The sequence below is a fragment of the Pseudomonas sp. KUIN-1 genome (assembly GCF_009176725.1).
Lineage (GTDB): Bacteria > Pseudomonadota > Gammaproteobacteria > Pseudomonadales > Pseudomonadaceae > Aquipseudomonas > Aquipseudomonas fragariae.
The window spans coordinates 171,285-228,116 of sequence record NZ_AP020337.1; the positions used below are offsets into that span (position 1 = coordinate 171,285).

Below are 56,832 nucleotides of genomic sequence, written 5' to 3' on the forward strand. Positions count from 1 at the left end.
AACAGGGCGACCATCAACCAGATGAAGCACACCGTAGCGCCCAGCAGGCCAAGCCATGAGGTCGGGAGGGACGCTTTTTTGCGAAGCACCGGTTGCGGCGCTGCGGGCGTCGATTTCGCAATGAATTGAGTCATTGGGTTCTCAGCCTCGGATTGGAAAGAATTGCACACAGGTCGGCCATCAGCACCAACCCAAGGTAAGCGGAGCAGAACAGCATCGTGCAGCCCTGCACCAGGGCCATGTCACGGTTGGTCACGGCATCGACCATCAGGCTGGCGATGCCGGGATAGTTGAAGATGGTCTCGACGATGACGACGCCGCCGAGCAGGTACGACAGGCTCAGTGCCACGGCGTTGACGATCGGCCCGATGGCGTTCGGCAAGGCATGGCGCAATACGATACGCACCGGGCTGACGCCCTTGAGGCGCGCCATTTCCACATACGGGCTGTCCAGCTGGTCGATGACCGCAGCGCGGGTCATGCGCGCCATCTGCGCCACGATCACGCAGCACAGGGTCATCACTGGCAACGCGTAAGTACGCATGAACTGCCACGGCGAGCTGACATCGGCACCATAGGACAGCGCCGACAGCCAGCCCAGATTGACGGCGAAAATCAGCACCGCCAGCGTCGCCACCAGAAACTCGGGCACGGCGACCAGTGACAGGGTGATGAAATTCAGCGCGCCATCCAGGCGACTGCCGCGGTACATCGCTGCGCCAATCCCCAGTGCCAGCGCTACTGGCACCGATACCAGCGCGGTGGTGGCCGACAGCATCAGGGTTTTCGGGAAACGTCCGGCAATCAGCTCCGAGACCGGCATCGCGTTGGAGACCGATTCGCCGAGGTTGCCGCCGAGCAGGTTGGTCAACCAATGCAGATAACGCACCACACCTGGCTGATCGAGGCCCAGTTGGGTACGCAGTGCCGCGACCTGTTCAGGCGTCGCGAATTGCCCAAGGGCCTGTTGTGCGGCGTCTCCAGGCAACACCGCCGTTATGGCGAAGACCACGATGGAAACGATCAACAACGTCACGATCGCTGCGCCGAAGCGCTGCACGATCAACCAGAGTGTGTTGCTATTCATCTGCGTCCTCCTGCTCGGTTCAGCGTTTCATTTACGCGTCCAGCCACACCTGCTCGCTGAACATGTAACCCATGAAGCCGCCCAGCGGGTTGCTGGAATAGCCCTGGATACGCTTGTCCACACCGTCGATGTTGCTGATGAACACAGGGATGCCGATGCCGCAGTTCTGGCTGACCAGAGCCTGCATGTCGCCATACATTTTGCCGCGCTTGGCATCGTCGGTTTCGCCACGGGCCAGCAACAGCAGTTGGTCGAACTGGTCGTTTTTCCAGCCGGATTCATTCCACGGCGCTGTGGACTGGAAGAACTGCGAGAAGATCACGTCGGCGTTCGGGCGCGGGTTGATGTTGCCGAAGCTCAGCGGGTGCTTCATCCAGTGGTTGGACCAGTAGCCGTCGCTTGGCAGACGGTTGACGTTGAGGGTCAGACCGGCCTGTTTGGCGGACTGTTGCAGCAGCACGGCGATGTCCACCGAGCCGGTGGCAGCAGGCGATGCCGCCACGGCCATGGTGATCTTTTCCATGCCGGCTTTTTTGAGCAGGAATTTGGCTTTTTCCGGGTCGTAGGCGCGCTGTGGCAGGTCCGCGTTGAAGTAGCGCGAGCCTGGCGAGATTGGATGGTCGTTACCGACGCGGGCGTAGCCACGGAACACCGCCGATTTGACCTGTTCACGGTCCAGCAGGTACTTCATGGCCTCGGTGAATTCCGGGCTCTTGCCGGGCATCTGGTCCTGACGAATGATCAGGTCGGTGTAGTTGCCGGACGGTGCATCGACCACGCGGTGTTTGGCGCTGGCGGCAATACGCGTGGTGGAGCGCGGGTTGACCTCGTTGATCATGTGTACGTCGCCGGAGAGCAGCGCGTTGACCCGCGAGGGTTCGTCGGCGATGGCGATGAATTCGATTTCGTCCAGGTACGGCAGGCCCGGTTTCCAGTAGTTGGGGTTGCGCGCACTGACCGAGCGCACGCCAGGGTTGAATTCCTTGACGGTGAACGGCCCGGTACCGATGCCTTTGCTGAAATCGGTGGTGCCTTCGGGCACGATCAGCAGGTGCGAAACCGCGAGGATCGACGGCAGCTCGGCGTTTGGCGAGCTGAGGGTGATCTGCACTTCCAGCGGGCCGGTGGCTTTGATCTCGGAAAACTGCGCCATCAATGGCAGGACTTTCGAGCCGGTGGCCGGGTCCTTGTGGCGCGACAGGGAGAACACCACGTCGCCAGCGGTCAGCGCCTTGCCGTTGTGGAAGGTCACGCCCTGGCGCAGGGTCACTGTCCAAACCGTGGCGTTGTCGCTTTCGATCTTCTCGGCCAGCTCCATGTGCGGCACCAGATGGCTGTCGAAACGGGTCAGGCCGTTGTAGAACATGAAGTGACGCACGTAATCGGTAGACAGCGCGCCCTTGGCCGGATCCAGCGTATCGGCGGTAGAACTGGACATGCCGGCGACCCGGATACGGCCGCCCGGCTTGCCTTTGACAGGGGCATCCGCGTCATCGGCAAACACCTTACCGGCCGCGCCGAACAGGCTGGTGGAGCCGGCCGCGACCACACCTGCAACGCCCAGCATGCGTAGCGCATCGCGACGTGACAGACCGCGATTGAGTCCTTCGAAAACCCGCAGGCTGTCTTCACCTGTGATCAACGTGGAGTCGTTTTTTTTGTCAGTCATATCAGTTCTACCTGTCGAAAAGGGGAAATTCCGAATTGCTCACGGTTGGCCGGAGCGTCCTTCAAGCACACACGACGACGGTCAGACAAACACTCAGTGGCGGCTGTCCTGATAGCGGTAATACGCGCCTACCAGCGGCAGAAACCATGGCTTGCCGAAATGGCCGGGAATGGCTGGCCAGCTCAGGTCCTTCCAGGGATTGGCCTGTGCCTTGCCTTCCATGACTTCGGCCATCATCCGCCCCATGTGCACCGACATCTGTACACCGTGGCCGCTGTAACCCATCGAGTAGAAGACCCCGTTGTGTTCGCCTGCACGTGGCAGACGGTCGGAGGTCATGTCCACCAGCCCGCCCCAGCAGTAGTCGACCTTGACGTGTGCCAGTTGCGGAAACATCTGCACCATGGCCGCCTGCAACACCTTGCCGCTCTTGGCGTCGGAGCTGCTGTTGGACATGGCGAAGCGCGCGCGCCCGCCGAACAGCAGGCGGTTGTCCGGCGTGAGGCGGAAATAGTTGCCGATCAAACGGCTGGTCACGTAAGCGCGCTGGTGGGGGAACAGTTGGTCGATCAGCGCTTGCGGCAACACTTCCGTGACGATGACGAAGCTGCCGACCGGCACGATGCGCCGGCGATACCAGCCCAGCCCGCCATGCTGGCAGGCACCGGTCGCCAACATCAGCTGTCCGGCCTGGATCGAGCCTTTCGAGGTGTTGACCACAAAGCCGCCACGGTTGGCTTTCCAGTCCTTTACCGTCGCGTTCTGATACACCCTTGTGCCATGGCGCACTGCTGCGTCGGCGAGACCCAGACCGAAGCGTCCGACATGCATCTGTATGCCGTTGCGCTGCAGCAGGCCACCGTGAAACTCGTTCGAATCGATTTCAGCGCGCAGGTCCTGAGCGGACAGCAGCTCGACGTCAGCATCGACTTCACGGCGGATCAGCTCGCAGGTGCGCGCCAGTCCTTCGTAATGCCCTGGCTTGGCCGCCAGCTTGAGCTTGCCGTTACGCTTGATGTCGCAGGCGATGTGTTCCTCGTCGATCACGCTCACGACGCTTTGCACCGCACTTTCGTAAGCCTTGTAATACTCGCGTGCCTGATCGGCACCCAGGGTTGCGCTCAACGACGCATAGTCCTGAGCCACGCCGGTATTGCACTGTCCGCCATTGCGGCCCGACGCTTCGCCGATCACCCGGCCCGCTTCCAGAACCACCACGCTGGCACCTTTCAAGGCCAATGCACGCGCCGCCGCAAGGCCGGTGAAACCGCCACCGACCACTACCACGTCAGCCTGCCCCTCCACTGCGCCGTCCTGTGCGCCGGTAAAGCCTGGAGCCGTATCGAGCCAGTAAGACTCACTGCGCATCTCGTTCCCCTTGTCACTCATCGAAGAGCACCTTGAAAAATGCCGGTGTCACGCGGGTTGCCTGGTTTACAGGCCGACCAGCCCGGCCAGTCCGCCGATATCGGGAATCTGGTGGTATTCGAAGCTGCTGTTGGCCGGCTGCTCATGACCACGCGCCACGAATGCCTTGTTCCTGATCTTCATGTCATGCGCCGAGAACAGGTCGTAACGGAAGCTTGAAGACACATGCAAGATGTCTTCCGGGCCGCAACCCAGGTTGTCGAGCATGAATTCGAAAGCAGCCAGACGCGGTTTGTAGGCTTGGGCCTGTTCAGCGGTGAACACCTTGTGGAATGGCGCGCCGAGCTTTTCGACGTTGGACATGATCTGACTGTCGCTGGCGTTGGAGAAAATCACCAGCGGGATCTTGTCGGCGATTTTCGACAGGCCGGCGGGCACATCGGCGTGTGGGCCCCAGGTCGGCACAGCGTCGTAATACAGTTGGCCTTCTTCGCGGTATTCAACGTTCCAGCGCTTGCAGGTGCGCGCCAGTGCAACCTTGAGGATTTCGTCGTATGGCATCCAGTCACCCATGACCTGATCCAGACGATACGCCGAAAAATCCTTGACGAACTGATCCATCTGTTCAGCCGCAACGCGGTCGGCAAACAGCTCGCGCGTCATGGTGCCCATGTGGAAATTGGTCAACGTGCCGTAGCAGTCGAACGTAATGAATTTTGGTCGAAGAAAGCTCATTGTGTGCGGTCCTGAAAGTTCGTTGAGGTCATGGCATGACGAGCAGTCCGGCCTGATGTTCAGGGGCGGTGATGCACGCTGCAGCACAACCTCATTACAACACCGTGAAATCAGCAGATGGCGTTAAAAGTGATGGCTGCTTGATAGAAACCACCGTTTTGAGGTGCGCGCTCAGCAGACTTTGCGGGGCGCTCCAGCCTTGGGCAGAGCCCGGTTTTCGGCGCTTTTATGACCCTTTTCAGGGCGCTCGGGCTCAAACACGCGGGTTTGCGCCGCAGAAACTGCGCCGCGCCAGTGCTTGGCTGGCGACAAATGCCGGCAGCTATATAAAGAGCTTGAACACGGGGTAAAAACCCTAAGCATTTGCTGCCGGAGGCCCGGCCGATTTAAGCAGTAACTGTGGTCTGGCGAGCGGCGCTTTGTGGAATCTGCCGAATGCGCGCAGCCCTCTTGTCACCGCCCGCAGCAGGTGGGATACAACACGCCTGACGCATCCTTTTATTGCCTGTGCATCCTTCTGGACGGAGACACGTCATGCTCGCTCAGCAACGCCCCGACTTTGAATTTCGCCCCATGACCGTCGCCGACGTCGGCAACGCTCATGAGTTATCCGTCGCCTTGAAGTGGCCGCATCGACTTGAAGACTGGGCCATGCTGCAACGTGTCGCCCAAGGCTTCGTCGCGGTACACAACGGGCGGTTGATCGGCAGTGCCTTCGCCTGTCATCAGGGCGAGTTTTCCACCATCGGTCTGGTGATCGTCAGTGACGATTACCAGGGCAAGGGCATTGGTCGCAAGCTGATGGAACTGGCGGTCGGCTGCGTCGCGCCGCGCACGGCGGTCCTCAACGCCACGCTGGCGGGTGCGCCGCTTTACGCGAAGATGGGGTTTGTCAGTTTTGGCGAGATCCAGCAGCGTCAGGGGCAGGCGCAACCGACCGGCACGACCGAATTGAAGGCACAGGAACGTTGCCGCGGGCTGAGCGAGGCTGACCACCCTCGCGTGCTGGAACTGGCCAACGCCGGTTCGGGCATGGACCGCTCGGTGACGCTCGGCGATGTGCTGAACAACCTTGAGCACGCCGTCGGCATCGAGCGCGACGGCCAGTTGCAGGCCTTTGCCCTGCTGCGTCCGTTCGGCCGCGGCCTGTGCATCGGCCCTGTGGTGGCCCAGAGCGTTGACCAGGCCAGGCACATGATCGAGCAACTGCTGGCCCGCGTGCCTTATGCCTTCGTACGTATCGACATCCCGACCGACAGCGGCCTGGCCGACTGGCTGGAGAAAGCCGGCCTCAAGCGCGTCGACAGCGTGACCTGCATGAGCATGGGTGCAGTCCCGCAAGCCAGCCAGGGCGTGCGCCAGTTTGCGCTGATTACCCAGGCGATCGGCTGATCGCCCGTAAGCACCTCATCGTGCCAATGCTCTCGCAGAGCGTCACGACATGCATTACCACGCAGAGCGCTCATCGTTATACATAAGTCTTGGAGAGCCCCGAATACGTGCTTTTCAGGCTTCTGCCCGCAGGGCGTAGGAGCGAACTTGTTCGCGAAGACAGGCGATCATACCGGCCCTTTCGCGAACAAGTTCGCTCCTACGGCCTCCGGCCAGAAGCAAAAGCGGATTTGTGTATAACGCTGAGTCCGGCGCGTGGCAACGATCATCAACGCTTCAACTTCAGGAGCCCGACCCGATGCCCCGACCCACTGTTTTGCTATTGGCCCGCGCTGACCTCAGCCCGGTAGACACCGAATTCACCACTGGCCCCATCGATGCGCATGACCCGTTCGATAATGACCGCCGCACGGCGTTCATCGATGGTCAGGGCATTGCGGCCGGCCTCGTGCACTTCGGCACGTCGCTGTCAGTGGCAGCCTACCCCTACACCGAAATGCTGGTGATGCATCGCGGGTCCGTCACCCTGACCTCCGGTACCGAGAGCCTCACGATCAAGACCGGTGAAAGTGCAGTGATCGGTCGCGGCACTCAAGTACGTATCGACGCGCAACCGGACAGCCTCTGGGCTTTCTGCGCGTCCACCCAGGCCAGCGGGCCAGACAAACCCGGCATCACCGCGCTCGACCGCCTGGCCATGCTCACGCCATCTTCACCACCAGACCCGGCGATCATGATCAGCGCGTTGCCGCAATGCCGCAGCAACAACCTCTTCGAAGACAGCGCCAGCACCCTGCGCATCGGCGTGTGGGACTCCACCCCCTACGAACGCATCTCGCGGCCGCACAAGATCCATGAACTGATGAACCTGATCGAAGGCAGCGTCGAGCTGAGCCTGGAAAACGGCCCGCGCCTGACCGTGAATACCGGCGATACCGTATTCGTCGCACAGGGCGCGCCCTGCAAGTGGACCAGTACGGCGTATGTGCGCAAGTTTTATGCGGTGACGTGAAGTAGAACGACGTGCTGCTTCGCCCGACGACTCTATTCAGCATGGAGCCTGGAATGGAGCGATGGGAAAACGCTATGTGGATGAATACAACGAAACCGGCAGAAGCACCCAAACACTGGTGATGCTTCTCGCCCGCTACATTATTCTTTCAAGCCCAGCACGTAGAACTTGCTGTCCACCGCGATCAACGGAAAGCTCGCTGGCAGATCTTCTTTGGTGATCTCCCGAAAGCCGTGCTTTTCATAGAAACGATGCGCAGCGTGAAATTTGTCGGTCGTGCCCAGGAAAACTTCGCTAACGCCCTTGCGGGTTGATTCCTCGATCAGGCGCTCGAGCAGTCTGGCTGCAACGGAGAGTTCCCTGCCGCGAAACGGGGCGGCGATAAACATCTTGCGCAGTGCTGCCTGCCCTGCGCCGATGTCCCTGAGGCCGATGCTGCCGATGACCTGATCGTCTTGTACAGCGACCCAGAAATCCCCTGTGCCGGTCTGGTAAAAGTCCGGAATCGCTTTCAGGTCAGGCTGGTCTTCGGCGGTGATGGGAATACCGAACTCTTCACGCTGGATCGGCAGAATCATCGCCGATACACCTGACTCGTCGCTCGGCACGAAACGCCGTATCTGAATCCCGTTTACGCCCACAACACACCTCCTCCTGGCCATCGTCCTCAGTGGAAATCAGTATTCCAGACAAGCAAACGCCCCGACAAGTCGAGGCGTTTGCTTGAGCATTTTCGAGGGTCACACGGGCGTGTGACCCTGAAGATGTTTAATTACAACTTCGGACCCGCAGCCTTGATGGCGTCGCTCACGTCGAACTTCTTGAAGTTCTCCACGAACAGGCCAGCCAGTGCTTTTGCCGCTTCGTCGTAGGCAGCCTTGTCAGCCCAGGTGTTGCGTGGGTTGAGCAGGCCGGTATCGACGCCGGGTACCGACTTCGGTACGTCGAGGTTGATGGTGTCGAGGTGTTCGGTTTCGGCACCGATCAGTGCGCCGCTCTGGATCGCTGCGATCACGCCACGGGTGGTCGGGATGTTGAAGCGCTTGCCGACGCCGTAGCCACCGCCGGTCCAGCCGGTGTTGACCAGGTAGACCTTGGATTTGAAGCCGCGGATTCGCTTGATCAGCAGTTCAGCGTATTCGCCAGCCGGACGCGGGAAGAACGGTGCGCCGAAGCAGGTGGAGAAGGTGGACTTGATGCCCGAACCCGAACCCATTTCAGTCGAGCCGACCAGTGCGGTGTAACCCGACAGGAAGTGGTAGGCGGCCTGTTCTTCGCTGAGGATCGACACAGGCGGCAGTACGCCGGTCAGGAAGATAACGGCGTTCGGCTCGCCACCGAGGTTTTTCGGTGCGCGTTTTTCGATCAGTTCGCGCGGGTAGGCCGCACGGCTGTTCTGGGTCAGGCTGCTGTCGGCGTAGTCGGCTTTTTTGGTGACCGGGTCGAGTACGACGTTTTCCAGTACGGCGCCGTGCTGGATGGCTTTCCAGATGACCGGCTCGTTCTTCTCGGACAGGTCGATGCACTTGGCATAGCAACCGCCTTCGATGTTGAACACCACGCCTTCGCCCCAGCCGTGTTCGTCGTCACCGATCAGGTAACGGCTTTCGTCGGCGGACAGGGTGGTCTTGCCGGTGCCGGACAGACCGAAGAACAGGGTTACATCGCCCTCTTCGCCCATGTTGGCCGCGCAGTGCATCGGCAGAACGTCGGACGCCGGGAGCAGGAAGTTCTGCACCGAGAACATGGCTTTCTTCATTTCGCCGGCATAACGCATGCCGGCGATCAGCACCTTGCGGGCTGCAAAGTTGATGATCACGGTGCCGTCGGAGTTGGTGCCGTCACGCTCAGGGTCGCAGACGAACCATGGCGCGTTCTGGATTTCCCACTCGTCCTTGCCAGCCGGGTTGTACTGTTCAGGGTTGATGAACAGGCAACGGCCGAACAGATTGTGCCACGCAGTCTCGGTGGTCATCTTGACTGGCAGGTAGTGCGCAGGATCGGAGCCTACATGAACGTGAGAAACGAAGCGCTCGCGCTCGGCGAGGTACGCGCCGACACGGTTCCACAGGGCGTCGAATTTCTCGGCCGGGAACTTGCGGTTGATCGGGCCCCAGGCGATGGCGTCCTGAGTGCTCGGCTCTTCAACGATGAAACGATCGACCGGCGAACGGCCAGTACGATGGCCTGTCTCCACAACCAGTGCGCCAGTATCGGAAAGTACGCCTTCTTTGCGGGCAAGGGCTTCCTTGACCAGTTCGTCGGTGCTCAGATCGGTGTACACAGCGTTGTTGGTTTGCGTCATGAGGTTCCCCGTCGGCCTGTGGCCGAGTGCTCCAAACGGTTTTGTAGTAAAAAAACAACCACTACTACAGCGTAAAAGTGGGCCGGATTATGCCAGAAATGCCCGGAAATGGTAGGACCCTCCTGTCAGAACAGCATTACAGGGGCCCACACCGTTTTCTGAGGCCCTTTACGCGATCGTTAATGGCGCGTGTCAGATGGCGAATCGACACCGCCGCCAGCAAACAGCTGCGCGACGTCAGTGGCATCGAACAGATAGCGTTGGTTGCAGAACTGGCAGTCGATCTCGATCGTGCCGTTGTGCTCGATAACCAGTTGCTGCGCGTCCTCCAGCCCAAGGCTGGCCAGCGCATTGGCCGAGCGCTCACGCGAGCAACTGCAGCGAAAGCAGATGGGCTGCTCGTCGAACAGGCGAACCGGGTCTTCGTGATACAGGCGATGCAGGATGGTCTGGTTGTCCAGCCCGAGCATTTCCTCGGCCGTGAGGGTGTTGGCCAGGGTGATGACGTGCTCCCAGCTGGCGTCGCGCTCTTCCGGATCGGTGATCTGCGCGATGGGCAGCTGTTGCAGCAACAGACCGCGGGCGCGATGACCGTCGGCCTTGAGCCAGAAACGCGTGCCCAGCTGTTCGGACATCACGAAATAGTTGGAGAGGCTTTCCGACAGGTCGACGCCGTCGAGGGCAACGATGCCCTGATAGCGCTTGCCCTTGTTCGGGTCGATGGTCAATGCCAGCGAGCCATCGGGCATCAGGTCCTGCAGACCTGCGCCTGCTGTGACCAGTGCCTCGTCATAACGGGCAATGCCACGCAGTTCACGCTCGCTGGAGCACTCGACCATCAGCAACGGCACTGCGCCACTGGAGCGTGCCTGCAGGATCAGCAGGCCGTCGAATTTGAGGGTGCCGACGAGCAGCGCGGCAGCCGCCATCAGTTCGCCAAGCAACTGCGCGACCGGCTCCGGGTAGGGGTGCTTGGCGAGCACTTCGGCGTAGCTGCGCTCCAGGGCGACCAGTTCTCCGCGAACGTCGCTTTCGTCGAAGATGAAGCGTTGGGTGAAATCGATGTCCGGGAAATCATGCATAGGTAGGCAAGGTATCTGAAGTAATGACAATGGATGGCACGCGGCTGAAAAAGCGCCGTCCGGCACTCGAAAGCGCCGTGGGCCATGCGGATTGACCGGCATTTTAGGAGCTATGCGGTGCGCTTCCAAGCTGGATGGCACGTCGGACTGATAGCCGGAGCTGCCCGGTGCTGTGTTTCAGTCGTTGTTGTGGCTGGCGCGGAAGCCGAAAAGCTCCCGGCGTTGCTTCTTGGTCGGCTTTCCGTCAGTGGTCACACCCAGGTTGCCGGCCTTGCGCTGAGCCGCGGCATTCTCGCGCCTGGCGATGCTCTCGGGTGTCTCGTGATACAGCGTCTGTGCCTCCGGCGCTCCACGCCGAACGATGGACAGCGCCTCGACCACTACGGTGCGGTCGTCGAAACCCATGCGAATCTGGAACTCGTCACCGATACGCGGCTCCTTGCTGGGCTTGCAACGCTCGCCGCGACAGTGCACCTTGCCGCTTTCGATAGCCGCTTTGGCCAGCGCACGTGTTTTGAAAAAGCGCGCAGCCCACAGCCACTTATCCAGGCGGACCTTATCGTCTTCTTCCATCTTTTGTGCCATTTGAATTCCTCATCCGTATGGCAGTCTGAACGTTATCCGGCTAATGAGGAAACGTGACGGCCTGCCGTTGCTGATCTGTCGCTATCAAGAACATGAAGTAACCGATCCTTGCTTGTCAAAATCCGCTATTCGTCATTTTATGGCCCTGACCTCACATGGAGTGCGATGTGACAGACTTTCCAACTTCGTTGACCGCCCCCAAAAAGGGGTGTGAGGGCTGCACCGGCAGTCCGGAACTGGGCTTTTCGTTTGATTATGCCTATCAACCCATCGTCAACCTGCACGACCAGTCGATCTTTGCTCATGAAGCGCTGGTCCGGGGCCCGAATGGCGAGGGCGCAATGTCAGTCCTGAGTCAGGTCACCGACCAGAACCGCTATCGCTTCGATCAGACCTGCCGGACCACGGCCATCGCCGGCGCTGCGAAACTGGGCATGACCGAGCGTTTATCGATCAACTTTCTGCCAAATGCCGTGTATCGTCCCGAGCTGTGTATCCGCAGCACGCTGGAAGCGGCCAAGCGGCATGACTTTCCCATCGAGCGGTTGATTTTCGAGACCATCGAAAGCGAACATGTGTGCAGCAAAGGCCATTTGAGCAATATCCTGCGCGAGTACCGGGAGTTCGGCTTCATGACCGCCATCGATGACTTCGGCGCCGGGTATTCAGGCCTGACGCTGCTGGCCGATTTTCAACCCGACCTGATCAAACTCGACATGAACCTGGTTCGCGATGTTCATCGCAATCGCGCGCGTCAGGCGATTGTTCGCGCGGTTGTCACAATGTGTTCGGACTTGGGGATTAAAGTCATCGCAGAAGGTATCGAACATATTGAAGAGCGGGATTTTCTGGCAGATTGCGGCATATCCCTGATGCAAGGCTATCTGTTCGCCAAACCCGCATTCAAAGCCCTGGCTCAGGTAGCCCCCGAGGCCTGGCAGAAGTCTTGAGAAGTACGGAATCGCATTGAAGACATTCGATCATCTGACAGTCATCGGCCTGCGCGAGTGGGTGGCGCTCCCCGACCTGGGGGTGGCAGGCCTGCGGGCAAAAATCGATACCGGTGCGAGCACGTCGAGTCTGCATGCCACGGAAATCGAACCTTTTGAACGCAATGGCCAGAAATGGGTGCGCTTCAACGCGCATCTGGGCACGGTGGTTCAGTTGCGGCATCGTCGCTGCGAAGCGCAACTGGTTGCCATGAAAACCATTAAAAGCTCCAACGGTCAGGCGCAGGTGCGTTATGTCATTCGCACCACGCTGGCCCTGGGTGATCGTATCTGGCCGGTGGAATTCACACTGGCCTGCCGCAAGTCGATGCGCTATCGACTGCTGCTGGGTTCCAAGGCTCTGATTGACGGCCAGCTGGTGGTCAATCCGGGCATAACTTACGTACAAGACAAGCCGGTGTTCCCGGCCTCTACTTCCTCAGGTGTTGCATGAAGATCGCTGTGCTTTCGCGTAATCCGCGTCTGTATTCCACCCGTCGTCTGGTCGAAGCTGGCATCGAGCGTGGCCATGAGATGGTGGTGATCGACACCCTGCGCGCCTATATGAACATCGCCAGCCACAAGCCGCAGATCCACTACCGCGGCAAACCTCTGGAGGGCTTCGATGCGGTGATCCCGCGTATCGGTGCTTCGGTGACTTTCTATGGCTGTGCGGTGTTGCGTCAGTTTGAAATGATGGGCGTGTTTCCGCTCAATGAATCGGTCGCCATTGCCCGCTCGCGGGACAAGCTGCGTTCGCTGCAACTCCTGTCACGCCGGGGGATCGGCTTGCCGGTCACCGGTTTCGCTCACTCGCCCGACGACATTCCCGACCTGATCCAGATGGTCAACGGCGCGCCGCTGGTCATCAAGGTGCTCGAAGGCACTCAGGGGATCGGCGTGGTGTTGTGCGAAACGGCCACGGCGGCCGAATCGGTGATCGAAGCCTTCATGGGCCTCAAGCAGGACATCATGGTTCAGGAATACATCAAGGAAGCAGGCGGTGCCGACATTCGCTGCTTTGTGGTCGGTGACAAGGTTATCGCCTCGATGAAACGTCAGGCCAAACCGGGCGAGTTCCGCTCCAACCTGCACCGCGGTGGCAGCGCCAGCCTGATCAAAATCACGCCTGAAGAACGCATGACTGCATTGCGTGCAGCCAAGGTCATGGGGCTGAGCGTGGCGGGTGTGGATATCCTGCGTTCCAATCACGGTCCTTTGGTGATGGAGGTCAACTCTTCGCCTGGCCTGGAAGGCATTGAAGTGACCACCAGCAAGGACGTGGCCGGGATGATCATCGGGTACCTGGAGAAAAACAGCGGCCCGCACATGACCCGCACCAAAGGAAAAGGCTGACGGGATTCACACCCGTTTCAATGGCTCTGGCTGGCATCGCGTCTGCGGACGCCGGCCAGGGCATTCAGCTACCGTACATCAGGTAAACAGGCCTGCCAGTCGAGTCCTCGTCGCAGTATCCCGGCATTAGTCCCGCATCCCTCCGTTCCGCCTAAGGCGACGTAATAGCCAGCTTCGCGCCGAATAGCCATCCTCCCGCGCTACATAAATCAACACATTTCTCCCGTATTTGTATGCCGATCATGCATGAGGTAGTCGTTTACGGCATTAGACGTATACGCGCGCCATGGGAATAGTTGCGACTTTTTTCGCCTGCTACAGAGCTGGGATGCTCGTCTGCGGTGACCTTCTCGGGACATTTCCAAAGGGAGCTCCTGCCTCGAAACTGCTGTGAAAAAGCATGCTCGGTGCACGGGTTTTGGACTTGCCCAAGCCACTTTGAACAAGGGTAATAATATGAAGAAGGCAAAGCTGAGTCTGGCCTGGCAGATTCTGATCGGACTGGTACTGGGTATCGCTGTGGGGGCGCTACTCAATCATTTCAGCGCAGAAAAGGCCTGGTGGATCACCAACATCCTGCAGCCCGCAGGCGATATCTTCATTCGTCTGATCAAGATGATCGTTATCCCTATCGTTGTCGCCTCGCTGATCGTCGGCATTGCGGGCGTGGGCGATGCCAAGAAGCTGGGACGTATCGGTCTCAAGACCATTCTCTATTTTGAAGTCGTGACCACTATCGCGATTCTGGTGGGGCTGGTGCTGGCCAACGTGTTCCATCCGGGCACCGGCATCGACATGAGCACACTGGGCACCGTCGATATCTCCAAGTATCAGCAGACTACGGCTGAAGTTCAGCACGATCACGCGTTTATCGCGACCATTCTCAACCTGATCCCGTCCAACATCTTCGCCGCCATGGCGCGTGGCGAGATGCTGCCGATCATCTTCTTTTCGGTGTTGTTTGGCCTGGGGCTTTCCAGTCTGCAAGCCGAGGTCCGTGAGCCGCTGGTGAAGCTGTTTCAGGGCGTCTCGGAGACCATGTTCAAGGTCACTCACATGATCATGAACTACGCGCCGATTGGTGTGTTTGCCCTGATTGCGGTGACTGTCGCCAACTTCGGCTTCGCCTCCCTGCTGCCGCTCGCCAAGCTGGTGATTCTGGTTTACGTGGCCATCGCCTTCTTCGCCTTCGTGGTGCTGGGGCTGATCGCTCGTGCATTCGGCTTTTCGGTCATCAGGCTGATGCGTATCTTCAAGGACGAGCTGATTCTGTCCTACTCCACGGCCAGCTCTGAAACCGTGCTGCCACGGGTGATCCAGAAGATGGAAGCCTATGGCGCACCGAAGGCGATTTGCAGTTTCGTGGTGCCCACGGGCTACTCGTTCAACCTTGACGGTTCGACGCTCTATCAGAGCATCGCAGCCATCTTCATCGCTCAGTTGTACGGCATCGACCTGTCGATTGGCGCGCAATTGATGCTGGTGCTGACCCTGATGGTCACCTCCAAAGGCATCGCGGGCGTACCGGGGGTTTCCTTCGTGGTGCTGCTGGCGACCCTGGGCAGCGCCGGTATTCCACTGGAAGGCCTGGCGTTCATCGCCGGTGTCGACCGCATCATGGACATGGCGCGTACCGCTTTGAACGTGATCGGCAATGCGCTGGCAGTGCTGGTTATCTCGCGCTGGGAAGGCATGTATGACGATGCCAAGGGCGAGCGCTACTGGAACTCCCTGCCGCACTGGCGCAGCAAAGAGCCCGTGCCGATGGGGCAACCGACGGCGGACTGATCTTCGCTATGTGCTGACAAGCCCCGGACCTCCGGGGTTTGTTGTTTTCAGGTCGCCGGTTAGACTGCCTGCCTTACCTGAGGAGTGACCATGACCGACGACATCGATAATGACGAAGAAGACTTTGCTGCCTCGACGCTGATCGAAGCTATCGAAAACCAGATCGAAGCCGGTAACCCGCCCGCAGCCAGAGCGGTGTTCAACATGCTGACCCTGGTGAACTATGAGCGTGAAGATATTCTTGAAATGATGGCGCATGTGTTGGCCATCGAGATCGATGCCTTGCTGGAGCAGGACCGTCCGTTCGACACGCAATGGTATGAAGCAGCGCTGCGCGCCCTGCCCGACCTGCCCGACCTGCCGCCGGAAAAGTGATCCTGCGGTCAGAGCAGGCCAGCAAGATATATGCTGTAAACACTTCAGACGCTGACTACACTGCAAATGCCCCGCTGCCGCTTGATCCTCCGGGGCCACACGCCAAACCGGCTTTAACGGTCATCCAGAACCGACGAGCGCAGATCGGACACGTCGATTCCAGAGCACACCCGCCAGCCGGCGAGGTCGTATTACTACAAAAAGTCTGGAGTACCTATGTCGTATACCCCTGAGTTGGTTGCCGAACTGGAAATCCTTGCACTGTTCAATCTGGGAAACACCCAGGAAGGCCTCAAAGTCCACCATGTAGCGGCGCCCACGGCCGTTGCAGCCGCACAAAGACTCTTCGATAAAGGACTGACGACCCAGGTCGATGGCGGTTACCTGACCAGCCTCGGGCTCGAGGCCGCCCAGCATGCCCAATCCTTGCTGACCATCCTCAACGTCTCCAGGCAAGCCGCCTGAATGTCGCAGGGCCTGCGCACAAAAAAGCGTGGCAGGCCCTTCACTTATCCGAGCGCCAGTCGATACAGGACGTTGGCGCCAGAATAACCATCCGACCGAATCCGCTTCTCTCGGCTGCAAACCTTCTCCGCCATCTTTCTCGGTAATTCCACGCCTGCACAGGCCAGATGCCTTGAGTTGCGATGACGCGTAATCCTGAAATTCGCCCCGACCTGGATGAGGGCATCGACCGCAAGGTTCTCAGCCAGTTGCGTAACCGTTTCCTGTCGCTCAATGACGGGCGGTACGCGCGTGCGCTGGAAGGTATGTCGACCCGCCAGCAGAGCGTGTTGACCCTGCTGCCGCTGTTCTTTCACGTCAACCATCCGCTGTTGCCCGGTTATGTTTCCGGCAGCACGCCTGCCGGTGTCTCGCATTACGAACCGGACACACTGGCCCTGGTCGAGGCGCAGCGGCTGACGCGCTCCTTTTCCTACAAGGCCCGGCACGGCAACCCGCCCCAGCCGATTCATGGCCTGTTTCTGATGGGCAGCCTCGGCACGCTGGCCCAGGCTGAACAAAGCGATATGGATGTCTGGGTCTGCCACGACAGCGAGCTGGAGCCGGAGGCCATCGCCGAACTGCGCAAGAAATGCCAGGCACTTGAAGCCTGGGCGGCGACGATGGGCGCAGAGGCGCATTTTTTTCTGATCGACCCGCAGCGTTTCAAGAGCGGTGAGCGCGATTCGCAGCTCAGCTCGGACGATTGCGGGACTACCCAGCATTACCTGTTGCTCGACGAGTTCTATCGGACCGCTATCTGGCTCGCCGGGCGCACCCCGATGTGGTGGCTGGTGCCGGTCTATGAAGAGCAGAACTATGAGGATTACACCCACACCCTGCTGAGCAAGCGCTTCATTCGCGCCAGTGAGGTGCTCGACCTCGGCCCGATGTCGCACATTCCCCCGGCCGAGTTTATCGGTGCCGGATTATGGCAGTTGTTCAAAGGCATCGAGTCGCCCTACAAGTCTGTGCTCAAGCTGCTGTTGATCGAGGTCTATTCCAGCGAGCATCCCCGCGTGCAGTGCCTGAGCCTGCGTTTCAAGCAAGCGGTGTTCGCCAATCAGCTGGACCCGGATGAGCTTGACCCCTATGTGGTCGTGTACCGGCGCATCGAGGAGCATCTGCAGGCACGCAACGAGCCGGAGCGCCTGGAACTGGTGCGCCGCAGCCTGTACCTGAAGGTCAACAAGAAGCTCACCGGGTCGACCCGCCAGCGCAACGTCGGTTGGCAGCGCCAACTGCTGGAACGCCTGACGACGGAGTGGGGTTGGGATGAGCGTCAACTGGCGCTGCTCGACAGCCGCAGCCAGTGGAAAGTCCGCCAGGTGGCGGGCGAGCGCCGCGCGCTGGTCAACGAGCTGAATTACAGCTATCGCTTTCAGAGCCGCTTCGCCAAAACGCAAAGCACTGCCGACGCCCTCAACACTCGCGACCTGACCATTCTGGGTCGGCGTCTGTATGCGGCTTTTGAACGCAAGGCGGGCAAGGTCGAGTTCATCAACCCGGGCATCGCCCCTGACCTTGCCGAAGATACGCTGACGCTGGTGCACTCCCCCGACAAGCGCGAGCCCGGCAAGCACCAGTGGGCCTTGTACAACGGCAATCTGGGCATTCACGAGTGGCCGAATTTCTCACCGCTCAAACGCAGCCGTGAATTGCTTGAGTTGCTGACCTGGTGCCATCGCAATACCGTGATCGACAGCACCACCCGTGTGGCATTGCACCCGGGCGCCAGTGACCTGAGCGAGTTCGAGCTGTTCAACCTGATGGGCGCCTTGCAGCAGAGCATTCAGCTGCCACTGCCCGAGGTCAGCGATGAGGCGTTGCTGATGCCCAGCACGCCCAGTGAGATACTGTTGTTGATCAATGTCGGCGTCGATCCGCTCAGCCATCATCGCGACCTCAATATTCTGATGACCACCGAGCGCACCGACTCGCTCAGCTACGCGGGTGTCCGGGAAAATCTGGTGCTGACGCTGGACCAGATCACCCTCAATACCTGGAACGAAACACTGGTCAGCCGCTACGACGGCCCGCACGCCCTGCTCGACTGCATGAGCGAACTGCTCGGCAGCCTGCCGCAGCGCGGTAAACAGCCGCAGATTCACGTGCGCTGCTTCTGCCATAACCGCGCGCCCGCCATTGCCCAGCGTGTTGAAGAGCTGATCGGCACGGCGCGGTTGTTGCTGGAGAGGCGGCTCAATCACCGTTACCTGATTCAGGTGCAGCAGCAGTATCACGTGCTGGAGATGAAGCCGGGTCAGATCGGTCATGTGGTGGTCAACAGTCTGCCGGGGTTGTTCAAGTACCTGGGTGAAGAGCTGTCGTCGTACAGCCCCTTGCACCTGGACCCGCAGGCACTCGATGACCACGATCTGGCCCTGATCCTGCCGCTTGGCCAGCCGGAATGCATTCAGGTGTTCTACCGGGTCAACGAGCCGGACGCTGACCTGTACGTGCTCGATGAACACAATTCGCTCTGGCATCAGCGTCTGCCGTATCACGATGAACAAAGCCTGCTGGTGCCGCTGCAGCGCTTTCTTCACGCGCTGGTTTATCGCCGGGGCGCCTCATTACCGCTGGATGATCCGTCCGCGCCGGTTACGCTGGAAACCCTTTACTATCAGATGCTGCCCTCCGGCGCAGGGCCTGCCCGACGTGTCGAGCATCGACCGGCGCCGACTGCAGCGGACAAGGCGTTTTACGACGTACAGGCAATCATCGAGGAAACCTCGCCAGGGCAACCGAACGCCACCCTGTACTGCGACAACAGCGAGTTTTCCGAACTGGAATACGGCGATCGACTGTACGCCGCCGTCGCGCAGCAAATCCTCGGCAAACGCCTGGAGCTTCAGCGCTACCGCTGTTACATCACCGACCTGGACCTGTCCGGGCTGCTGGACGGCAAGCACGGGCAAAGCATCCTCTTCCTGCGCCACAAGGCCGAACTGGAAAAGCTGCTGAACGAGGCGATGGATCAGGCCTGACCTGCTGCATTGGCACGATAGGTGTTCTCTGGTGCGCCTATCGCTCCTCACGCTCCGCTTGGGAATGCAGTTCCGGACGCTCTGCGTCCGCTCTTGAATGCGGAAGCGCTCTGCGGATGCGGCGTCTTCGATTACTCGTATTCGCCCGCCGCTTCCGGCTGATACTCCACCGCCAGCAAGGTCAGTTTCAGGGTCTTGCCGCCCGGTGCAGGCCAGTCGATGTGTTGGCCGATTTGCAGGCCCAGCAGCGCCGAGCCCATTGGTGCCAGGACCGAGACGGTGCCGTCTGCGCCCGCATCCTGTGGATAAACCAGCTTGAGGTGATAGTCCTTGCCGCTGACTTCTTCGCGGCAATGCACGCGCGAATTCATGGTCACAACGCCCGCAGGCACTTCATCGTGGCCAACCACCTGGTCGGCGCGGTCCAGTTCGGCCTGCAGTGCCTGGATGCCAGGTGTGTCTTCATTCTGGTCGGCGATAAACTTTTCAAGACGCTGTACGTCGAGCCGAGTGAGGATGATCGAAGGTGCTGTGGTCATGGTCTGGGCAGACTCCTTTATTCTCCATGAATAAAACAAAACCCCACCAATTGGCGGGGTTTGACGAGCCTCTTGTCTGCAGAGGCAAGGCCTGACACTAACACAGCGCAGTAAATACACAACCCGACGCGGTTTCAGCCTGCCGCCTGGTCAACCTCGGCGCGGGCTCGACGCTGATCGGCCTCGTGGCGAATCTGGCGGCGCCGGTCGTCATCGGCAGAGCGCCATTCGCGGATGTCTTCGACATGACGGAAGCACCCCAGGCAAACCTTCTGCTCATCGAGCCGACACAGGCTGATACACGGCGAGGCTACTGCCGGGCTGACATTGCTGAAAAGCGGCTTGGACGGTCGAACGGGGGACTGGCTCACGATCAGATCTCGGAGAAGTCCAGTTCGACACCGGCCTGCTCGACGGTAAAGCGCTCCAGCATCTCGCTCAGCAGCTCATCACTGGAATCGCAGGCCCAGCACTGATTCTCTTCGTCGTAGTCGAAGTGAAAACCACCCGATCTGGCCGCCAGCCAGAGCTGACGCAGGGGCTCCTGACGGCTGAAGATAAGCTGCGTGCCGCCTTCAAACTTGACCGTCAGTACACCGGCCGAGTTTTCCAGGTCCACATCCAGACCACTGTCATCGAATACGTCTTCGATATTTTGCTGCGTCGCATCGACGAGGTCGTGAAAACGGGCTTCGGTCAAACTCATTGCGGGAACCTCGATAAGTGTCTGCAGATAGCGCAGAGGGGCAAGATACGGACGCTGCCAGGCAAATGCAAAGCTTACTCATCATTGACGATGCACGAGCACTTTAATCCCGATCAACCATAGCTCTGCTGCGGCTTTCGCGCCAAAGGCCCGCCAGACGGGACGCTGCTCGCATAGGCAAGGTGCCGGGTGGTCGGTATACTCGGGCGCAATTAATGCTTTTACAAAGGATTTCGCCATGAAGCGCCTGATCTCTTCGCTTGCTGCGCTTGTCGCGGTCGCTTGTCTTGTTACAGCTTGTGGCCAGAAAGGCCCGCTGTATCTGCCGGATGACACCAAAACCCCGGACGAACAAGCCAAATCGCAATCGCACAAGCACCTTTAAGGGACTCCAATGGACGCCTTCAACTACCGCGACGGTGAGCTGTTCGCGGAAGGGGTAGCATTGTCTGCCATTGCCGAGCGCTTCGGCACGCCGACCTATGTCTACTCGCGCGCTCACATCGAAGCGCAATACCGTGCCTACGCCGACGCGCTGAGCGGCATGCCGCATATGGTCTGCTTCGCCGTAAAAGCCAACTCCAACCTGGGCGTGCTCAATGTCCTGGCGCGCCTTGGCGCCGGTTTCGACATCGTCTCGCGTGGCGAGCTGGAGCGTGTGCTGGCGGCGGGTGGCAAAGCCGAAAAGATCGTGTTTTCCGGTGTCGGCAAGACCCGCGAAGACATGCGTCGCGCCCTTGAAGTCGGCGTGCACTGCTTCAACGTCGAATCCACCGACGAGCTGGAGCGCCTGCAGGAAGTGGCTGCCGAACTCAACGTTCGGGCGCCGATATCGCTGCGGGTCAATCCGGACGTGGATGCAGGCACTCACCCCTACATCTCCACCGGCCTCAAGGAAAACAAGTTCGGTATCGCCATTGCAGCAGCGGAAGACGTGTACATTCGCGCCTCGCAACTGCCGAACCTGGAAGTGATCGGGGTCGACTGCCATATCGGCTCGCAACTGACCACGCTCGAACCGTTCATCGATGCGCTGGATCGCCTGCTGGCCCTGGTCGATCGTCTGGGCGATTGCGGCATTCATCTGCACCACATCGACCTGGGTGGCGGCCTTGGCGTGCGTTATCGCGACGAAGAGCCTCCGCTGGCGGCCGACTACATCAAGGCCGTGCGCGAGCGTCTGGCCGGTCGCGACCTGGGGCTGCTGTTCGAGCCGGGACGCTTCATCGTCGCCAACGCAGGCGCGTTGCTGACCCGTGTCGAATACCTCAAGCATACCGAGCACAAGGATTTTGCCATCGTCGATGCGGCGATGAACGATCTGATCCGGCCTGCCCTGTATCAGGCCTGGATGGATGTCACAGCGGTGCGTCCGCGTGACAGCGAACCTCGTGCGTACGATATCGTCGGGCCGATCTGCGAGACCGGCGACTTCCTCGCCAAGGGGCGCGAGCTGGCGCTGGCCGAGGGCGATCTGCTGGCCGTTCATTCAGCCGGTGCCTATGGCTTCGTCATGAGCTCGAACTACAACACCCGTGGCCGTGCCGCCGAGGTACTGGTCGACGGTTCCCAGGCTTTTGAAGTGCGTCGTCGCGAAACCGTGGCCGAGCTGTTCGCTGGCGAAAGCCTGCTGCCGGAGTAATCCCCATGCTGCTGCGTTTTACCAAGATGCACGGGCTGGGTAACGACTTCATGGTCCTGGACCTTGTGAGTCAGCACGCGCATATCTTGCCCAAGCACGCCAAACAATGGGGCGACCGCCACACCGGTATCGGTTTCGATCAGCTTTTGCTGGTCGAGGCGCCGAACAACCCGGATGTGGACTTTCGCTATCGAATCTTCAATTCCGACGGCTCCGAAGTCGAACAGTGCGGCAACGGCGCGCGCTGCTTTGCCCGTTTCGTACTCGACAAGCGCCTGACGGCCAAGAAGCAGATACGCGTCGAGACCAAGAGCGGCATCATCGAACTGGATATCCGCAGCGACGGGCAGATCAGCGTCGATATGGGGCCGCCCAGGTTTGTCCCTGAAGAGATTCCCTTCGAAGCAGCGGAGCAGGCTACCTGTTACACCGTTGACGTCGACGGTCAGCATGTCGACATGGCGGCTGTGTCCATGGGCAATCCGCACGCTGTGCTGCGGGTCGATGACATCAATAACGCACCGGTGCATGAACTGGGGCCGAAGATCGAGCATCACCCGCGCTTTCCGGCCCGGGTCAACGTCGGCTTTCTCCACGTCGTGGACCGTCAGCGGGCACAGCTGCGTGTCTGGGAACGCGGTGCCGGGGAAACCCAGGCGTGCGGCACCGGTGCCTGTGCGGCGGCTGTCGCGGCCATCAGTCAGGGCTGGATGGACTCGCCGTTGCTGATCGACCTGCCCGGAGGGCGCCTGTCCATCGAATGGGCTGGGCCGGGACATTCTGTCATGATGACCGGCCCTGCAGTCAGGGTCTATGAAGGCCAAGTCCGTCTTTGAGTGAGTAAGTACCATGACCGATCAACCTCCCGCTTCAACAGGCACACCCTGCGAATCGCCTGTCGATAGCGCAGCGCCAGACCTTGAAGCAGAGGCGGTCATCGCCTTCCTGCTCGAGCACCCGGACTTCTTCGCCGAGCACGACGAGCTGCTGGTGTCGATGCGCATCCCGCACCAGCGTGGCGACACCGTTTCGCTGGTCGAGCGTCAGCTCAAGCTGCTGCGCGAGCGCAATATCGAAATGCGCCATCGCCTGTCGCAATTGATGGACGTCGCACGGGACAACGACCGCCTGTTCGAAAAGACCCGCCGCCTGAACCTCGCGCTGATGGATGCGACCAGTCTGGAAGAGCTGGTCATCGCCGTCGAAGACAGCCTGCGTCAGGACTTTCAGGTGCCCTTTGTCAGCCTGATCCTGTTCAGCGACAGCCCGATGCCCGTGGGGCGCTGGGTCAGCGGTGCCGACGCACAGAAAGCCATCGGCGGCCTGATTGGCGAGAAGATCATCTGCGGCGCGCTGCGTGAGCATGAACTGGCGTTTCTGTTCGGTGCAGAGCAGGGCAAGGAGGTCGGTTCGACTGCCATCGCCAGCCTCAATCATCTGGGCCTGCATGGCGTGCTGGCCATCGGCAGCCGTGATCCGCAGCATTACAAAAGCTCGGTCGGCACCCTGTTCCTCAGTTATATCGCCGACGTGCTGAGCCGCCTGCTGCCGCGCTTCGCCCACTCATTACGCTCGGTTCGCTAGCCATGGATCAGCATCTGGACGCCTACTGCATGCACCTGCGCAGTGAGCGCCAGGTGTCGCCTCACACGCTGGAAGCCTACCGACGCGACCTGGGTAAGGTCCTGGCGTATTGCCAGAAGGCACAGGTGTCGAGCTGGAGTGACCTGGATATCCAGCACCTGCGCAGCTTCACTGCCCGCCAGCACCAGCAGGGCCAGTCTTCACGCAGCCTGGCGAGGATGCTGTCGGCGGTGCGCGGCTTCTACAAGTACCTCAATCGCGAAGGCATCTGCCAGCACGACCCGGCAAACGGTCTGTCACCGCCCAAGGGCGAGCGGCGTCTGCCCAAGACCCTGGACACCGACCGCGCCGCGCAATTGCTGGACGGCGGCGTTGAAGATGATTTCCTGGCGCACCGCGACCAAGCCATCCTGGAGCTGCTGTACTCGTCAGGGTTGCGCCTCTCCGAACTGACCGGTCTGAATCTGGACCAGCTGGACCTGCGTGACGGACTGGTGCAGGTGCTGGGTAAGGGCAGCAAGACCCGCGTATTGCCTGTGGGCAGCAAGGCGCGCCAGGCACTGGAAGTCTGGCTGCCGCTGCGCGCCCTGACCAATCCGCAGGACGACGCGGTATTTGTCAGCCAGCAAGGCAAGCGCCTCGGCCCGCGCGCCATTCAGGTGCGACTCAAGGCAGCCGGTGAGCGAGAGCTGGGGCAGAATCTGCACCCGCACATGTTGCGGCACTCCTTCGCCAGTCATCTGCTCGAATCGTCACAGGACCTGCGCGCCGTGCAGGAGCTGCTTGGTCATGCGGATATTAAGACCACGCAGATATATACACACCTGGACTTCCAGCATTTGGCTACTGTTTATGACAGCGCCCATCCCCGAGCCAAACGTAAAGGAGCTGCAGATGATTAAGCTGGTGACGTTTGATCTTGACGACACGCTCTGGGACACCGCCCCTGCCATTGCCGGTGCCGAAGTCACGCTGCGTGACTGGCTGGGCGAACACGCGCCCAGGCTGGGAGCGGTTCCTGTCGAGCACCTGTGGGAAATCCGCTCGCGTCTGGTAGCCGAAGACCCGTCCTTCAAGCACCGCATCAGCGCCTTGCGCCGCCGCGTGCTGTTCCATGCGCTCGAAGATGCCGGCTACGACCCGGACGAGGCGCAGGACCTGGCGGACCGGGGCTTTGAAGTGTTCCTGCAGGGCCGTCATCAGGTGCAGATTTTCCCTGAGGTGCAACCGATGCTGGAAATTCTCGCCAAGACCTTCACGCTCGGCGTGATTACCAATGGCAATGCCGATGTGCGTCGTCTGGGGCTGGCGGACTACTTTGCCTTCGCGCTGTGCGCCGAGGACCTGGGCATCGGCAAGCCTGATCCGGCACCGTTCGTGGAGGCGTTGCGCCGCGCAAAGGTCGATGCCGGCGCGGCGGTGCATGTCGGTGACCATCCCAGGGACGATATCGCAGGTGCCCAGCAGGCCGGCATGCGCGCCATCTGGTACAACCCGCAAGGCAAGGCCTGGGATGCGGATCGACTGCCCGATGCCGAGATCCACAACCTGTCGCAACTGCCCGAGGTGCTGGCGCGCTGGGCCTGAAGGCGCACTGACAGGCGCGCATAGAAAAGCCCGCAGCGACGGCGGGCTTTTCTCATACAGTCATGCAGCCTCAGATAGGGCGGCTACCGTATTTGTTGTCAGGCTTCTTGGGCGGATCGGCGACCACGTTGGCCTCCACTTCCTGCACCTTGCCGCCACGCGCCAGGAATTCTTCCATGGCACGTGCCAGCGCATCGCGCTCCTTGTTCTTGGCTTCCACGCTGGGCAGTTCATCGACCGAGACTGCAGCCTTGGCCTTGCCTTTTGCGGCAGGTGCCGGAACGTCATCGTCTACTTCGACCGGGTCGTCGCCGGGAGCAGCTGCAAGCTCCTCACCGTCCTCTTCGCCTTCCAGGTCGTCTTCCAGATCGTCCTTAATATCGTCGTCGTCGCTCATGTTGTACCTCATGACTTGCGAAAGCTGATTAGTTATAGCCCAACCGCCCAGAATTGCTAAGGCAACCGGAAAAATTCAACAACCGCTGACCTCAGCGGTTATGTCCACTCACCCTGAAGGGTGGCCAGGACGTTACGAGACCCACCAGCGTCTCGATGTTCGCCCAGGTAAATACCTTGCCAGGTGCCCAGCGCCAGTCGCCCTGCCGTAACCGGCAACAGCAACTGGCAGCCCAGCAGACTGGCCTTGAAATGCGCTGGCAAGTCATCAGGGCCTTCGTCGTCATGTTCGTAGCCGTCCACGCCCTGGGGCACCAGACGGTTGAAAAAACGCTCAAAGTCGCGACGTACCGCCGGATCGGCATTTTCGTTGACGGTCAACGAAGCCGAGGTATGTTGCAGCCATACATGCAGTAGCCCGACACGACAACCGCGCAACGGGGGCAACCCCGCGACTATCTCGTCAGTCACCAGATGGAACCCACGGGGCCTGGCCCGCAAGGCAATCCTGGATTGATGCCACATACCGTTCTCCGCACCTTCGGCGCGCATTCTAACTCGACTGAGAAAAAAGCAAAGCGCGCAATAAACCGGCTTCCCTGCAAGTTGACGAAGACGGTGGCAACCTCGTTACCTGCGCTGTGTCACGGTGCCGAGATCATTGACACGGGCAAGATCAATGACAGCAAAAAGCGGCGGTATATCCACAAACGTCAGACAAAAAAAATGCCCGGAGACCGGGCATTCTTTTTTGCGCAGGCCAAAGCTTACAAGTTGTAGCCACGCTCGTTGTGTTGCGCAAGGTCCAGACCGACAGACTCTTCCTCGTCGGTGACGCGCAGACCCATGACCGCATCCAGCACCTTGAGGATGATGAAGGTCACGATTGCGGTGTAGACAACGGTGAACGCGACGCCCTTGAACTGAATCCAGACCTGAGCACCGATGTCGGTCACGGTGCCGAAGCCGCCCAGTGCAGGTGCTGCGAAAACACCGGTCAGGATGGCGCCGACGATACCGCCGATGCCGTGAACGCCGAACGCATCCAAGGAGTCGTCGTAGCCCAGCTTGCGCTTGAGGCTGGTCGCGCAGAAGAAGCAGATCACGCCTGCTGCCAGACCGATGATCAGCGCGCCCATCGGGCCGACGGTACCGGCCGCAGGGGTAACGGCAACCAGGCCGGCAACCACACCAGAGGCAATACCCAGAGCACTTGGCTTACCGTGAGTCAGCCACTCGGCGAACATCCAGCCCAGTGCGGCGGCCGCGGTAGCGATTTGAGTGACCAGCATGGCCATACCGGCAGTACCGTTGGCTGCGGCGGCGGAACCGGCGTTGAAGCCGAACCAGCCGACCCAGAGCATCGCTGCGCCGATCAGGGTGTAACCCAGGTTGTGCGGCGCCATCGGCGTGGTCGGGAAGCCTTTGCGCTTGCCCAGTACCAGGCACGCTACCAGACCGGCTACACCGGCGTTGATATGTACGACGGTACCGCCAGCGAAGTCCAGAACGCCCCAGTCCCACAACAGGCCACCGACGCCGCCCCAGACCATGTGGGCGATTGGCGCGTAGACCAGAGTGAACCAGATACCCATGAACACCAGCATCGCGGAGAACTTCATGCGTTCTGCGAAGGCGCCGACAATCAGGGCAGGGGTGATGATCGCGAAGGTCATCTGGAAGGTGACGAACACCGCCTCAGGGAACAACGCAGCAGGACCGGTAATGCTTGCCGGCGTGATGCCTGCCAGGAACGCTTTACCCATACCGCCAAAGAAGGAATTGAAGTTGACGACGCCCGCTTCCATACCGGTTGTGTCAAACGCGATGCTGTAGCCGTAGACGACCCACAGGATGCTGATCAGACCGGTGATGGCGAAGCACTGCATCATCACCGACAGAATGTTCTTGGAACGAACCATGCCGCCGTAGAACAGCGCGAGACCGGGGATGGTCATGAACAGGACCAGAGCGGTCGAGGTCAGCATCCATGCAGTGTCGCCAGAGTTCAGCACCGGCTCGGCCACTGGATCAGCCGCCAGGGCAAGACCAGGTAATGCGAGGGACAACAGGGCACCGAGCCCTGCGAATTGACGCAGAGTCATATTGTTTTCTCCTGGGGCGTTGGGTTTGGCGGCTTAAATAGCGTCTGTATCGGTCTCGCCGGTACGGATGCGGATGGCCTGTTCCAGATTGACCACGAAAATCTTGCCGTCACCGATCTTGCCAGTGTTGGCGGCCTTGGTTATGGCTTCGATGACACGATCCAGATCCTTGTCATCGATGGCGACATCGATCTTCACTTTGGGAAGGAAGTCGACGACGTATTCAGCACCGCGATAAAGCTCAGTGTGACCCTTCTGACGCCCGAAGCCTTTGACTTCAGTGACGGTGATGCCCTGCACGCCGATTTCAGACAACGACTCGCGAACGTCATCCAGTTTGAACGGCTTGATGATGGCAGTGACTAGCTTCATGAAAACTTTCTCCCGAATTTGGTGGACTTGCCCCAGGAAAACAAACCCGACTCAAGTCTAAGCGCAGTGTCTGGCTTTGTAACGTGTCGGCCGCCTGATCAGGCCAGACCCACTCCAGAAAACCGCTTCTGACGAAACACTTCCCCGCTCCGCCTGCCGCACTGCATTCGTCACAGCGACTGCATCAGTGCATGGGTCATAAGCCACTAAGCAGAAAGCTTGCCATCTCGCGAATATTCATTGAATACAGGCTCTTGGGCTGGTTTTGCACAACCTTGCAGGGTCTATCATGGAGCTAATGCACAGCAATGGTGCTCATGTGCCCGTCACTGCGCTCCATAAGCGTGCATTGCGCCCTCGGGATTGACTATAGACACTGCGTGTTACACTGCCGGCCTCTGATTCAGGAAAATAACCATGCTCGCGCCCAAAGCCTTTCTTGACGCTCTCAGCGGCCACGCCTCTCGCCTGTTCAATGGCGAAACGCCTGTATCGCGCAACGAATTCGAAACCCAGTTCAAGGCCCTGCTGCAAAGCGGCTTCAGCAAACTGGATCTGGTCAGCCGTGAAGAGTTCGACAGCCAGATGGCCGTCCTCGCCCGCACCCGCGCCCGCCTGGAAGCGCTGGAGGCCAAGATGGCCGAGCTGGAAGAGAAGGCTGGCGGGGCCGCTGGGACTGAAAAAGCCGAATAAGGGTTTCCTTGTTTTACTCAGTGCGCTGCAGCGCTGAACGTTGTCATGCACAACGGGGCAGGCACCTGACCTGCTCGCGAAGCGAGATGCTCAAACGTGTACTGGCCTTCGCGTCGCAGCCATGAATCGCTCCGGATTTCAGTGATACAGTTTCGCGCCGAAATACGCTAACGTCTCGGCGCGCCAGTCATGGGCTGGCCACTCCTCCCGGCTATTCGAACGTTCTATGGATGGAAGCATGACTGACAAACGTCCCCTTATTCACTGCTCCCTGGCCGCAACCCTGTGGTTGTGTGTCGGCACGTCGGTTTTCGCTCAGGACACGGCACTGCATTCCGGCAAGTACGAGCAGTTGATGCTGGCCGTGACGCCTGATCATCAGGTCGAGGGTTATTACTCGGAGACGCGCGGCGAGGCGTTCAGCTGTGCGTTCTATCTGCAAGGCAAGGTCGAGGCCGGGAAGGGCGCAGCGGTGTCGTCCTGGCTGGATGACGTCTACCCGGGAACACTAAAGGCCTCGGCTGATGGCGTGGTGCTGACGATCGGGCAAGGCCGGCAGCACCCCGGCTGCATGAACGTGTTGGCGCCGGACATCGCCACCGGCCTGGACCTGACCCGGACCGCCAGCAGGCAGTGGGTCGGTCTGGTGACCGTCACGGCGGACAAGGCCTGGCTGCAAAAAACACCGAATGCCAAAGCCACCCGAGGCGCCTATATCGTCAAGGATGACGTTGTCGGGGTTCTGGCATTCAAGGATGGTGCGGCTCAGGTCGAGCTCATCAATGCCGATGATCGCTCGTTTACCGGGTGGATCAGTCAGGACCAATATGCGCGGTTGGCCGCGCCCGGCCGCTGATGTTGGACGGGCAGGTCAGCCAATCTGCCGCACTCGGCTGAGATCTGTCGAGGGTGGGCAGCCAAACTGGCGGCTGTACTCCCTGCTGAATTGCGAAGGGCTTTCATAGCCGACGCGATAGCAGGCGCTGGAGGCATCCAGGCCTTCATTGATGATCAGCCGTCGAGCCTCTTGCAGGCGCAGCTTTTTCTGGTACTGCAACGGGCTCATGGCGGTCAGCGCCTTGAATCGGTGGTGCAGCGTCGAATTGCCCAGGTTGGCCAGGCGCGCCAGCTCGTCGATGCGCAGCGGCTCGGTGTAATGACTGTTCAGCCAGTCGACCGCCCGCGTAACGCGATGCGTCTGCGAATCCCCGACCGCGATTTCGTAGAGTCGCCGCCCATTGTTGCCGCGCAGCAGCCGGTAGTAGAGCTCCCGAAGTGCAAGGGGCGCGAGCATAGCGATGTCGCGAGGCGTGTCGAGCAGGCGCACCAGCCGCAACACCGTCTCCAGCAATGGCTGATCCATTTGCTCAAGAAACAGGCCCCGCTGCGGCTCGTCCGGAACGCCGTTCAATGGCGTTTCCGCAATGAACTGGGCAATGTGCGCAGGCTCGAAATCCAGACGAATACACAGATAGGGCGCCTCGCCACTCGCTTCCAGCACGCGCCCGGCGACCGGCACCGTCACCGCGACGATCAGGTAGTTGAGCGGATCGTACACATACTGCTCATCGCCCAGCGCAACCTCCTTGCGACCTTGAACGATCACGCAAAGGGCTGGCCGATGCAGCGCATGAATCAGCTCGGACGGCGCATCGCAGCGGATAACGTGCAGCGGCGCAATAGCAGTTTCATAAACACCGGGTGCCGCAAAGCGCTGCATCAGCAACCGGATGATTTCACTCCGGCAAACATCGGTGCCCGGAGCACTCGCAGCATTCTGTGTATCCATGAATAACCCCGTCCCAGGTCAGTGTTGCTGTACGCCCATCCTTTGCATCGAACGCCATCATAGCGGCCATTGCGCGGCGATTCAGCGTAAGGCAGACCCACAGACAGGAATAGGCAAGTGCCGCGCAGGTATCGGCATGCACGCAGTGATGAGCGACTCGTAGCATGGCCATTGCAATCAGTTTGAGCCACGCGCTGAAGCTGAGCCACCGATGACTTCACGAGGAAAGCCAGTCATGTCGAACATTCAAGGCAAGGTTGTACTGATCACCGGCGCCAGCAGCGGCATTGGCGAAGCTGCCGCCCGACTCATCGCCGCCAAGGGCGCACACGTGGTACTGGGCGCTCGGCGCAGCGAGCGTCTGCAGACGCTGGCGGCAGACATCGAAGCGCAGGGCGGCTCGGCACGCTTCCGCGCGCTGGACGTGACCGATGCGCTCGACATGCAGGCCTTTGCCGACTTCGCCAAACACGCGTTTGGCAAGATCGACGTGATCATCAACAACGCCGGCATCATGCCCCTTTCGCCGCTCGCCGCGCTGAAAATCGCAGAGTGGAACCAGATGCTCGACGTCAACGTGCGCGGCGTACTGCACGGCATCGCCGCCGTGCTGCCGAGCATGCAAGCGCAAGGGCACGGTCAGATCATCAACATCTCGTCCATCGGCGGCCTCGCCGTTTCCCCGACCGCCGCAGTGTACTGCGCCACCAAATTCGCTGTTCGCGCCATCTCCGATGGCCTTCGGCAGGAAACCGACAAAATCCGCGTCACCGTCGTCTGCCCCGGCGTGGTCGAATCAGAACTGGCGGACTCGATTTCCGACGAGACCGCGCGCGAGGCGATGAAAGCGTTTCGAAAGGTTGCCCTGGAGCCGGATGCGATCGCACGTGCGCTTGTTTATGCAATCGAGCAGCCGGACGGGGTGGATGTGAGCGAGATTGTGGTGCGGCCTACGGGGAGTGCTTATTGAGACCGGTAATGAGGACTACCACTTCCAGGCCCTTTCGGTGAACTCGGCCGTTGGAGGCAGCGCGCCGCGGAGAAACGCGAGGTATTTGTTGAACAGGACCTCGTGCTGGAACCGGGCCTCGAAGCCAAGTGTGACGTCGGTGCGGTGCGTGATGATCATGAGGCGCTTTCGGTCGACGGTGACGAAGTTGTACTCGGCCCATGGCAGGCTTTGTTCATGGTGGATGGGGTTTTCCCAGTTCAGCAGCTTGATCGCTGCGATAAAGGCCATGGCCACGGGGCCGATCAGGAACAGCAGCGAGCCGGTGAAGAGTGCTACAAAAACGAATATCAGGATGACGGCTATGGCGATGCCCTTGAAAAGGGATGAGGCGAAGTCGGGGTAGTGGAGGTAGTACTCTACGAGGGCGTGGTGGGTGGTGATGGTGTAGTTGTAGATAGTTTTTTGGCGGATGAGGAGGCCTATGTAGTAAGCGAGGTTTCCTACGAATGCTAATATTACAGTAGTTAGCAAGTAGGGGGTTTCCAAGAAGCTATCCAAGCCTCCCCAGATAAAGAGTGAGCAGACGACTAAATGCATAGTGGTGAATATAAGCTGCGTGGTCATTATTTCCTTAGGTGGTCTCGCCAGTGTTTTGATTTTCCAGCTTAGAATGTTTTTACTCACTAGCAGGTTCAACGCTTTTTCTTGCTTAGTCATGAAGGCGTATCCGCTGCGATTTCTAGGGTCAGCGCGCCAGCTCTGCTTGATTTTGTAACTTCAAGTTCTATCGCGGTCAGGCCGTCGATCGCAGTATCGCCTCTTGTACTCAGTTCCATCTGAAACAGATAGCCTTTATCGTCTTCGCGGGCGTTCACCAAGCTGTACGGGTACCAGATTTGCAACTCAAGATATATTGCGTCCTCGTCGAGCGGCACCCATGTTTCCCATATGAGGTCTTCTTTCTCAGGAGGCATTCGAGGGTAGGTACAGTCTTCACTGGCCTTGATAGTTGGTTTATTAGTGAGCATTCCAAACTGCTCCACCTTCCTGAATTGCCCTCGGTTTAAAAAAGCCTCATGTATTGAAGTCGCTATTTTGTCTACAGGCAGGACGCCCCACGGGCGCTTGCTACTGACAATGTTAAAGTGCACAGACTCACCGCGTACTAGGTTCGGCAAGCGCACCTGAATTCCTGCGCCATTTTGTACGGCCACGCTCATGTGATCGCCTTTACCAAGATAACGATCCTCGTAATTGACAGTGGTTTTTACATGGATCTGTGGAGATAACTGAATTTCCATCAAGGCACTGATTTCTTCATTCCTGCCATTTGCAGTTTCGAGGTAGCGTTGATCCATGGTTTTCGACCAGCAGCACCTGCTCAACCACAAACCGATGCTGTCTCGCTTGAAATAATTCAAAGCCATGGTAGCGAAAAGATAAATAAGGCCAGCCACTAGCAGGGCCACACTGAACCATGGATTCATCACAATAGCGGTAGAGGTGCCAGCGGGAAATAAGCCCGCCACTAACTGAGCACCTGAGCCGATGCCCATTAAGCCTACAGAAATACCTTTTAAGGTTATCCAGTATTTTTCTTCTGAAGTACCAACCCCGGCTGAATCATCAATAATATCCAATAGCTCCAGCGTTGCCGCCGCTACCCCAAACGCCCCCATCGCCACCATCGAAACCCTGAACCCACGTATGGCATCACCCCATGCAAGATTTCCCTTCGCCCTCCAATAACCCGCAGAGCGATCCAGAATCCCGACATTCTTGCCATCGATCAGCACCGGCGTCGCATCCCTGATAACCGCCCACGGTGCTTCAACAAACACCGCCATCAACAGGTTAAAGCTATACCCCAATCCATACGTCACCTTGCCAATATCCTTGGTGCTGAAGTTTCCGTCTCGAGTAAGGTCGCGATAGGTAAAGGCGGTGTTGATGAAGTTGAGCATGATCACGCCCCAGGTGATCGAGCCGGCAATCCCTCCCAGTCCATCGAGCCAGCGCCTGGCGCTGGTCAGCCAGTCTTTGGCGATGGCTTTGCCGGACTGGACGTGCAGGCGAATCTCGTCCTGCAACTGCTTGGCGTATTGGTTGTTCTGAAAGTCGAGCAGGGCGGGCATGCTCAGTTCGTGCAGGCGAAGCTTTTGCTCGAGCGCGCGCAGGTGGCTGGCGATGCTTTTACGGGGTTTGTAAGCGGTTGGGTAGAGCCAGCTGCGGCGGGTGTCGCTGATCTGTTTGTTGAGTACCTGCCACTCACTGATCCAGTTTTTCAGCTTCGCGAGCATTGTGTGATCGATTGCAACACGCGCCTTTGAGTCGAGCAAAATCTGGCCGATCAACAGTGTTTGAATCAGAGCGACGATGTTCTGCTGCTTGCCCACCGCCATGCGGCTGTCTATGGGCACCCAGGCCAGCAGGATACTTTCGAACGTTGCCTTGCCTGCGCTGCTGGCCAGTTGGCCGAGGGCTTTGAAGGTGTCCTGAACAGGTTGTTTCAGCGCCTTCATCCACGGCTTGTCGGCAAAGCCCTGGTGATTGAGCGTGCCGTTGAGTTCGCCGATGCGGGTGGCCAGGTTGGTGATGTCGCCGAGGCCGTTCAGCAGTGCGTTAGCTTCCTGGTGTAGGGCGTGCTTGAGCGCCGGTGAGAAGCCGTAGCGCAACGTGCCAAACAGGCTGCTGTCGTTGGCCTCCTGTTCGGCGAGCCAGGCGCTGGCGGCGTTGTCCTGAGCGTAAATGATCTGCAGATTGAGCATTAGCGTTTGCAGGTACAGCAGGCTTTCAGGGTGAGAGGTGTCGATAAACAGCTTGAGGGGTTCTGTACTCAGATGAGTCGACCATTGCCGGAAATCGCTTTGCGTGTCACGCACCTGCTGCAGCAGTGTGTCGCCGGTTGGCAGGTGCCGCTGAAGGTACTGACGCGCACCGCTCAGATCGACCTCGCGCCGCCATTTGTGGCGATCTTTCCAGGCTTGCAGGGCCTGGTCGGTCGGAGCGCTGCCGTAACGCGCCTGAAGCGATCTGCGCATCTCCGGACTCTTGAAAATATCCGGCAGCAACAGCACGCCACCGGGAGCGGTGTTGTTGCCGATCTGCTCTTGTTCAAACATGCATTGTTCAAAATAGGCTTCGACGTCGCTCAGGTACTGGTGGGTAAGCGCCGCATTGCCGCGCACTGATGCCGGCAATTGTTCCGGTTCGCCTTCAGCGCCACACAGTGCGGTGACAGTCTGGGCGATCTGGATCTTGTGTTCGTGCTCGGCTTGCCAGTTGCGGTAAGCGGCCTGATCGGCGGCCAGTTGCATGCCCAGATCGTTGAAAATGGCCAGCGGATCTTCGAGGGCGATGAGCAGAGAGCTGTCCTGATCTTCAACGCTGCCCTGCCAGAAAACGTCAGCGCCGATTGGCGAAAACAGTGCCTTAACTTCATCGCTATCCGAAGGCGGGCGAGCAGCAGGAATCGCCGAGTCTGCAAACCGGTCATCATCGACCACATACTCCTTGTCGATGTCCGCCACCGCCTCGGCGATACGGTTCAATGGCAAGGTATCCGGCTCGGCCATGGTCGTGCAGTAGCGTTTCAGATCCAGCGCTTTCATCCATGAATCGCGGCTTGCCGGGTTCGAACGCAGGTGTTCGCAGATTCGCCAGGACCACTGCTGCGCTGAAAAGGCGATGCGCAGCAGGTTGTTTCGCGGATAGAGCAGAAAAGGCTTGGCATCGCTGCCGCCACTGCGCTGGTCACTGCCAAGCTGCGCATCGGTCCAGACAATACGGCTCAGGTTGCCGGTGGCGGCTGACACCGCGTATTCATCTAACGTTTTGGCGTCCTCGTCGTAGACATACACGTAGCCGTCATACAGCTGGCGAAGGGTATAGCTGCGTGTTTTCAGCTTCGGCATCACCGCCCAGCGGCTGCCTTTGAGTAGCGGTTTCAGCTTCTGGGGAGCGGTATCGTAGTGGGAGCGGTCCAGCGCATAGCGCACTGGCACGATGGCGACTTCAGGTTTTCGGAAGGGGCACAGACTGGTGGCCGTGGCGGGTATCTTGGCGAACGTTGCAGCACGTCGTTGTGTATGGGTGCCGGATTTATCGGTCATGCATGGAATCTCTGCGCAGAAACGGGCGATATCGCGCGTTGTGTGCAGAAGTGCATTCCAAGATATGTGCCGACTGTCTATTTATTCTTAAAAAACAAATAGATAGAGATTTAACCCAAAGACATCGAGCAAAAAAAGCATGAAATAGTGCGCAAACGTCTGCGCACATGCGCTGACTCGTGCGTGTGTGTTGCAGCGCTCTAAAAATAAGCCGTCGCGTGTTTCATCCGGACATTGAGTGCGCAAAAGTCTGCGCATCACAGGTTTTGGCTGTGAGTAGGGATAGGGCCAGATTGTCACCGCCACATTCGCTGCCGGCAATGAAGAATTTAGTGCTCACTAAAAAAATAGTGATTGCTAAATGCTTAGCGCCCGGCTAATGTCTGACCCATCAATTAACGGGTCCAATGGAAGGCTGTCATGCTGAAACGTCATAGAGAAAATCTCGAAACCCGGCTGGAAAGAATAAAAACTCATGGTTGGGCGGAAATTACTTGGAACGAGATCTACCTTTGGTACAACGCTGAGCGTATTGCTGTAAAAACCTACAAGGACGTTTTAGCGACTTATCGAGATGTGATCGATCAAGACGACGCAGAGCTTTTGCTCACGGCTATCAACGGTGGTTTTCTACTCACAAAACCTGCTGCAACTTCAACGCTCGAGGCTATCATCGAGCACGGGTATGACAACGCCCCACCTATTACATGTTAGGGCTTGGTATGCCGGCCTTGACGCTAGTGGTATTGCCGGAGTACGTTAGTGATCGCCGCTGCCGCGCCGTGTAACCTGCTGCTCAGCGGGCCACACGGCATCTGCAAGATACTACTCGCCAGTCGTCTGCCGGCTTAGTTGGCACCGCTGGCTGAGCGTGAAGCGCTGGAGATGGCGGCGATTCAATGGGGCGCGAGCCAGATGCTGATCAGATTGCCTTGGTAGCCGTTTCGGTAGTGCATTGCTCCAAAGAGCTGATCATTTTTGCCGATTGCCTCATCACTAGGCATCGGCTTGATCCGCACAAAGTGTATATCCATTCGCTTACATGGCCTCACCTTTACTGGGCGTTGAACCTCTCGCATCCTTCAATCGGCTTAGCGGTTTTCTCATAGTAAGGATCAAGCGACAGTATGCCGCCATAAACGCTTTTGATTAGTCCACCGGAACAATGGGCTTGAGCGGCAGCCTCAAGCCCGACTTTTAACGTATTACCCAGCGTCGTAGTTACCAGGACATACGCCGGTACGAAAAGCAATGTTGTTAGCGCTCGGCGCCAGCCTACTTTAAGCCCTGTAGAATACTTGCGAATCAGGAAGTACAGCTCTGGAGCTTCTGCCCTGTCGCTGATGCGTAGCGATCGAATCATGGTGATATCGTCAGCCAGGAAGATATGATCGTAAGCCTTATTGAAGGTGGCTGTCCTGCCAGACGCCATGGCTTGCAACTCAAGCAGCTCTTCACGAAAGACTTCCAGCCCGCCACGCTGGTCAAGTACCTCCTGATATGACTTATATCGGTACACGAGCGGAGCGGTCACTTTAAACAGCAGCAGGAATATGAACAGTGTCAAGCCGCTGGCCCAGTATAAATAAACCGTGAACGGGATTTTCTGCTGTACACCAGCGGTTTGGGCGATGGAAACAATCATAGGAACAATGCTGAACGCAGTGATCAAAAATTGAGCAGGTTTGCTATTGGCGACCAGAGCTAGGGTTTCCCAGGATTCAAATGCGGTCACCACTTTGGTTGAGCGCAACCAGGCATAGAAGATAAAGAACGACACTATCCCACCAATGCCAAACCACCAGTAAGGTATAGGCTTGTCGAAGGCCTGGGGGATAATAATGGAAACGGCAATTGTGATGGCACTGGCGATGGCGGCGGCTAGAGTACCGTCGTAACGCTTACTGCGCGGTGAGGTAGCGGCACGCTGAGATGTATTAGGGGGTGCTTGATCAGCCATGGTCATTAGAGCTCCGTGGTTTTGAGTATGGTTAGCTATAAAAGCTTTTAGCCAAGAATTGACTATAATATATGGCTACCTGCCATTATGCGTGATGGGGAGGTAAGGAGCATCATTAAAGTCATTTTTTCCATGCCAATCAGAGGCGGTCGCTTGTAAGAGACGATTCCCCCACTCACACCCTGTATCCATTTCCCCCCTCACCACCCACCCCGCAGATAAAGCACCATACCCGCCCATCGCTCATATCAAGGACAGATCCATGTCTCTGGCTATCGTCCATAGTCGTGCCCAGGTCGGGGTGGAAGCCCCGGCGGTTACTGTTGAAGCGCATCTGGCCAACGGCCTGCCGGCCCTGACGTTGGTGGGGTTGCCGGAGGGGGCGGTCAAGGAGAGCAAGGACCGGGTGCGCAGTGCCATTCTCAATTCCGGGCTGGATTTTCCGGCGCGGCGCATCACGCTCAATCTTGCGCCGGCTGATTTGCCCAAGGATAGCGGGAGTCGCCTATCCTGCTAACGCCTGTTTTTCGCGTGTAGTCGCGCTGCCCAAGCCTTCTATGTGAATGGGGCTTGCCACAAGGTAAAGCCATAACCGGTTCGGCAGTGCACAGGGCCATGTGCTCGCAATGCGAATTCAACTGCCGGATGGGGATGAGGATGAGAGCCAAACGGGAAGGCACAGAAAACGCTGAACTCCGGCCCGATCACCCGAGCCACATCATCATGCCAACTGGTCTTAGCTCCATGGTGCATGACCTGGAAAACTTGGATGCAGTCAATGCGGGGTTGGCCAAGGTAATCCACAAGCTGTTCAAGCTGTCGGGTTGTACTTAATGATCCATCACCTGTGAGCAGCAGTGATTTCGGCCCGCTCACTCTGGCGCATTCGTGGAACCAGTGCCGGTAGAATGGGTAGCAGATTTTATTCAGGAGTTCCCAATGAACTGAGGTCAGATCATTCGAAGTGCTATAAGCGTATCGGGCGGTGGCACCATCGTTGATGGGACCTGCATATACGAATAATGAAATCAAATTCCTTAGACGGGAAGAGGCACCGAACGTCTTGTTGTAGATCCGCTCCATAGAAGCTTTCACCGCCCCGCGATTGCCCAGATATGCAGGATCGAGGAGGGTGGTCGTGAGCTTCCCGATGGCTTTCTGGAAAGGAGCGGTGGCATTCGGTTTCAGCGAAGAATCGTTGTAGGGAATAAACTCCCAGATGCCTTTAATGCTGAACCGTGTGGAGGGTCTAAGCCACTCAATCGGATAGCTGCCTGCCAAATAGCCTTCATCCACAATGGTAGGTTGTCGGAGGGGCGCTGGCTCTATTAAAACGCCATCGTCTGAAGTGATAGGCAATATGTCCTGATTATCAGGCATTTGAGTACTGGCCGGTAGGACCAGTGACACCCGTTCAACATTCACGTCTTGCGCCGAGGCAATATATTTGACGGGGTCAATGACGAACATTTGCCATTTGCTGAACGTGCTTGTCCTCACATCCAGCGCGATGCTTATTCGTAGATGCAGAGGGACGTATGGAAGCACTAGACGACCAACCTCGAACTCGGCTAGAAGCTCCAAGAGGCCGCTGATGTGATCTCTATCGAAGTGAGAGATGAACACCATATCCAATCTCGGTTTTCCGTTGGAACGAGATGCCTTCACAGAGTGAGACAGCTGGTCAAGTTCCTTAGTCAGATCGACCTGATGTTTTTTGAGATAGGTTCCGCAGTCAAAAACCCACCAGTACGGGTCGGCTCCTTCAAGTTGAAATACGCCACTTGTGAAGAGGCCTTGGCCGACGGGATGGAAGTAGTAACGTGAATACCAATTTCTCACTGATCTTCCCTGAAATTACCTTGCGAGATGTCATTTTGACATAGCTAGACGCCCCGTACAGCTTTTTCATGTCGCCACTAACCTTGCTACGCATCAACCCCTTGGGCACCGAGCGGCTACGAGAGGCAACCCAAGATGCGGACTCTTCATCCTCAGAAATCACAGCAAGGGTTTTCGAAGGTGTTTTACACGCTCTGAGCCGACAACTGCCGTCCTGGGATGGCTGCTTGCATCCTAAGCCATACGACGTCTCTAGCGGGCAGCCCTATCAAAACATGAGTGGCAGCTTGTCCTCGCGCGCAGTCTAAGATTTCGTGCAGCGCAACCCACGGATGCTTGAATTTATCTCTGCTGGCCTCGCATTTGCGGGCATGAGAAAACGGCCTCTCACAATCATCCAGTGCTTGGTTTTCCAGGCAGACACTGCACACCGCTCTTCCTGCAGTAATCATCCATTGGGTGTTCCATTTTTCAATCCTCGGCTCATTGTCCATATCCGGATCTCTGCCATGTGCGCTCTGGAGAACCGACAATACATTCGGGACAGCCGCATTGATGCGCGCGAAAATATATCCTTTTTTGAAGGTAATACCGCTGTTCTGATCGCGCTTAAGCGCGCGTTTTTCACCGCCAGCTATCGGCCACGAACGGACAACTCCTATCGAAATCAGTCCCGCAAACACTCATCAGCAACACAAAGTTCCATCAAGACCGAGGCCTGCCATTCTTAGGGCTCTTGGAGGACACGGATTTAATATGCGGCTAGGTTGCAAGCGGTTAAAATCTGGTCGAAACTGAGAGCTCCAAAATGAAATTCGACAAGCATCCCCGAAAATTTCGAATGTCGGTCGAGCGCTTCGCGCTCTATCATTGGTCTCGGGGCTACGCGCAGACCGTACTTCTCTATACCCAAGGAACATATGACTGAGCAGAAAAACTCCGGTCGCGACTTTGAAAGCTATGTGCAATATGTCTACAGCACCCTGCTGAATTCTCGCGGTGAAAGAATTCAGGTATCGAGGCGCACGACTTTTCGCTTACCTAGTGGGGAAAGCTATGAGATTGACATTTATTATGAATTCTATAAGGCAGGTGTGCGGCATAGGGTTGCAATAGAGTGCAAGGATTGGAAGAGGCCCATTGATCAAGGGAAAGTCTTAGAGTTTCATCAGAAAATAAAAAACATCGGTAACGACATTGTAGGAGTTGTTATCTCAAGATCTGGTTTTCAATCAGGCGTTGACATCGTCGCGGCTCGACATAATATTCTACTGCTTACTGGTGATGATCTGCCATCGTTGGCTCAGTTGGTAGGTCGGCAAATTATCAGCAATGCCCTCCACGAACCAGGAATGGTTGGTGAGCCATTTTGGGTAATCGCCAGGCGTGGTGGCTATGCAGATGGATTAAGCGACGGTACATACTACGCCGCTAAATTTGATGAAGGAATTACGATCCCTCTGTTCGTATCAAAACGTTATGCGGACCTTTATCTGAACAACGTCAGTGATCGTGACTTATGGGATGTATTCGGCTTGCCGCAATACAAATTCAAAGTGTTCCTCAACTTCGTTAAGTTAGGACGCCCTAGACTCGCCACTGTGCTGACCCCCCCAGACCATGACGGCGCTGTCTACGCGAGAGCGGTGACAGTCAGCGAACTTGAACGAGACTTTCTTACTATCTGAAATGCTCTCATCCAGCAAACAACGGCCAAGAAAAGGCGGAGGCAGTGCAGTCGCCATTTCGTGCAGGAGATCACTCGCGAACATATTGTGCCCGTCCGTAACACCGTCGAGCTGAACCCAGGGCACCCACCCTTTTCAGGTAAAGTGAAGGACCGCATTAGGTTGAAGTCAGGCTGCCTTAACAAAGCCAACTTCTCCGTAAGCTCTGGCTACTGCAGGTCACCGATGGCGGAATTCCGCCCTCTCATCATGACGAATAGACGTGTCGCAGCCGCACTTTCTATGCTATTACCATCACTAACGTCAAGCGGGTAATTGGGTAGTGCGGTCAATTATATTCGATATTCGCATATCGCTGAGCACTAAGTTCTAAACTTCTCTGGCAACGATTTGTCTAACCACTGCATCCTTCCATATGCAGGGGATGTCGATTCGCATTATTCTGTTTGTCGACTCGAGATGTATCGCGTCGATTGTAACTTCAGTTAAGGCATCCCATTATTCATAAAAATGCTCATCTCCTCCTAGGTAATGGCGAATAATCATCACCAGGGTGCTCCCTAGCTCCTCCAAGCCACTCATGAACATGCGGTCTATCACAGCTCCATACTCACTAGTCCGTCGCGCGCCCTCTCTAAACTCACCGCTAACTGAAGAGTGGGATGAAGATGAAGAGCCGCTAAGAATTCGTACTAAACCTTGAACATTTGGGCGATATTTTGAGCAGTCTTCTTAGCTGCCCAGACTTCTTTTCGCCCCATAATAATTAAGGCCATCGGCCCTTTCTCCACAAGATTTCGGTGCCAAGTTACTAGATCTGTTGTCGATGGCGAAGGTATATCTTCTGGATGGGTATGCCATTCTCCGAGGTATTGAAGCGTGCCTAAAGAGCGGGCAAAAGCATCGTCAACGGCAACTTGATGGTGAGGGCCGCGACGATCCACAAAACACCGTCTTCGAATGTCGCCTTTCCCAGGCTCCGAGATGTCATGGATAACAAGATGTGAACCTCTGCGCTCTCCAATCAGCACGCCTGCAGCCTCATTGCTGGACGCGTTTAGCTGGCGATAACCCAGCAGCCGGTTTACCACAGATGGCGTAATCACCAGCAGGCAGCCGAAATTATCGGTGAACGTCAACTCAGAATCTACCATGGCAAATATCACAGTTCGGTTGACGAGGTAATAGTCGTGGTCGCTTTGAGCGGGTGTTGTCCAGCATATGCTCACTGTAGGTCCAGCGAACACTCGGCTCCAGGCTGTAGAGTACAGCTTCCTGCATCATACTGGCGGTAATGACACTTACGGCTGCATCATATGGGGTGTAGGTGCTACCGCAGTTAATGTGTCTCTCAGCATTGTGATCGATGTGATTGAATCTAATGTCGTGTCCATTCGTGTAAAAGGCTGGATCGCTAAGCAGGCATCCAAAGCAGCAACTACCGTCATCGACAACTACCTTGGATGCCCGGCCATTTCCATCGTTGAAGCCGTGGACCAATAATGGTCTTACGTTCGGCATGCTGCGAACCACATGGGCTAGACGCTTTGAAACCGGAGGTCGGCCGGTTGCATCTATAACAATGTCGTACTGTTTAAGTAATCCAACCTCAATTGCAAATTGAGATGGATGCCCTTTTATCCGACAGTTCAGGTGGGTAGATGATTTTAGGGTCGCAGCCATAGCTACTGCTTTATTTTCTCCGAAATCAGATGTTGATAGCGGATGTCTACCAAAATTATGGGGGCCGAAGGTATCGTGGTCATAAAGATCAAATGTGTTTTGCCCACATCCTGCCCCAGCGCGTAATAGCAAACTGGAAAGATACCCGCCGATAGTTCCACACCCTATGAGGGCGATCCGTTTGGAGCTTAGGTTCCCTAAGGTCGTGCGTCGCTGATTACGACTAAGAACTGTCTTTTTATCGGCTCTGGTTACACCAAGGCGAACAAACTCTTTGATAGAGTGCCTGGCAGAGAGGCAAGCCATCAATGTCGCGTGTTTGACCACCCGTCCCGTCCCCCTTTTACGGTTCTTCTTATTAGGATAAGTATTCAACCCGGTTGCTGAGGGATCTACTTCTAGATAGAGCCCTACCATGTCCTGGTGGGACACATCGAATAGGAGTACGTGTCGTTTCACAGGGTTACTAACAAAATGCTCAAGAACGCGGTTGCGTGCGCTGACATCGGTTTCAGTGAGCCATTGCAGGACTCCACGCATGTCTTTGGGTGGCCATAGCACCCCAGCTAGGCGCGAAGGCTTTATCCGAAAGTAGCTCGTGAGAAAAGCTTTCTCGTCACGTCGCTTTAGACCTCTTTGGGCCAACCATCTATTACATTCCTTTATGTTTTCGTGTTCGTAAGCGATCCATTCCTCGCTAAACTGTGCATCTAAATTGGATACATTGTTGGCCACGAAACACTTCAGGTGCACTTTTTCTGTTGTTTCAGACAATACATACACCGATTTGTCGGGTAACCAATAAGAAGAAAACTCTCCCTCCAACTCTCGGTCATCTAGCGTGCCGTTCTCCGCAGATTTCACAGCTGCTTCCAATGTCAGCTGTATCTGAGCGTCGATTTGAAAATAAAGCTTGTGGAGATCATTTGGGTCCCAATCAGCTTCCATTTCCTTTACATAACATAGGTACCACCCCATGTTGATATGAGGCAGTAACCGATCTTTGTATTGATTTGGACTGTCCAGAATGATCGCCATCGGCAAGGCGATGGATGGGTCCGCACGAAGGCTTAGGGCTACATCGAACTGACCACCTGGAGTCGCATAGCTTTTGACGTAGAAACTCTTGCTTTTGTCATTTGCGAGCAAAGGCGTGTCGCTAGGCAAATGCCGAGCCTTGGTGTATTTGTAACCGCAACTTAGCAATGCTTGATGTAACTCACTCTGCATAGTTATTAACCGCTTGCCATAGTAGTGCTAATGCTTGCAGCTTTGCTGCCAGTACTTGGCGCTTCAGAAAACGCAGGCGCTGATTGAACGGTGACGATCAGCTCACTCTTCGTTACACGGCGGCCGAATGCTCTGCTAATGGACTGAAGGGCAAGCTCTTTCGTCTGAGCTTCCTCCGCTTGGTCCAGAATGCCTTCCAGCTCAGAGAGCTTTTCCATAATTTCGCGCTCACGTACTTGGTGCTCGTAGTGAGGTGGGAACAGCGGCTTCTCGTCGGTATGGTCTGGGCTTTCAACTCCTTTGGAGAACTCAGCAGAAAAATTGTGAGCAACTATTTTCATCGTCTTGCCAAGATCTGCTTTGTCGTGCGGGATTCGATCAAGAATTTCAACAGTGGCTGCCATTAGAGAAATGGACGACGGGCCGCCACCCTTAACCCATTGCACATCGCGCCATGATTTCATAAAGCGACATATCTCTCGCAAGTGCGGACCAATCCGCAGGCAACTATCATTGAACCAGTCCTCAACAATCTTGGGATCGCTTTTTATCCACTTCTGCCCTTCGCCACGTACAGCTAAGTTTACGGAGTTCTCGTCAAGCTCATAATCAGCCCTATTGAAGAACAGTGAGTCCTTGAAAGGCTCAGCAGATTCGAACGACTCTGTCCCCATAGACTTTGCTAAAGCTGCTTCTTTTAGAATAAATTGGTCTTCTGGAATAGCGTACATCGGAACATCAATGTGGGTATTCATCTCCGGAATCTTAATGCGTGCGCATTTGCTGTTAGCCTCAAATAGCCAACCAGGATTTTCATCTGCCAAGGAGTTCAAAGATGAATCAACCAGGAGTAAAAGAAGGCGATGACCGATTACTGGACGATCTTCAAAAATGGCCATCGGTAAATACGTACCATCATCAATGTCCATTTCTTGGGGCGGAGTAGCGTATGGATTATTAAGAGTGTCGTATTGGAAGCTCCCCTGCGTCCAAAACCGTGGGTTGAGCGATAGGAATGCTCTACGCGCATCCTCTTCCATGCCTCTGATAAGCTGGGCAACCTCAACTTGGGCCGCGGGGCTAAGATGCTTCAGGCGGGTGCTGGCGACCCTGGCTGTGAAGCTTTCTAGTGAAATTGATGCATTAGATGTCTTTGCCAACTCTTTCGCTTCCGCGAAAACTTCTTTAGTTCTGACCCGCACTTTTTTGCGCAAAGCCTTAAGCATCTCAATACGCTCTTTGGCTAGCCTTAGCTTGCTGATGAGACCATCAGTACTGTCGGAATAATAACGGTGAAAATTCCAAGTCATCGAATTTGCTCCGATTCGGTTGGCTGTTTGCGCTTGAACGGAGCTGCGGGGTATTCGAAAAAAGCCCGCAGCCTGGGATTTTTGGTGAAATTATCTGTCGCTAACTGTTTACCTCGACTCGCGAGATTACGGAGGCTGCTTGCTCTGGCGTTGTCCAGCGTAATATCTGAGGCTGCTTCGTTGGGAACTGTGTCATCTAGGTAGACATAGTTTTCAGAGGCTCCGTTTGTCCGCAGCTCACGCTCGAGCATCGACTTGTGCAGGAGCTGATTGGCGGTCATCGTAGTTAACACCAGTCGTTCGCCCAATCCCCATAAACCTAAATAACCGTTGTTGCGCTTTGCTTCCAGGGCCGCGGGGCTTACGGTGTACTCCTCTCCTAAAGTACCGATATTAAGTATTTTTACGTCGTTGACTGTGACACCGGGAAAATCGCTCGTCATGTCACGTAGTACTTCATGCAAGGTGATGAAGCTTGGATTATTAGCGACCAAGCCTCCGTCAGCAAAATATGCGTCTAAGTCTTGGCAGTGATGAGGTGGGAAGTAAGTGGGGGCAGCCGAAGTAGCCATAGCTGCATCCACTAACTTAAGGCGCCCATCTCGATTGAACATAGGGTTGTGGGGGGTTTTGAAGAACTGTGGTTTTCCAGTCGAAAGGTTCACAGCCGGGATCATAACGCGGCGCTCCAGCTCGCCAAAGGTCGTTTCTGGACCAATCATGCTGACGACTGCATCGAACAAAGGCTGACTGCGATAACGCGAGTTTAGTGCTGCCCGTACTTTCTTAATCCAGGATGAGCTTGGAGGGAAGATCTTCGGAGCTTGCTCGCGAAACACCGTCTCCAGCTCTCTTGCGCTTTTTCCTGTAGCAAGGCCTAGCGCTAAGATGCCTCCGATCGATGTCCCGGTGATTAGGTCAAAGTAATTCCCGACCCTGACATCCTTCTCGTTCGTGCTTTGTTCAATTATGCGCTCAATCTCGGCGAGCACGTTGATGGTGAATAGCCCTCGGGCCCCTCCACCATTGAGGCTTAGGATTTTTACGTCCGTTTGTGTCGACATGACAAATCCCCGCTCAGGCACTGGATCCTAACTCTGAGGGTAACCGATGAGTTTTCCAAGGGTGCAGTTGCAAAGTGCCATATCAATTAGTAACAAGATGTGTTCACAAGTTTCAAAGTGGTCGGGACGCCGTTTATGGGCTTGCTGGGTGTAGTGGTCGACTTTTCTGGATACCTCAATCGGTGATCGTCAGGCCGCTTGCCGTTCATATTGATTGGGCGGCACGTAGCTCAGCGTCGAGTGCAATCGCCCCTCTTTATATAACCGCACGATGTAATCCGTGATTTCCTTTATTGCTTCTGCCGTTGTTGGGGTAATCCTTCCGCTAGGTGCGCTCCATTTTCAGATTCAAGAAAAAGCGCTCCATTACCGCGTTGTCCCAACAATTACCTTTTCTGCTCATGCTGCAACGCTTCCCGTTGCGAGTCAGCAAGGCCTGATAAGCCGTACCCGCGTACTGAATTCCTCTATCCGAGTGGGCAATCAGGCTGGCTAAGGCTGCCTTTGAGCGATGGCCAGCTTCATCGCGCTGATCCACCAACTCGGCCCCCATATTGGGTGCCAGGGCCCATCCAACGATCTTGCGCGAGAACAAGTTCATAACCGCAGCCATGTACACCCAACCGCTTCGCGTGCGTACATACGTGATGTCCGCAACCCATGATTGGTTGATAGCATCAGGGTTGAACTGGCGGTTGAGAATTTTTTCAGCCACCGTTAAGTTATGATTAATGCTGGTCGTATGTATAAACTTACGCTTCCAGACCGGGCGCAGCCCCTGCTGTTTAATGAGGCGACGAACCTTGACGCGACCGATGGAAACATCTTCATGGCGCAGCGCGCACAGCAAGCGGCTACTACCTTAGCAGCGCTCTGTTGGCTCGAATGTCGCCTTGATCAGATAGGCGGGTTCGTGTTTCTAGCGACGTTGATGAGCGTCACAGAACCCTGAACGACTGATCCGAAAAAGCTGGCAGATACGAGCCACCGGGTAGGCCTTGCGTCGTAATTGGTGAGCCAGTTGATGGATCACTTCAATTCGCGGGCAAATAAGGCCGTAGCTTTTTAGGATGTCGTTATCCATTTTCAGCTCACGAACCTTCTGCTCCAACTGACGAATCCGTTGCTGCTCATTGGTCAAAGGTTTGCCAATTCCCGGCGCGCCCAACAGCTCTGCCTTGTATTGCTCAATCCAACGCCGCACGGCTGTATCACTCAGATTCATGTCAAGGCAGACCGAGTTCACACTCTGGCCTTGATCGACGATGAGCTTGCAGAAATCGAGCTTGAAGGCCGCATCGAATTTTCTGTATTTCTTGGTCATGGTAACTCCCTAATGAGTGTAGTTTCACCCATTGAGGTGTCTGGGGTCATTAGGCTAGCTCATCCACTCACACCCTGTATCCATTCCCCCCTCACCCCCACCCCGCAAATAAAGCACGATACCCGCCCATCGCTCATATCAAGGAATGATCCATGTCGCTGGCTATCGTCCATAGTCGTGCCCAGGTCGGGGTGGAAGCCCCGGCGGTTACTGTTGAAGCGCATCTGGCCAACGGCCTGCCGGCTCTGACGCTGGTGGGGTTGCCGGAGGGGGCGGTCAAGGAGAGCAAGGACCGGGTGCGCAGTGCCATTCTCAATTCAGGGCTGGATTTTCCGGCGCGGCGCATCACACTCAACCTTGCGCCGGCTGATTTGCCCAAGGATGGCGGGCGGTTTGATCTGGCGATTGCGCTGGGGTTGCTGGCCGCCAGCGGGCAGGTGCCGTTGGTTGCGTTGCAGGATGTTGAGTGCCTGGGCGAGTTGGCGTTGTCGGGGGCGATTCGGCCAATTCAGGGTGTGCTGCCCGCTGCACTTGCAGCGCGTGCGGCGGAGCGGACGCTGATCATTCCGGCGGTAAACGCCGAGGAAGCCTGCCTGGCGTCGGGGCTGCGGGTGATTGCGGTGAGTCACTTGCTGGAGCTGGTCGCGCATTTCAACGGGCGCACGGTGATTGCGCCGTATCAATCCAGCGGTCTGTTGCATCAGCCCAAGCCGTATCCGGACCTTAGCGAAGTGCAGGGCCAGACCGCCGCGAAGCGTGCCTTGGTGATTGCCGCTGCGGGGGCGCATAACCTGCTGTTCAGCGGGCCGCCCGGCACTGGCAAGACGCTGCTCGCCAGTCGCCTGCCGGGTTTGTTGCCGCCGCTGGACGAGCATGAAGCGCTGGAGGTGGCGGCGATTCAGTCGGTCGCCAGTCAGGTGCCGCTGACCAGTTGGCCGCAGCGGCCGTTTCGGCAGCCGCATCACTCGGCGTCCGGGCCTGCGTTGGTGGGTGGTGGCAGTCGTCCGCAACCTGGCGAGATCACGTTGGCGCATCACGGCGTTTTATTCCTGGACGAGCTGCCGGAGTTTGATCGCCGCGTGCTGGAGGTTTTACGTGAGCCGCTGGAGTCCGGGCATATCGTGATTTCCCGGGCGCGGGATCGCGTGCGCTTTCCGGCGCGGTTCCAGTTGGTGGCGGCGATGAACCCGTGTCCCTGTGGCTATCTTGGCGAGCCGACCGGGCGCTGCCGTTGTTCCACCGAGCAGGTGCAGCGCTATCGCAACAAGTTGTCCGGCCCGCTGCTGGACCGGATCGACCTGCACCTGACCGTCGCCCGCGAAGCCACCGCCCTCAACCCTGACCCCACCACCAGTGAAAACACTGCCAGTGCCGCAGCCGTGGTCGCTGAGGCGAGAGACCGTCAGCAACGTCGTCAGGGCTGTGCCAATGCGTTTCTCGATCTGCCGGGGCTGCGCGAGTACTGCGCGCTGTCCAGTGTCGATGAAAGCTGGCTGGAGACGGCGTGCGAGCGTCTGACCCTGTCGTTACGCTCGGCGCATCGGTTGCTGAAGGTGGCGCGAACCCTGGCGGATCTGGAGCAGGTGGACGCGATCAACCGCAGCCATCTGGCCGAGGCCTTGCAGTATCGGCCTTCAACCAATTGATGGCTGCAAACGCAAAAACTCGTCGTCAACGATCAAGTCGACGGCGAGTCCTTGGACAGCTAAAGACGCTTACATGCTGCTATAGAACGGGAAGATGCCCATCAGCAGCGCGGCAACCAGGATGCACATGCACACCAGAATCGCCCATTTCAGGGTGAAGCGCTGGTGGTCGCCGAACTCGATACCGGCCAGTGCCACCAGTAGGTAGGTCGAAGGCACCAAAGGGCTGAGCAGGTGGACCGGCTGACCGACGATCGACGCGCGGGCCATTTCCACCGGGCTGATGCCGTAGTGGGCAGCGGCTTCGGACAGCACTGGCAGTACGCCGTAGTAGAACGCGTCGTTGGACATGAAGAAGGTGAACGGCATGCTCACCAGCGCGGTGATCACGGCGAGGTACGGGCCCAGCGCATCAGGGATCACGGCCAGCAGGCTTTTCGACATCGCGTCGACCATGCCGGTGCCGGACAGGATGCCGGTGAAGATGCCCGCAGCGAAGATCAGGCCGACCACCGCCAGCACGCTACCGGCGTGGGCCGATACGCGGTCCTTCTGGTCCTGCAGGTTCGGGTAGTTGATGATCATCGCGATACTGAACGCGATCATGAACAGGACCGGCAGGGGCAGCAGGCCCATGATCAGGGCGACCATCAGGGTCAGGGTCAGGGCAGCGTTGAACCAGATCAGCTTTGGACGACGCGCATCAGGGAATTGCGAGACGCTGATTTCGCTGTGGTCGACTTCATCGCCCTGCAGGTGCAGTTCACCCAGTCGGGCACGTTCGCGCTTGCCGTAGAAATAGGCAATCGCCAGGATCGCGATCACACCTGCCAGCATGGCCGGGATCATCGGCACGAAGATGTCGGAGGCGTCGACATGCAGGGCACTGGCCGCACGAGCGGTCGGGCCGCCCCAGGGCGTCATGTTCATCACGCCGCCGGCCAGAATGATCAGGCCGGCCATGATGCGCGGGCTCATGCCGATGCGGCTGTACAGCGGCAGCATGGCGGCAACGCAGATCATGTAGGTGGTCGCGCCGTCACCGTCGAGGGACACCACCAGCGCCAGTACGGCGGTGCCGACCGAAATGCGCATCGGGTCGCCCTTGACCATTTTCAGGATCTTGCGCACGGCCGGGTCGAACAGGCCGGAGTCGATCATCAGCGCAAAGTACAGAATGGCGAACATCAGCATCACGCCGGTCGGCGCCAGCTTGGTGATACCTGCCAGCATCATCGGGCCGATCTGCGACGCGAAGCCACCGAACAGGGCGAAGATGATCGGAACCAGAATCAGGGCGATCAGCGCAGTCAGGCGCTTGCTCATGATCAGGTACATGAACGCAATAACCATGGCAAAGCCAAGGAAAGTCAGCATGGGAATACTCCAGACGTAATACGGCTACAGAACGTGAAATGAACGAGTCAGCTCAGCAGATCGGTACGTGGAGTGGGGGCGCAAGGAGAGTGTGGAACGAGAAGTCAGGAAGCATCGGAATCACCATTATTGTTGTTAATTGGGCCTGAAACACCTCGGAATCCGTTCCTGGCTAACCGGTCTTTTTGCCGGAAGTGGGCTGATGCTAATTGGCCAAGCTTTCACCGAGCTTTCATTCGGCAGTTGCGGGAATTTTATTGTCACAGGGTTTATGGGCATGAACAGGAGAGGCACGGATGAGCGAGATACACTCGGGTGGCTGCCATTGCGGCGGGCTGTGTTAGCAACCGGCTTCCCTGACTGCGCCTGGATGAGCACCTGCCGGGGGTTGAAGGCGAGCCTTTCTGAGGTTCGAGGGGAGAGTGCCAAGGTCGGAGCCTTCGGCACTATTCGTACGTTACATCCGCAGGTTACTTGCTGAACTGCGACGCCAGTTCGCGCAGCAGCACTTCGGCCTCGAGCACTTTTTTCACCGATTCGTTGGCTTTTTCGCGCGTCAGGCCCAGGCGTTCGAACAATTCGTCCGGGATATCCTGTTCGGGACCGGAGCCGATACCGTTGGCACGCAGCAGGCGCACCGCCAGATAGACCAGGTTGGCATAGACGTGATGCTCACCCTTGTAGTGCGGGTCGTGCTGGAAACGCAATGCGATGGCGAGCTCATCCGGCATGTCCCAATAGCGCATCAGCCAGGCCCCGATCTGCTCGCGGCTGATACCCAGAAGATGCTGCTCGATAAAGCTGTGGTGCAAATGCGGGTTCACTTCCAGCTGGCGGCAAATCAGGGTGAAGTGCGGTGGAAACACGTGCGCCAGCAGCAGGTAGCCGAAGTTGTGCAGCAAGCCGGCGAGGTAGCTCAGGCCACCCTCCGGCCGGCTGGCGCGCGGAATGGCACGGGTCAGGCCTTCGATGACAGCAGCGGTGTAGATCGATTGTTGCCAGTACGGCGTGGTCTGTTGTGGCTGATCCTTGGGCAGGCTCAGGGTTTTGCCCAGTGCGAGCCCCAGTGCCAGATTGATCACCAGATCGAAGCCCAGTACACGGACGATTGCGTCTTCGACCGAACGAATCTTGCCGGTCGACGCGTAATACGGCGAAGCGGCCCAGCTGACGACTTGAGCAGCCAGTGCGGGATCGGTTTCGACGACGCCGGTGATGTCATCGATGGTTGCATCGGGGTCGACACGCAGTTTGATGATTTTCTGCGCAGTGCCAGCCAGCGGCGGAATCTCCAGAGTCGCTTCCAGACGCTGCTGGATGCGGCGCGCCGTGAAGGCATGCATGGCCTGAGTGATTTCTGCAGGATCGTCGTCAGGACGATCGAGGTTCGGCCGGATCGCCGCCACAGACTGACCAAAGTGCGCGGCGCTGGCCTTGCTCAGCATGCCCTTGAAGTCCTCGCTGCTGATTTCCAGCAGAACACCAGGCTCGCCCGAACCCACCAGCAGTGTTGGCTCCTGAAGCAGGCGCTCGTCGTAAAGGCAGGGTGAGCTGGTCAGCGCCGGGAGACCTGGCAGTACGCGCAGGTTGTGCTTGGTCAGCATGCGCGCCAGCCGCTCGTGTGGCACGGCGGTCAGTTGGCGACCGGTCAGCTCGGTAATGCGGGAGAGGTCGAGCAACTGGCTTTGCGGAAACAGGATAAGCAACGCACCGACAGCATCCTCGACCAGCACGGCCTGCACCTTGCGCGCTGGAGGGAGGTTCTTTTCGTCCACGACTTCGTTGTAGCTGATAGCCAACTTTTCAAGCAACTGCCGGATTACCACCGGCGCATGGTGCGGATCATTGACGTGGGCGACTTCTGTCATGAGCTATGTCCAAATTCCTACATTTTCTGAAGTATAACCACGTTATTCGATTTGGGTCGCACGCGGTTTGCAAAGCATAGTCTGCATCACACCTGGCCATACTGCTGGCCATGACGCAGCCACCTGTCGAGCAGTGGGCTGACGTGTTGCGGCCAGCGCTCCAACAAGGCCTGAGCCGCGTCGCGTACGGCCGGTAGCAGGTCTGCGTCGCGCATCAGGTCGGCGACCTTGAATTGCAGAAGGCCCGTTTGTCGGGTGCCGAGCATTTCGCCGGGGCCACGCAGTTCAAGGTCTTTTTCGGCGATGACGAAACCATCGTTGGTTTCGCGCATGATGCCCAGGCGCTGCCGTCCGATCTGTGAAAGCGGCGGATGGTAGAGCAGCACACAATGACTCACCGCGCTGCCGCGCCCGACGCGGCCGCGCAACTGGTGCAATTGCGCCAGGCCGAGGCGCTCGGGGTTCTCGATGATCATCAGACTGGAGTTCGGCACGTCGACACCGACTTCGATGACCGTCGTTGCCACCAGCAATTGCAGCGCACCTTGCTTGAACTCGGCCATGATCGCGGCCTTTTCTGCAGGCTTCATGCGCCCGTGAATCAGCCCGACGCGCACGTCACCCAACGCGCTGCTCAACTCTTCGTAGGTGGTTTCAGCGGCCTTGCAGGTCAGCTCTTCGGATTCTTCGATCAGCGTGCACACCCAGTAGGCCTGGCGCCCTTCTGCGCAGGCGGCGCGCACCCGCTCCACGACTTCCAGGCGGCGACTGTCGGCAACCAGCACGGTATTGACTGGCGTCCGCCCCGGCGGCAGTTCGTCGAGGATCGAAGTGTCCAGATCGGCGTAGGCGCTCATGGCCAGAGTGCGCGGGATCGGTGTGGCGGTCATGATCAATTGATGCGGGCACATCAGGCCACCAACGCCCTTTTTGCGCAGCGCCAGGCGTTGCTGCACGCCGAACCGGTGCTGTTCGTCGATGATCACCAGCGCCAGGTTCTTGAACTGCACTTCGTCCTGAAACAGCGCATGGGTGCCGACCACCATGGGTGTGCCGCCGGCGATCTGCTCCAGGGACGCGACGCGCGCCTTGCCTTTGAGCTTGCCTGCCAGCCAGGCCACGCCCACGCCCAGGGGCTCGAGCCAGCGCTGGAAGTTGATGTAGTGCTGCTCGGCGAGAATCTCGGTGGGCGCCATCAGCGCCACTTGATAACCCGCTTCCAGCGCTTGCAAGGCGGCCAGCGCAGCGACCACGGTCTTGCCCGAGCCCACATCACCCTGGATCAGCCGCAGCATCGGCTCAGGCTGACTGAGGTCATAGGCGACTTCCTTGCCGACACGCTGCTGCGCACCGGTGGGGGCAAAGCCGAGGTTGGCGAGAAACTGTTTCGGCAGTTTTTTCGCAACGGGCAATGCCGGTGCGCGCTGTGACCGCAGGCTTTCACGCAGGCGTTGCTGGGAAAGCTGGTGAGTCAGCAGTTCTTCGAAAGCCAGTCGGTGCTGCGCCCAATGATGCCCGAGGGCCAGCTCCTCCACGTCGGCATCGGCCGGCGGGTGATGCAGGTAACGGATCGCATCATCCAGCGGGGCCAGCTGATAATCGCGGGCCAGCTCTTCAGGCAGCCAGTCCGGCAGACTTTTGGGGCCGAGCATCGCTAGGCTTTGCTGGCACAACTGGCGCAGACGCTGTTGGGTCAGGCCTTCGGTCGTCGGGTAGATCGGCGTGAGGGTCTGTTCGACGGGCGCGGGCTCATCACCGGTAATCGCCCGATATTCCGGGTGATAGATTTCCAGTCCGGAAGCACCCGGGCGCGCTTCGCCGAAGCAACGCAGGTGCGTGCCACGCTTCATGCTTTCTTTCTGGGCGTTGCTGAAATGGTAGAAGCGCAGACTGACGACGCCGGTGCCATCGCCCAGCCGGACCAGCAGGCTGCGGCGCTTGCCCATCACCACATCGGCACCGCTGACCACGCCTTCGATGACGGCATCCTGACCAGGACGCAGCGCACCGATCGGCACGATGCGCGTGCGGTCCTGATAACGCAGCGGCAGATGGAACAGCACGTCCTGCAGGGTTTCCAGGCCGACCTTGGCCAGCTTTTCTGCCATCGCTTCGCCGACACCCTTGAGCGCCGTGACCGAGACCCTGGAAAGCTCGCTCATTTCTGTTCTGCCTAGCTAGCGACTGTTTTCGGACGTGCCACCGAGCACAGACGTGCAGAGTCAGCGAGGATTTCGATGGCTTTGGGTCTCGGGAAGCTTGCACGCCAGGCGATGGCGACCGTGCGGAAAGGCACGGGCGGCGTCAGCGGGCGGACTTCGATCACGCCGGGTGCGTAATGGTGGCTGTCGACTGCCGACAGCGGCAGGATCGAAATGCCCAGCCCGGAGGCGACCATGTGCCGAATGGTTTCCAGCGAGCTGGATTCTACTGTCGTGTGCTTGGCACCTTCGTTGCCTTTGCCCAGCGTCGGGCAGGCTTCCAGGACCTGATCACGGAAGCAGTGACCTTCGCCCAGCAATAGCAGGCTCTTGTCGTTGAGCGCCGAGGCATCGATGGTCTCTTTCTGAGTCCAGGGATGGTCGGCCGGCATCAGCACAGAGAACGGTTCGTCGTAAAGCGGCAGGGTCAGCACGTCGGCTTCGTTGAACGGCAAGGCAATGATGACGGCATCCAGCTCACCGTTACGCAGCTTGTCGCGCAGCACATGCGTGAAGTTTTCTTCGATGTACAACGGCATCTGCGGGGCGACCCGGTGCAGTTGTGGGATCAGGTGAGGAAACAGGTAAGGACCGACGGTGTAGATCGCGCCGACTTTCAGCGGGGCGGTCAGCTGGTTCTTGCCGGCCTGGGCCAACTCGCGGATACCCTGGGCCTGCTCCAGCACTTTCTGCGCCTGCGCAACAATGCCTTCACCGACCGGTGTCAGGCGCACAGCACTTTTGCTGCGCTCGAAAATGAGCACACCGAGTTCGTCTTCGAGTTTTTTTGACACCCACCGACAGCGTTGGCTGGCTGACATGGCAGCGTTCCGCTGCATGGCCAAAGTGCTGCTCCTGGGCGAGCGTAACGATGTAGCGCAATTCTGTAAGAGTCATAACGTGCGTCCATGAAGTTGCGACCCCAGCATAGCGGGTGCGATCGATAGACGCACGTTATCAGAAGTACTTATGGGTAACAAAAGTACAATTCAGCGTTTATCCAGCGAATAAACGAACGGTGCGAGGATTTCGATAGTGCCGTTGTTGAGGATTTCCTTCGGCGGCTTGGGCAACGGTTGAGCGCGACGGATCATTTCCATGGTCGCTCGATCCAGCGCCGGGCTGCCTGAACTGTTGGCAATCGAGTAGGAAAGCACGTTGCCGTCAGCGTCCACCACGAAGCGCAAGCGAGCAACACCCTGCATGCCACGACGGCGTGCATCCTCAGGGTACTTCTTGTACTTGCTCAGATGACCGAGCAAATCGCCCTGCCAGTTCGGCAATGCGTTGCTGGGTGGCGAAGGTGCAGGTGCAGGCTTGGGAGCCACCGGCTTTGCCGGTTGCGCCGTGGTCGGCGGTGTATCGACCGGCTTTTCGTCGGCAGGCTTTTCCTTGGGCGGCTCAGGCTTCTTCTGCGGCTTTGGCGGCTGCGGTTTGGGCTTGGGCTTCTCGACCTTCTTGGGCACGACAATTTCCGGCTTCGGCGCCTGCACGACTTCCGGCACCGGTGTCGGCTCCTCCGGGGCTGGCGGCGGGGGCGGCTGAACGACCTTGGGCGGTGGCGGCGGAGCGGGTTCGGGCACTGGCGCAAGTTCGACCATCATGGCGGCCGGTGGCAATTCGACAGGCTGCGGGGCAGGCCAGCGAACGGCAACAATGATTGCGATGGCGTGCACGGCCAGCACCAACAACAGACTACCGCTATAGCGCGTCAGTTTTTGGCGCGTACTGATCATTTCTTACCAGCCGTCTCAAGACCTACCAGACCGACCTTCAGGTAACCCGCACCCCGAAGCGTGTTCATGACCTCCATCAGATCGCCGTAATCCACGCCCTTGTCGGCCTGGAAGAAGATCGTGGTGTCTTTCTTGCCCTTGGTGCGGGCGTCCAGCACCTGGCCGATCTGCTCGCGGGCAACCTTCTCT

General features: G+C 57.9%; 53 protein-coding genes and 2 pseudogenes (2 of these 55 running past the window's edge). 22 read left to right on the forward strand and 33 right to left on the reverse strand.

Annotation, left to right across the window (positions count from 1 at the left end; genetic code table 11):
• The 5 genes from KUIN1_RS00820 to KUIN1_RS00840 all read right to left on the reverse strand — a co-directional run.
• Positions 1–134: the 5' portion of an ABC transporter permease gene (locus KUIN1_RS00820; protein WP_011266231.1), read on the reverse strand. It extends 745 nt beyond the left edge of the window; only the first 134 of its 879 coding nucleotides appear in the window; its start codon is at positions 132–134; its stop codon lies off the left edge, out of view.
• Positions 131–1,087: an ABC transporter permease gene (locus tag KUIN1_RS00825; protein ID WP_024652122.1), complete on the reverse strand. Its 957-nt coding sequence runs from the start codon at positions 1,085–1,087 to the stop codon at positions 131–133. The genes KUIN1_RS00820 and KUIN1_RS00825 overlap by 4 nt, the downstream gene beginning before the upstream one ends.
• 31 nt (positions 1,088–1,118) lie before the next feature.
• Positions 1,119–2,756, reverse strand: a complete 1,638-nt coding sequence (locus KUIN1_RS00830; protein WP_003401719.1) for an ABC transporter substrate-binding protein — start codon at positions 2,754–2,756, stop codon at positions 1,119–1,121.
• Between the two features lie 93 nt (positions 2,757–2,849).
• Positions 2,850–4,124, reverse strand: a complete 1,275-nt coding sequence (locus tag KUIN1_RS00835) for an NAD(P)/FAD-dependent oxidoreductase (protein WP_103359492.1) — start codon at positions 4,122–4,124, stop codon at positions 2,850–2,852.
• Positions 4,125–4,190: 66 nt separating this feature from the next.
• Positions 4,191–4,859 (reverse strand): haloacid dehalogenase type II, encoded by a 669-nt coding sequence (locus KUIN1_RS00840; protein WP_003401723.1) that lies wholly within the window; start codon positions 4,857–4,859, stop codon positions 4,191–4,193.
• A gap of 534 nt (positions 4,860–5,393) precedes the next feature.
• Between KUIN1_RS00840 and KUIN1_RS00850 the strand changes: the two genes are divergently transcribed.
• Entirely contained in the window at positions 5,394–6,251 is an 858-nt protein-coding gene (locus KUIN1_RS00850) for a GNAT family N-acetyltransferase (protein ID WP_152091780.1), read from the forward strand.
• Positions 6,252–6,549: 298 nt separating this feature from the next.
• Entirely contained in the window at positions 6,550–7,263 is a 714-nt protein-coding gene (locus tag KUIN1_RS00860; protein WP_058822451.1) for a cupin domain-containing protein, read from the forward strand.
• A gap of 140 nt (positions 7,264–7,403) precedes the next feature.
• On the opposite strand, the gene KUIN1_RS00865 is transcribed toward KUIN1_RS00860, so the two are convergent.
• From KUIN1_RS00865 to KUIN1_RS00880, 4 genes are all read right to left on the reverse strand, one after another.
• Positions 7,404–7,904, reverse strand: coding sequence for a GNAT family N-acetyltransferase (locus tag KUIN1_RS00865; RefSeq protein ID WP_172980029.1), 501 nt, complete (start codon positions 7,902–7,904; stop codon positions 7,404–7,406).
• A 131-nt stretch (positions 7,905–8,035) separates the two neighbouring features.
• Complete coding sequence (locus KUIN1_RS00870) at positions 8,036–9,568, reverse strand: phosphoenolpyruvate carboxykinase (RefSeq protein ID WP_152091782.1); 1,533 nt, start codon at positions 9,566–9,568, stop codon at positions 8,036–8,038.
• Between the two features lie 179 nt (positions 9,569–9,747).
• Positions 9,748–10,650, reverse strand: coding sequence for an Hsp33 family molecular chaperone HslO (gene hslO / locus KUIN1_RS00875; protein ID WP_024660787.1), 903 nt, complete (start codon positions 10,648–10,650; stop codon positions 9,748–9,750).
• Positions 10,651–10,827: 177 nt separating this feature from the next.
• Entirely contained in the window at positions 10,828–11,235 is a 408-nt protein-coding gene (locus KUIN1_RS00880; RefSeq protein ID WP_152091783.1) for an RNA-binding S4 domain-containing protein, read from the reverse strand.
• A 167-nt stretch (positions 11,236–11,402) separates the two neighbouring features.
• On the opposite strand from KUIN1_RS00880, the gene rimA reads away from it, so the two are divergent.
• The 7 genes from rimA to KUIN1_RS00915 all read left to right on the forward strand — a co-directional run bounded on the left by rimA (position 11,403) and on the right by KUIN1_RS00915 (position 19,237).
• Positions 11,403–12,185: a S6 modification regulatory phosphodiesterase RimA gene (gene rimA / locus KUIN1_RS00885; RefSeq protein ID WP_003401743.1), complete on the forward strand. Its 783-nt coding sequence runs from the start codon at positions 11,403–11,405 to the stop codon at positions 12,183–12,185.
• A gap of 16 nt (positions 12,186–12,201) precedes the next feature.
• Positions 12,202–12,678 (forward strand): retropepsin-like aspartic endopeptidase RimB, encoded by a 477-nt coding sequence (rimB, locus tag KUIN1_RS00890; protein WP_003401758.1) that lies wholly within the window; start codon positions 12,202–12,204, stop codon positions 12,676–12,678.
• A complete protein-coding gene (gene rimK / locus KUIN1_RS00895; RefSeq protein ID WP_003401760.1) occupies positions 12,675–13,580 on the forward strand; it encodes a 30S ribosomal protein S6--L-glutamate ligase in 906 nt (301 codons plus the stop codon). Before rimB ends, rimK begins: the two co-directional genes overlap by 4 nt.
• Positions 13,581–14,036: 456 nt before the next feature.
• Positions 14,037–15,368: a glutamate/aspartate:proton symporter GltP gene (gene gltP / locus KUIN1_RS00900; RefSeq protein ID WP_003401762.1), complete on the forward strand. Its 1,332-nt coding sequence runs from the start codon at positions 14,037–14,039 to the stop codon at positions 15,366–15,368.
• Positions 15,369–15,458: 90 nt separating this feature from the next.
• Positions 15,459–15,743 (forward strand): hypothetical protein, encoded by a 285-nt coding sequence (locus KUIN1_RS00905; RefSeq protein ID WP_152091784.1) that lies wholly within the window; start codon positions 15,459–15,461, stop codon positions 15,741–15,743.
• Between the two features lie 216 nt (positions 15,744–15,959).
• Positions 15,960–16,208 carry a TIGR02647 family protein gene (locus KUIN1_RS00910; RefSeq protein WP_003344490.1) on the forward strand — a complete coding sequence of 83 codons (249 nt, stop codon included), beginning with the start codon at positions 15,960–15,962 and terminating at the stop codon, positions 16,206–16,208.
• A gap of 182 nt (positions 16,209–16,390) precedes the next feature.
• A complete protein-coding gene (locus KUIN1_RS00915; RefSeq protein ID WP_116829342.1) occupies positions 16,391–19,237 on the forward strand; it encodes a class I adenylate cyclase in 2,847 nt (948 codons plus the stop codon).
• A gap of 131 nt (positions 19,238–19,368) precedes the next feature.
• Here the strand turns inward: KUIN1_RS00915 and rnk are convergent, their stop codons facing one another.
• The 3 genes from rnk to cyaY all read right to left on the reverse strand — a co-directional run bounded on the left by rnk (position 19,369) and on the right by cyaY (position 20,482).
• Entirely contained in the window at positions 19,369–19,776 is a 408-nt protein-coding gene (gene rnk, locus KUIN1_RS00920) for a nucleoside diphosphate kinase regulator (RefSeq protein ID WP_003384923.1), read from the reverse strand.
• 134 nt (positions 19,777–19,910) lie between these two features.
• Positions 19,911–20,147, reverse strand: coding sequence for a DUF1289 domain-containing protein (locus KUIN1_RS00925; RefSeq protein ID WP_152091785.1), 237 nt, complete (start codon positions 20,145–20,147; stop codon positions 19,911–19,913).
• Between the two features lie 2 nt (positions 20,148–20,149).
• Positions 20,150–20,482 carry an iron donor protein CyaY gene (cyaY, locus tag KUIN1_RS00930; RefSeq protein WP_003318093.1) on the reverse strand — a complete coding sequence of 111 codons (333 nt, stop codon included), beginning with the start codon at positions 20,480–20,482 and terminating at the stop codon, positions 20,150–20,152.
• A gap of 238 nt (positions 20,483–20,720) precedes the next feature.
• Here cyaY and lptM point away from each other — a divergent pair, with 238 nt between their 5' ends.
• Genes lptM through KUIN1_RS00960 form a run of 6 tightly spaced genes read left to right on the forward strand, consistent with a single transcriptional unit; the run spans position 20,721 to position 25,295 of the window.
• A complete protein-coding gene (gene lptM / locus KUIN1_RS00935) occupies positions 20,721–20,867 on the forward strand; it encodes an LPS translocon maturation chaperone LptM (RefSeq protein WP_002555817.1) in 147 nt (48 codons plus the stop codon).
• A 9-nt stretch (positions 20,868–20,876) separates the two neighbouring features.
• The gene (lysA, locus tag KUIN1_RS00940) at positions 20,877–22,124 is read left to right on the forward strand and encodes a diaminopimelate decarboxylase (protein WP_003401767.1); all 1,248 of its coding nucleotides are present in this window, start codon (positions 20,877–20,879) and stop codon (positions 22,122–22,124) included.
• A gap of 5 nt (positions 22,125–22,129) precedes the next feature.
• On the forward strand, positions 22,130–22,960 hold the full coding sequence (gene dapF, locus KUIN1_RS00945) for a diaminopimelate epimerase (protein ID WP_003401768.1): 831 nt from the start codon (positions 22,130–22,132) through the stop codon (positions 22,958–22,960).
• A gap of 13 nt (positions 22,961–22,973) precedes the next feature.
• The gene (locus tag KUIN1_RS00950) at positions 22,974–23,708 is read left to right on the forward strand and encodes a DUF484 family protein (RefSeq protein ID WP_011266243.1); all 735 of its coding nucleotides are present in this window, start codon (positions 22,974–22,976) and stop codon (positions 23,706–23,708) included.
• 2 nt (positions 23,709–23,710) lie between these two features.
• Entirely contained in the window at positions 23,711–24,610 is a 900-nt protein-coding gene (gene xerC, locus KUIN1_RS00955; RefSeq protein WP_003401781.1) for a tyrosine recombinase XerC, read from the forward strand.
• Positions 24,603–25,295: an HAD family hydrolase gene (locus KUIN1_RS00960; RefSeq protein WP_024652130.1), complete on the forward strand. Its 693-nt coding sequence runs from the start codon at positions 24,603–24,605 to the stop codon at positions 25,293–25,295. The genes xerC and KUIN1_RS00960 overlap by 8 nt, the downstream gene beginning before the upstream one ends.
• A gap of 70 nt (positions 25,296–25,365) precedes the next feature.
• On the opposite strand, the gene sutA is transcribed toward KUIN1_RS00960, so the two are convergent.
• The 4 genes from sutA to glnK all read right to left on the reverse strand — a co-directional run bounded on the left by sutA (position 25,366) and on the right by glnK (position 28,168).
• Entirely contained in the window at positions 25,366–25,692 is a 327-nt protein-coding gene (sutA, locus tag KUIN1_RS00965) for a transcriptional regulator SutA (RefSeq protein ID WP_011266246.1), read from the reverse strand.
• A 98-nt stretch (positions 25,693–25,790) separates the two neighbouring features.
• Positions 25,791–26,216 (reverse strand): secondary thiamine-phosphate synthase enzyme YjbQ, encoded by a 426-nt coding sequence (locus KUIN1_RS00970; RefSeq protein ID WP_003318084.1) that lies wholly within the window; start codon positions 26,214–26,216, stop codon positions 25,791–25,793.
• Between the two features lie 242 nt (positions 26,217–26,458).
• A complete protein-coding gene (locus KUIN1_RS00980) occupies positions 26,459–27,796 on the reverse strand; it encodes an ammonium transporter (RefSeq protein WP_003344468.1) in 1,338 nt (445 codons plus the stop codon).
• A gap of 33 nt (positions 27,797–27,829) precedes the next feature.
• A complete protein-coding gene (glnK, locus tag KUIN1_RS00985) occupies positions 27,830–28,168 on the reverse strand; it encodes a P-II family nitrogen regulator (RefSeq protein WP_002555808.1) in 339 nt (112 codons plus the stop codon).
• A 417-nt stretch (positions 28,169–28,585) separates the two neighbouring features.
• On the opposite strand from glnK, the gene KUIN1_RS00990 reads away from it, so the two are divergent.
• On the forward strand, positions 28,586–28,861 hold the full coding sequence (locus KUIN1_RS00990) for an accessory factor UbiK family protein (protein WP_003401798.1): 276 nt from the start codon (positions 28,586–28,588) through the stop codon (positions 28,859–28,861).
• A 238-nt stretch (positions 28,862–29,099) separates the two neighbouring features.
• On the forward strand, positions 29,100–29,717 hold the full coding sequence (locus tag KUIN1_RS00995) for a hypothetical protein (protein ID WP_024652132.1): 618 nt from the start codon (positions 29,100–29,102) through the stop codon (positions 29,715–29,717).
• A gap of 15 nt (positions 29,718–29,732) precedes the next feature.
• On the opposite strand, the gene KUIN1_RS01000 is transcribed toward KUIN1_RS00995, so the two are convergent.
• Positions 29,733–30,650 carry an AraC family transcriptional regulator gene (locus KUIN1_RS01000; RefSeq protein WP_011266248.1) on the reverse strand — a complete coding sequence of 306 codons (918 nt, stop codon included), beginning with the start codon at positions 30,648–30,650 and terminating at the stop codon, positions 29,733–29,735.
• A gap of 235 nt (positions 30,651–30,885) precedes the next feature.
• Between KUIN1_RS01000 and KUIN1_RS01005 the strand changes: the two genes are divergently transcribed.
• On the forward strand, positions 30,886–31,620 hold the full coding sequence (locus KUIN1_RS01005; RefSeq protein WP_024652134.1) for an SDR family oxidoreductase: 735 nt from the start codon (positions 30,886–30,888) through the stop codon (positions 31,618–31,620).
• A gap of 15 nt (positions 31,621–31,635) precedes the next feature.
• Here KUIN1_RS01005 and KUIN1_RS01010 read toward each other — a convergent pair whose 3' ends face one another.
• The gene (locus KUIN1_RS01010; protein WP_024652135.1) at positions 31,636–32,319 is read right to left on the reverse strand and encodes a hypothetical protein; all 684 of its coding nucleotides are present in this window, start codon (positions 32,317–32,319) and stop codon (positions 31,636–31,638) included.
• Entirely contained in the window at positions 32,316–35,714 is a 3,399-nt protein-coding gene (locus KUIN1_RS01015; protein WP_152091786.1) for a T6SS effector BTH_I2691 family protein, read from the reverse strand. The genes KUIN1_RS01010 and KUIN1_RS01015 overlap by 4 nt, the downstream gene beginning before the upstream one ends.
• 420 nt (positions 35,715–36,134) lie before the next feature.
• Between KUIN1_RS01015 and KUIN1_RS01020 the strand changes: the two genes are divergently transcribed.
• Positions 36,135–36,428, forward strand: a complete 294-nt coding sequence (locus tag KUIN1_RS01020) for a hypothetical protein (RefSeq protein WP_003404071.1) — start codon at positions 36,135–36,137, stop codon at positions 36,426–36,428.
• Positions 36,429–36,768: 340 nt separating this feature from the next.
• Here KUIN1_RS01020 and KUIN1_RS01030 read toward each other — a convergent pair whose 3' ends face one another.
• The gene (locus tag KUIN1_RS01030) at positions 36,769–37,674 is read right to left on the reverse strand and encodes a hypothetical protein (RefSeq protein WP_232060010.1); all 906 of its coding nucleotides are present in this window, start codon (positions 37,672–37,674) and stop codon (positions 36,769–36,771) included.
• Positions 37,675–37,936: 262 nt separating this feature from the next.
• Between KUIN1_RS01030 and KUIN1_RS01035 the strand changes: the two are divergent.
• A pseudogene (locus KUIN1_RS01035) lies at positions 37,937–38,173 on the forward strand (magnesium chelatase domain-containing protein); the annotation flags it as partial.
• Positions 38,174–38,229: 56 nt separating this feature from the next.
• Here KUIN1_RS01035 and KUIN1_RS01040 read toward each other — a convergent pair.
• Entirely contained in the window at positions 38,230–39,516 is a 1,287-nt protein-coding gene (locus KUIN1_RS01040; protein ID WP_129450510.1) for a hypothetical protein, read from the reverse strand.
• Positions 39,517–40,436: 920 nt separating this feature from the next.
• On the opposite strand from KUIN1_RS01040, the gene KUIN1_RS01050 reads away from it, so the two are divergent.
• On the forward strand, positions 40,437–41,204 hold the full coding sequence (locus KUIN1_RS01050; RefSeq protein ID WP_003404063.1) for a restriction endonuclease: 768 nt from the start codon (positions 40,437–40,439) through the stop codon (positions 41,202–41,204).
• A 692-nt stretch (positions 41,205–41,896) separates the two neighbouring features.
• Here KUIN1_RS01050 and cap3 read toward each other — a convergent pair.
• The 6 genes from cap3 to KUIN1_RS28440 all read right to left on the reverse strand — a co-directional run bounded on the left by cap3 (position 41,897) and on the right by KUIN1_RS28440 (position 47,815).
• Positions 41,897–42,358: a CBASS system CD-NTase/cGAS isopeptidase Cap3 gene (cap3, locus tag KUIN1_RS01055; protein ID WP_079998061.1), complete on the reverse strand. Its 462-nt coding sequence runs from the start codon at positions 42,356–42,358 to the stop codon at positions 41,897–41,899.
• On the reverse strand, positions 42,345–44,117 hold the full coding sequence (locus KUIN1_RS01060; RefSeq protein WP_003404059.1) for an E2/UBC family protein: 1,773 nt from the start codon (positions 44,115–44,117) through the stop codon (positions 42,345–42,347). Before KUIN1_RS01060 ends, cap3 begins: the two co-directional genes overlap by 14 nt.
• Positions 44,118–44,122: 5 nt before the next feature.
• A complete protein-coding gene (locus KUIN1_RS01065) occupies positions 44,123–45,427 on the reverse strand; it encodes a CBASS cGAMP synthase (RefSeq protein WP_032656884.1) in 1,305 nt (434 codons plus the stop codon).
• Entirely contained in the window at positions 45,424–46,491 is a 1,068-nt protein-coding gene (locus tag KUIN1_RS01070) for a CBASS cGAMP-activated phospholipase (protein ID WP_152091787.1), read from the reverse strand. Before KUIN1_RS01070 ends, KUIN1_RS01065 begins: the two co-directional genes overlap by 4 nt.
• A gap of 325 nt (positions 46,492–46,816) precedes the next feature.
• Positions 46,817–47,341 carry an IS3 family transposase gene (locus KUIN1_RS28435; protein ID WP_373686949.1) on the reverse strand — a complete coding sequence of 175 codons (525 nt, stop codon included), beginning with the start codon at positions 47,339–47,341 and terminating at the stop codon, positions 46,817–46,819.
• A 69-nt stretch (positions 47,342–47,410) separates the two neighbouring features.
• Positions 47,411–47,815: an IS3 family transposase gene (locus KUIN1_RS28440; protein ID WP_003404055.1), complete on the reverse strand. Its 405-nt coding sequence runs from the start codon at positions 47,813–47,815 to the stop codon at positions 47,411–47,413.
• Positions 47,816–47,967: 152 nt separating this feature from the next.
• Between KUIN1_RS28440 and KUIN1_RS01080 the strand changes: the two genes are divergently transcribed.
• A complete protein-coding gene (locus KUIN1_RS01080; RefSeq protein ID WP_003413980.1) occupies positions 47,968–49,461 on the forward strand; it encodes a YifB family Mg chelatase-like AAA ATPase in 1,494 nt (497 codons plus the stop codon).
• A gap of 69 nt (positions 49,462–49,530) precedes the next feature.
• Here KUIN1_RS01080 and KUIN1_RS01085 read toward each other — a convergent pair whose 3' ends face one another.
• The 6 genes and pseudogenes from KUIN1_RS01085 to exbD all read right to left on the reverse strand — a co-directional run.
• Positions 49,531–50,838 carry a CitMHS family transporter gene (locus KUIN1_RS01085; protein ID WP_003313973.1) on the reverse strand — a complete coding sequence of 436 codons (1,308 nt, stop codon included), beginning with the start codon at positions 50,836–50,838 and terminating at the stop codon, positions 49,531–49,533.
• A gap of 470 nt (positions 50,839–51,308) precedes the next feature.
• Complete coding sequence (locus KUIN1_RS01090) at positions 51,309–52,706, reverse strand: aminoacyl-tRNA deacylase and HDOD domain-containing protein (RefSeq protein ID WP_011266253.1); 1,398 nt, start codon at positions 52,704–52,706, stop codon at positions 51,309–51,311.
• Positions 52,707–52,792: 86 nt separating this feature from the next.
• Positions 52,793–54,868: an ATP-dependent DNA helicase RecG gene (gene recG, locus KUIN1_RS01095; protein WP_003425918.1), complete on the reverse strand. Its 2,076-nt coding sequence runs from the start codon at positions 54,866–54,868 to the stop codon at positions 52,793–52,795.
• An 11-nt stretch (positions 54,869–54,879) separates the two neighbouring features.
• Positions 54,880–55,804 (reverse strand): annotated as a pseudogene (locus KUIN1_RS01100) (LysR substrate-binding domain-containing protein).
• 92 nt (positions 55,805–55,896) lie between these two features.
• Positions 55,897–56,643, reverse strand: coding sequence for an energy transducer TonB (locus KUIN1_RS01105; protein WP_003404009.1), 747 nt, complete (start codon positions 56,641–56,643; stop codon positions 55,897–55,899).
• Positions 56,640–56,832 carry the final stretch of a TonB system transport protein ExbD gene (gene exbD / locus KUIN1_RS01110; protein WP_002551495.1) on the reverse strand. The gene runs 233 nt beyond the window's last position, so 193 of the gene's 426 nt are visible here — the last part of the coding sequence; its start codon lies beyond the right edge, outside the window; it ends in the stop codon at positions 56,640–56,642. The genes KUIN1_RS01105 and exbD overlap by 4 nt, the downstream gene beginning before the upstream one ends.

Excerpts from the sequence above, each read along its gene's own strand:
- KUIN1_RS00825 (WP_024652122.1), bottom strand. The coding sequence starts at position 1,087 with ATGAATAGCAACACACTCTGGTTGATCGTGCAGCGCTTCGGCGCAGCG.
- KUIN1_RS00830 (WP_003401719.1), bottom strand. The coding sequence starts at position 2,756 with ATGACTGACAAAAAAAACGACTCCACGTTGATCACAGGTGAAGACAGC.
- KUIN1_RS00835 (WP_103359492.1), bottom strand. The coding sequence starts at position 4,124 with ATGCGCAGTGAGTCTTACTGGCTCGATACGGCTCCAGGCTTTACCGGC.
- KUIN1_RS00840 (WP_003401723.1), bottom strand. The coding sequence starts at position 4,859 with ATGAGCTTTCTTCGACCAAAATTCATTACGTTCGACTGCTACGGCACG.
- KUIN1_RS00850 (WP_152091780.1), top strand. The coding sequence starts at position 5,394 with ATGCTCGCTCAGCAACGCCCCGACTTTGAATTTCGCCCCATGACCGTC.
- KUIN1_RS00860 (WP_058822451.1), top strand. The coding sequence starts at position 6,550 with ATGCCCCGACCCACTGTTTTGCTATTGGCCCGCGCTGACCTCAGCCCG.
- KUIN1_RS00870 (WP_152091782.1), bottom strand. The coding sequence starts at position 9,568 with ATGACGCAAACCAACAACGCTGTGTACACCGATCTGAGCACCGACGAA.
- hslO (WP_024660787.1), bottom strand. The coding sequence starts at position 10,650 with ATGCATGATTTCCCGGACATCGATTTCACCCAACGCTTCATCTTCGAC.
- KUIN1_RS00880 (WP_152091783.1), bottom strand. The coding sequence starts at position 11,235 with ATGGCACAAAAGATGGAAGAAGACGATAAGGTCCGCCTGGATAAGTGG.
- rimK (WP_003401760.1), top strand. The coding sequence starts at position 12,675 with ATGAAGATCGCTGTGCTTTCGCGTAATCCGCGTCTGTATTCCACCCGT.
- gltP (WP_003401762.1), top strand. The coding sequence starts at position 14,037 with ATGAAGAAGGCAAAGCTGAGTCTGGCCTGGCAGATTCTGATCGGACTG.
- KUIN1_RS00905 (WP_152091784.1), top strand. The coding sequence starts at position 15,459 with ATGACCGACGACATCGATAATGACGAAGAAGACTTTGCTGCCTCGACG.
- KUIN1_RS00910 (WP_003344490.1), top strand. The coding sequence starts at position 15,960 with ATGTCGTATACCCCTGAGTTGGTTGCCGAACTGGAAATCCTTGCACTG.
- KUIN1_RS00915 (WP_116829342.1), top strand. The coding sequence starts at position 16,391 with ATGACGCGTAATCCTGAAATTCGCCCCGACCTGGATGAGGGCATCGAC.
- rnk (WP_003384923.1), bottom strand. The coding sequence starts at position 19,776 with ATGACCACAGCACCTTCGATCATCCTCACTCGGCTCGACGTACAGCGT.
- cyaY (WP_003318093.1), bottom strand. The coding sequence starts at position 20,482 with ATGAGTTTGACCGAAGCCCGTTTTCACGACCTCGTCGATGCGACGCAG.
- lptM (WP_002555817.1), top strand. The coding sequence starts at position 20,721 with ATGAAGCGCCTGATCTCTTCGCTTGCTGCGCTTGTCGCGGTCGCTTGT.
- lysA (WP_003401767.1), top strand. The coding sequence starts at position 20,877 with ATGGACGCCTTCAACTACCGCGACGGTGAGCTGTTCGCGGAAGGGGTA.
- dapF (WP_003401768.1), top strand. The coding sequence starts at position 22,130 with ATGCTGCTGCGTTTTACCAAGATGCACGGGCTGGGTAACGACTTCATG.
- KUIN1_RS00950 (WP_011266243.1), top strand. The coding sequence starts at position 22,974 with ATGACCGATCAACCTCCCGCTTCAACAGGCACACCCTGCGAATCGCCT.
- xerC (WP_003401781.1), top strand. The coding sequence starts at position 23,711 with ATGGATCAGCATCTGGACGCCTACTGCATGCACCTGCGCAGTGAGCGC.
- KUIN1_RS00960 (WP_024652130.1), top strand. The coding sequence starts at position 24,603 with ATGATTAAGCTGGTGACGTTTGATCTTGACGACACGCTCTGGGACACC.
- sutA (WP_011266246.1), bottom strand. The coding sequence starts at position 25,692 with ATGAGCGACGACGACGATATTAAGGACGATCTGGAAGACGACCTGGAA.
- KUIN1_RS00970 (WP_003318084.1), bottom strand. The coding sequence starts at position 26,216 with ATGTGGCATCAATCCAGGATTGCCTTGCGGGCCAGGCCCCGTGGGTTC.
- KUIN1_RS00980 (WP_003344468.1), bottom strand. The coding sequence starts at position 27,796 with ATGACTCTGCGTCAATTCGCAGGGCTCGGTGCCCTGTTGTCCCTCGCA.
- glnK (WP_002555808.1), bottom strand. The coding sequence starts at position 28,168 with ATGAAGCTAGTCACTGCCATCATCAAGCCGTTCAAACTGGATGACGTT.
- KUIN1_RS00990 (WP_003401798.1), top strand. The coding sequence starts at position 28,586 with ATGCTCGCGCCCAAAGCCTTTCTTGACGCTCTCAGCGGCCACGCCTCT.
- KUIN1_RS00995 (WP_024652132.1), top strand. The coding sequence starts at position 29,100 with ATGACTGACAAACGTCCCCTTATTCACTGCTCCCTGGCCGCAACCCTG.
- KUIN1_RS01000 (WP_011266248.1), bottom strand. The coding sequence starts at position 30,650 with ATGGATACACAGAATGCTGCGAGTGCTCCGGGCACCGATGTTTGCCGG.
- KUIN1_RS01005 (WP_024652134.1), top strand. The coding sequence starts at position 30,886 with ATGTCGAACATTCAAGGCAAGGTTGTACTGATCACCGGCGCCAGCAGC.
- KUIN1_RS01010 (WP_024652135.1), bottom strand. The coding sequence starts at position 32,319 with ATGACTAAGCAAGAAAAAGCGTTGAACCTGCTAGTGAGTAAAAACATT.
- KUIN1_RS01015 (WP_152091786.1), bottom strand. The coding sequence starts at position 35,714 with ATGACCGATAAATCCGGCACCCATACACAACGACGTGCTGCAACGTTC.
- KUIN1_RS01020 (WP_003404071.1), top strand. The coding sequence starts at position 36,135 with ATGCTGAAACGTCATAGAGAAAATCTCGAAACCCGGCTGGAAAGAATA.
- KUIN1_RS01030 (WP_232060010.1), bottom strand. The coding sequence starts at position 37,674 with ATGGCTGATCAAGCACCCCCTAATACATCTCAGCGTGCCGCTACCTCA.
- KUIN1_RS01050 (WP_003404063.1), top strand. The coding sequence starts at position 40,437 with ATGACTGAGCAGAAAAACTCCGGTCGCGACTTTGAAAGCTATGTGCAA.
- cap3 (WP_079998061.1), bottom strand. The coding sequence starts at position 42,358 with ATGGTAGATTCTGAGTTGACGTTCACCGATAATTTCGGCTGCCTGCTG.
- KUIN1_RS01060 (WP_003404059.1), bottom strand. The coding sequence starts at position 44,117 with ATGCAGAGTGAGTTACATCAAGCATTGCTAAGTTGCGGTTACAAATAC.
- KUIN1_RS01065 (WP_032656884.1), bottom strand. The coding sequence starts at position 45,427 with ATGACTTGGAATTTTCACCGTTATTATTCCGACAGTACTGATGGTCTC.
- KUIN1_RS01070 (WP_152091787.1), bottom strand. The coding sequence starts at position 46,491 with ATGTCGACACAAACGGACGTAAAAATCCTAAGCCTCAATGGTGGAGGG.
- KUIN1_RS28440 (WP_003404055.1), bottom strand. The coding sequence starts at position 47,815 with ATGACCAAGAAATACAGAAAATTCGATGCGGCCTTCAAGCTCGATTTC.
- KUIN1_RS01080 (WP_003413980.1), top strand. The coding sequence starts at position 47,968 with ATGTCGCTGGCTATCGTCCATAGTCGTGCCCAGGTCGGGGTGGAAGCC.
- KUIN1_RS01085 (WP_003313973.1), bottom strand. The coding sequence starts at position 50,838 with ATGCTGACTTTCCTTGGCTTTGCCATGGTTATTGCGTTCATGTACCTG.
- KUIN1_RS01090 (WP_011266253.1), bottom strand. The coding sequence starts at position 52,706 with ATGACAGAAGTCGCCCACGTCAATGATCCGCACCATGCGCCGGTGGTA.
- recG (WP_003425918.1), bottom strand. The coding sequence starts at position 54,868 with ATGAGCGAGCTTTCCAGGGTCTCGGTCACGGCGCTCAAGGGTGTCGGC.
- KUIN1_RS01105 (WP_003404009.1), bottom strand. The coding sequence starts at position 56,643 with ATGATCAGTACGCGCCAAAAACTGACGCGCTATAGCGGTAGTCTGTTG.